This is a genomic window from Kribbella sp. NPDC050281, assembly GCF_040655855.1.
Lineage (GTDB): Bacteria > Actinomycetota > Actinomycetes > Propionibacteriales > Kribbellaceae > Kribbella.
This window is the reverse complement of sequence record NZ_JBFAKS010000008.1, coordinates 166,217-220,595: the sequence shown is the minus strand read 5'-3', so window position 1 is coordinate 220,595 and position 54,379 is coordinate 166,217. Positions and strand designations below refer to the sequence as shown.

General features: G+C 68.3%; 62 protein-coding genes and 1 riboswitch (2 of these 63 cut by a window edge). Of the genes, 31 read left to right on the top strand and 31 right to left on the bottom strand.

From position 1 onward, the window contains the following. On the top strand, positions 1-427 hold the 3' end of the coding sequence (locus AB0I34_RS11830; protein ID WP_360443488.1) for an erythromycin esterase family protein. It extends 845 nt beyond the left edge of the window; only the last 427 of its 1,272 coding nucleotides appear in the window; its start codon lies off the left edge, out of view; the stop codon is at positions 425-427. On the opposite strand, the gene AB0I34_RS11825 is transcribed toward AB0I34_RS11830, so the two are convergent. Then, entirely contained in the window at positions 420-1,376 is a 957-nt protein-coding gene (locus AB0I34_RS11825) for an asparaginase (RefSeq protein WP_360443485.1), read from the bottom strand. The two genes, AB0I34_RS11830 and AB0I34_RS11825, sit on opposite strands and share 8 nt — an antisense overlap. Positions 1,377-1,422: 46 nt before the next feature. Continuing rightward, entirely contained in the window at positions 1,423-2,418 is a 996-nt protein-coding gene (locus AB0I34_RS11820) for a glycine cleavage T C-terminal barrel domain-containing protein (protein WP_360443482.1), read from the bottom strand. A 111-nt stretch (positions 2,419-2,529) separates the two neighbouring features. Between AB0I34_RS11820 and AB0I34_RS11815 the strand changes: the two genes are divergently transcribed. After that, on the top strand, positions 2,530-3,351 hold the full coding sequence (locus AB0I34_RS11815; protein WP_360443479.1) for an LLM class flavin-dependent oxidoreductase: 822 nt from the start codon (positions 2,530-2,532) through the stop codon (positions 3,349-3,351). A 65-nt stretch (positions 3,352-3,416) separates the two neighbouring features. Here the strand turns inward: AB0I34_RS11815 and AB0I34_RS11810 are convergent, their stop codons facing one another. Next, a complete protein-coding gene (locus tag AB0I34_RS11810; RefSeq protein WP_360443476.1) occupies positions 3,417-4,799 on the bottom strand; it encodes a cation:dicarboxylase symporter family transporter in 1,383 nt (460 codons plus the stop codon). Positions 4,800-4,925: 126 nt separating this feature from the next. On the opposite strand from AB0I34_RS11810, the gene AB0I34_RS11805 reads away from it, so the two are divergent. After that, positions 4,926-6,182 (top strand): ATP-binding protein, encoded by a 1,257-nt coding sequence (locus AB0I34_RS11805; protein ID WP_360443473.1) that lies wholly within the window; start codon positions 4,926-4,928, stop codon positions 6,180-6,182. Next, positions 6,175-6,852, top strand: a complete 678-nt coding sequence (locus AB0I34_RS11800) for a response regulator (RefSeq protein WP_360443470.1) — start codon at positions 6,175-6,177, stop codon at positions 6,850-6,852. The genes AB0I34_RS11805 and AB0I34_RS11800 overlap by 8 nt, the downstream gene beginning before the upstream one ends. Before the next feature lie 193 nt (positions 6,853-7,045). Here AB0I34_RS11800 and AB0I34_RS11795 read toward each other — a convergent pair whose 3' ends face one another. Continuing rightward, positions 7,046-7,540 (bottom strand): FABP family protein, encoded by a 495-nt coding sequence (locus AB0I34_RS11795; protein WP_360443467.1) that lies wholly within the window; start codon positions 7,538-7,540, stop codon positions 7,046-7,048. Between the two features lie 167 nt (positions 7,541-7,707). Here AB0I34_RS11795 and AB0I34_RS11790 point away from each other — a divergent pair, with 167 nt between their 5' ends. The 3 genes from AB0I34_RS11790 to AB0I34_RS11780 all read left to right on the top strand — a co-directional run bounded on the left by AB0I34_RS11790 (position 7,708) and on the right by AB0I34_RS11780 (position 9,745). Continuing rightward, the gene (locus tag AB0I34_RS11790; RefSeq protein WP_360443465.1) at positions 7,708-8,070 is read left to right on the top strand and encodes a DsrE family protein; all 363 of its coding nucleotides are present in this window, start codon (positions 7,708-7,710) and stop codon (positions 8,068-8,070) included. 71 nt (positions 8,071-8,141) lie between these two features. Continuing rightward, the gene (locus AB0I34_RS11785; RefSeq protein WP_360443462.1) at positions 8,142-9,293 is read left to right on the top strand and encodes a molybdopterin-dependent oxidoreductase; all 1,152 of its coding nucleotides are present in this window, start codon (positions 8,142-8,144) and stop codon (positions 9,291-9,293) included. Beyond that, complete coding sequence (locus AB0I34_RS11780; protein ID WP_360443459.1) at positions 9,290-9,745, top strand: hypothetical protein; 456 nt, start codon at positions 9,290-9,292, stop codon at positions 9,743-9,745. Before AB0I34_RS11785 ends, AB0I34_RS11780 begins: the two co-directional genes overlap by 4 nt. Here AB0I34_RS11780 and AB0I34_RS11775 read toward each other — a convergent pair. Continuing rightward, on the bottom strand, positions 9,682-10,512 hold the full coding sequence (locus tag AB0I34_RS11775; protein WP_360443456.1) for a 3-keto-5-aminohexanoate cleavage protein: 831 nt from the start codon (positions 10,510-10,512) through the stop codon (positions 9,682-9,684). The genes AB0I34_RS11780 and AB0I34_RS11775 overlap by 64 nt on opposite strands. A 34-nt stretch (positions 10,513-10,546) precedes the next feature. Between AB0I34_RS11775 and dtd the strand changes: the two genes are divergently transcribed. Continuing rightward, on the top strand, positions 10,547-10,972 hold the full coding sequence (dtd, locus tag AB0I34_RS11770; RefSeq protein WP_360443453.1) for a D-aminoacyl-tRNA deacylase: 426 nt from the start codon (positions 10,547-10,549) through the stop codon (positions 10,970-10,972). Positions 10,973-10,977: 5 nt separating this feature from the next. Next, positions 10,978-11,883 carry a GIY-YIG nuclease family protein gene (locus AB0I34_RS11765; protein WP_360443450.1) on the top strand — a complete coding sequence of 302 codons (906 nt, stop codon included), beginning with the start codon at positions 10,978-10,980 and terminating at the stop codon, positions 11,881-11,883. Between the two features lie 98 nt (positions 11,884-11,981). Here the strand turns inward: AB0I34_RS11765 and AB0I34_RS11760 are convergent, their stop codons facing one another. The 6 genes from AB0I34_RS11760 to AB0I34_RS11735 all read right to left on the bottom strand — a co-directional run bounded on the left by AB0I34_RS11760 (position 11,982) and on the right by AB0I34_RS11735 (position 16,837). Further along, positions 11,982-13,208, bottom strand: coding sequence for a choice-of-anchor P family protein (locus tag AB0I34_RS11760; protein WP_360443447.1), 1,227 nt, complete (start codon positions 13,206-13,208; stop codon positions 11,982-11,984). Positions 13,209-13,509: 301 nt separating this feature from the next. Then, a complete protein-coding gene (locus tag AB0I34_RS11755) occupies positions 13,510-13,806 on the bottom strand; it encodes a DUF1416 domain-containing protein (protein ID WP_131518391.1) in 297 nt (98 codons plus the stop codon). A gap of 3 nt (positions 13,807-13,809) precedes the next feature. Beyond that, complete coding sequence (locus tag AB0I34_RS11750; protein ID WP_360443444.1) at positions 13,810-14,658, bottom strand: sulfurtransferase; 849 nt, start codon at positions 14,656-14,658, stop codon at positions 13,810-13,812. A 15-nt stretch (positions 14,659-14,673) separates the two neighbouring features. After that, complete coding sequence (locus AB0I34_RS11745) at positions 14,674-15,150, bottom strand: DUF4395 domain-containing protein (protein WP_360443441.1); 477 nt, start codon at positions 15,148-15,150, stop codon at positions 14,674-14,676. 275 nt (positions 15,151-15,425) lie between these two features. Beyond that, complete coding sequence (locus AB0I34_RS11740) at positions 15,426-16,334, bottom strand: RDD family protein (protein ID WP_360443438.1); 909 nt, start codon at positions 16,332-16,334, stop codon at positions 15,426-15,428. Between the two features lie 62 nt (positions 16,335-16,396). Beyond that, the gene (locus AB0I34_RS11735; protein WP_360443435.1) at positions 16,397-16,837 is read right to left on the bottom strand and encodes a thioredoxin family protein; all 441 of its coding nucleotides are present in this window, start codon (positions 16,835-16,837) and stop codon (positions 16,397-16,399) included. Positions 16,838-16,909: 72 nt separating this feature from the next. Here AB0I34_RS11735 and arfB point away from each other — a divergent pair, with 72 nt between their 5' ends. Continuing rightward, positions 16,910-17,335 (top strand): alternative ribosome rescue aminoacyl-tRNA hydrolase ArfB, encoded by a 426-nt coding sequence (gene arfB / locus AB0I34_RS11730; protein WP_360443432.1) that lies wholly within the window; start codon positions 16,910-16,912, stop codon positions 17,333-17,335. A 14-nt stretch (positions 17,336-17,349) separates the two neighbouring features. Here arfB and AB0I34_RS11725 read toward each other — a convergent pair whose 3' ends face one another. Next, a complete protein-coding gene (locus AB0I34_RS11725; protein ID WP_360443429.1) occupies positions 17,350-18,060 on the bottom strand; it encodes a response regulator transcription factor in 711 nt (236 codons plus the stop codon). 127 nt (positions 18,061-18,187) lie between these two features. Between AB0I34_RS11725 and AB0I34_RS11720 the strand changes: the two genes are divergently transcribed. Together AB0I34_RS11720 and AB0I34_RS11715 are read left to right on the top strand one after the other, a co-directional pair. Continuing rightward, complete coding sequence (locus AB0I34_RS11720) at positions 18,188-18,427, top strand: MoaD/ThiS family protein (RefSeq protein WP_360443427.1); 240 nt, start codon at positions 18,188-18,190, stop codon at positions 18,425-18,427. A 354-nt stretch (positions 18,428-18,781) separates the two neighbouring features. Beyond that, positions 18,782-19,090: a hypothetical protein gene (locus AB0I34_RS11715; protein ID WP_360443424.1), complete on the top strand. Its 309-nt coding sequence runs from the start codon at positions 18,782-18,784 to the stop codon at positions 19,088-19,090. Between the two features lie 2 nt (positions 19,091-19,092). Here AB0I34_RS11715 and AB0I34_RS11710 read toward each other — a convergent pair whose 3' ends face one another. Continuing rightward, on the bottom strand, positions 19,093-20,877 hold the full coding sequence (locus tag AB0I34_RS11710) for a bifunctional metallophosphatase/5'-nucleotidase (protein ID WP_360443421.1): 1,785 nt from the start codon (positions 20,875-20,877) through the stop codon (positions 19,093-19,095). Between the two features lie 117 nt (positions 20,878-20,994). Between AB0I34_RS11710 and mshD the strand changes: the two genes are divergently transcribed. Then, entirely contained in the window at positions 20,995-21,912 is a 918-nt protein-coding gene (gene mshD, locus AB0I34_RS11705; RefSeq protein ID WP_360443418.1) for a mycothiol synthase, read from the top strand. Between the two features lie 128 nt (positions 21,913-22,040). On the opposite strand, the gene AB0I34_RS11700 is transcribed toward mshD, so the two are convergent. After that, positions 22,041-23,096, bottom strand: a complete 1,056-nt coding sequence (locus AB0I34_RS11700) for an alpha/beta hydrolase (protein ID WP_360443415.1) — start codon at positions 23,094-23,096, stop codon at positions 22,041-22,043. 93 nt (positions 23,097-23,189) lie between these two features. On the opposite strand from AB0I34_RS11700, the gene AB0I34_RS11695 reads away from it, so the two are divergent. The 7 genes from AB0I34_RS11695 (at position 23,190) to pstB (ending at position 31,194) form a co-directional block, all read left to right on the top strand. Then, positions 23,190-25,349, top strand: coding sequence for an RNA degradosome polyphosphate kinase (locus AB0I34_RS11695; protein WP_360443412.1), 2,160 nt, complete (start codon positions 23,190-23,192; stop codon positions 25,347-25,349). Between the two features lie 9 nt (positions 25,350-25,358). After that, a complete protein-coding gene (locus AB0I34_RS11690) occupies positions 25,359-26,237 on the top strand; it encodes an NUDIX hydrolase (RefSeq protein WP_360443409.1) in 879 nt (292 codons plus the stop codon). A gap of 161 nt (positions 26,238-26,398) precedes the next feature. After that, complete coding sequence (locus AB0I34_RS11685; RefSeq protein WP_165555556.1) at positions 26,399-26,863, top strand: bifunctional nuclease family protein; 465 nt, start codon at positions 26,399-26,401, stop codon at positions 26,861-26,863. A 255-nt stretch (positions 26,864-27,118) separates the two neighbouring features. Continuing rightward, a complete protein-coding gene (gene pstS, locus AB0I34_RS11680) occupies positions 27,119-28,231 on the top strand; it encodes a phosphate ABC transporter substrate-binding protein PstS (RefSeq protein WP_360443406.1) in 1,113 nt (370 codons plus the stop codon). Positions 28,232-28,392: 161 nt separating this feature from the next. Next, the gene (gene pstC / locus AB0I34_RS11675) at positions 28,393-29,478 is read left to right on the top strand and encodes a phosphate ABC transporter permease subunit PstC (protein WP_360443403.1); all 1,086 of its coding nucleotides are present in this window, start codon (positions 28,393-28,395) and stop codon (positions 29,476-29,478) included. Beyond that, positions 29,475-30,395 (top strand): phosphate ABC transporter permease PstA, encoded by a 921-nt coding sequence (gene pstA, locus AB0I34_RS11670; protein WP_360443400.1) that lies wholly within the window; start codon positions 29,475-29,477, stop codon positions 30,393-30,395. Before pstC ends, pstA begins: the two co-directional genes overlap by 4 nt. Before the next feature lie 22 nt (positions 30,396-30,417). Further along, the gene (pstB, locus tag AB0I34_RS11665) at positions 30,418-31,194 is read left to right on the top strand and encodes a phosphate ABC transporter ATP-binding protein PstB (protein WP_360443397.1); all 777 of its coding nucleotides are present in this window, start codon (positions 30,418-30,420) and stop codon (positions 31,192-31,194) included. A gap of 60 nt (positions 31,195-31,254) precedes the next feature. On the opposite strand, the gene AB0I34_RS11660 is transcribed toward pstB, so the two are convergent. Continuing rightward, the gene (locus AB0I34_RS11660) at positions 31,255-31,668 is read right to left on the bottom strand and encodes a hypothetical protein (protein ID WP_360443394.1); all 414 of its coding nucleotides are present in this window, start codon (positions 31,666-31,668) and stop codon (positions 31,255-31,257) included. Positions 31,669-31,769: 101 nt separating this feature from the next. On the opposite strand from AB0I34_RS11660, the gene AB0I34_RS11655 reads away from it, so the two are divergent. Next, positions 31,770-32,414, top strand: a complete 645-nt coding sequence (locus tag AB0I34_RS11655) for a DUF4190 domain-containing protein (protein ID WP_360443391.1) — start codon at positions 31,770-31,772, stop codon at positions 32,412-32,414. A gap of 41 nt (positions 32,415-32,455) precedes the next feature. Here the strand turns inward: AB0I34_RS11655 and AB0I34_RS11650 are convergent, their stop codons facing one another. Next, a complete protein-coding gene (locus tag AB0I34_RS11650) occupies positions 32,456-32,896 on the bottom strand; it encodes a DUF2752 domain-containing protein (RefSeq protein WP_360443388.1) in 441 nt (146 codons plus the stop codon). Between the two features lie 105 nt (positions 32,897-33,001). Between AB0I34_RS11650 and AB0I34_RS11645 the strand changes: the two genes are divergently transcribed. Next, entirely contained in the window at positions 33,002-33,703 is a 702-nt protein-coding gene (locus tag AB0I34_RS11645) for an RDD family protein (protein WP_360443385.1), read from the top strand. A 150-nt stretch (positions 33,704-33,853) separates the two neighbouring features. Here the strand turns inward: AB0I34_RS11645 and AB0I34_RS11640 are convergent, their stop codons facing one another. The 3 genes from AB0I34_RS11640 to thiC form a co-directional block, all read right to left on the bottom strand. Continuing rightward, positions 33,854-34,408: a hypothetical protein gene (locus tag AB0I34_RS11640; RefSeq protein WP_360443382.1), complete on the bottom strand. Its 555-nt coding sequence runs from the start codon at positions 34,406-34,408 to the stop codon at positions 33,854-33,856. Next, complete coding sequence (locus tag AB0I34_RS11635) at positions 34,405-34,962, bottom strand: transposase (RefSeq protein ID WP_360443379.1); 558 nt, start codon at positions 34,960-34,962, stop codon at positions 34,405-34,407. The genes AB0I34_RS11640 and AB0I34_RS11635 overlap by 4 nt, the downstream gene beginning before the upstream one ends. Positions 34,963-35,208: 246 nt before the next feature. Further along, complete coding sequence (gene thiC / locus AB0I34_RS11630) at positions 35,209-36,828, bottom strand: phosphomethylpyrimidine synthase ThiC (RefSeq protein WP_360443376.1); 1,620 nt, start codon at positions 36,826-36,828, stop codon at positions 35,209-35,211. After that, positions 36,819-36,946: riboswitch (TPP riboswitch) on the bottom strand. (Overlaps the previous gene by 10 nt.) 51 nt (positions 36,947-36,997) lie before the next feature. On the opposite strand from thiC, the gene AB0I34_RS11625 reads away from it, so the two are divergent. Both AB0I34_RS11625 and AB0I34_RS11620 read left to right on the top strand, forming a co-directional pair. Next, positions 36,998-37,744, top strand: coding sequence for a lysophospholipid acyltransferase family protein (locus AB0I34_RS11625; RefSeq protein ID WP_360443374.1), 747 nt, complete (start codon positions 36,998-37,000; stop codon positions 37,742-37,744). Positions 37,745-37,882: 138 nt separating this feature from the next. Then, on the top strand, positions 37,883-38,413 hold the full coding sequence (locus tag AB0I34_RS11620) for a hypothetical protein (protein ID WP_360443371.1): 531 nt from the start codon (positions 37,883-37,885) through the stop codon (positions 38,411-38,413). Between the two features lie 53 nt (positions 38,414-38,466). Here the strand turns inward: AB0I34_RS11620 and AB0I34_RS11615 are convergent, their stop codons facing one another. The 7 genes from AB0I34_RS11615 to AB0I34_RS11585 form a co-directional block, all read right to left on the bottom strand. After that, positions 38,467-39,465: an inorganic phosphate transporter gene (locus tag AB0I34_RS11615; protein ID WP_360443368.1), complete on the bottom strand. Its 999-nt coding sequence runs from the start codon at positions 39,463-39,465 to the stop codon at positions 38,467-38,469. A 2-nt stretch (positions 39,466-39,467) separates the two neighbouring features. Continuing rightward, positions 39,468-40,100 (bottom strand): DUF47 family protein, encoded by a 633-nt coding sequence (locus tag AB0I34_RS11610; protein WP_360443364.1) that lies wholly within the window; start codon positions 40,098-40,100, stop codon positions 39,468-39,470. Between the two features lie 139 nt (positions 40,101-40,239). Beyond that, a complete protein-coding gene (locus AB0I34_RS11605; protein WP_360443360.1) occupies positions 40,240-40,548 on the bottom strand; it encodes a DUF202 domain-containing protein in 309 nt (102 codons plus the stop codon). Continuing rightward, complete coding sequence (locus AB0I34_RS11600) at positions 40,545-40,889, bottom strand: DUF202 domain-containing protein (RefSeq protein ID WP_360443358.1); 345 nt, start codon at positions 40,887-40,889, stop codon at positions 40,545-40,547. The genes AB0I34_RS11605 and AB0I34_RS11600 overlap by 4 nt, the downstream gene beginning before the upstream one ends. Beyond that, complete coding sequence (locus AB0I34_RS11595; RefSeq protein ID WP_360443355.1) at positions 40,886-42,127, bottom strand: glycoside hydrolase family 3 N-terminal domain-containing protein; 1,242 nt, start codon at positions 42,125-42,127, stop codon at positions 40,886-40,888. Before AB0I34_RS11595 ends, AB0I34_RS11600 begins: the two co-directional genes overlap by 4 nt. Positions 42,128-42,129: 2 nt before the next feature. Continuing rightward, the gene (locus AB0I34_RS11590; protein WP_360443352.1) at positions 42,130-42,615 is read right to left on the bottom strand and encodes a MarR family transcriptional regulator; all 486 of its coding nucleotides are present in this window, start codon (positions 42,613-42,615) and stop codon (positions 42,130-42,132) included. Further along, positions 42,594-43,532 (bottom strand): DMT family transporter, encoded by a 939-nt coding sequence (locus tag AB0I34_RS11585; RefSeq protein ID WP_360443349.1) that lies wholly within the window; start codon positions 43,530-43,532, stop codon positions 42,594-42,596. Before AB0I34_RS11585 ends, AB0I34_RS11590 begins: the two co-directional genes overlap by 22 nt. Positions 43,533-43,570: 38 nt before the next feature. On the opposite strand from AB0I34_RS11585, the gene AB0I34_RS11580 reads away from it, so the two are divergent. Next, positions 43,571-44,191: a helix-turn-helix domain-containing protein gene (locus tag AB0I34_RS11580; RefSeq protein ID WP_360443346.1), complete on the top strand. Its 621-nt coding sequence runs from the start codon at positions 43,571-43,573 to the stop codon at positions 44,189-44,191. On the opposite strand, the gene AB0I34_RS11575 is transcribed toward AB0I34_RS11580, so the two are convergent. Together AB0I34_RS11575 and AB0I34_RS11570 are read right to left on the bottom strand one after the other, a co-directional pair. Beyond that, entirely contained in the window at positions 44,188-44,850 is a 663-nt protein-coding gene (locus AB0I34_RS11575) for a potassium channel family protein (protein WP_360443343.1), read from the bottom strand. The genes AB0I34_RS11580 and AB0I34_RS11575 overlap by 4 nt on opposite strands. Beyond that, a complete protein-coding gene (locus AB0I34_RS11570) occupies positions 44,847-45,365 on the bottom strand; it encodes an acyl-CoA thioesterase (protein WP_360443340.1) in 519 nt (172 codons plus the stop codon). The genes AB0I34_RS11575 and AB0I34_RS11570 overlap by 4 nt, the downstream gene beginning before the upstream one ends. A gap of 133 nt (positions 45,366-45,498) precedes the next feature. Between AB0I34_RS11570 and AB0I34_RS11565 the strand changes: the two genes are divergently transcribed. Beyond that, the gene (locus tag AB0I34_RS11565) at positions 45,499-46,455 is read left to right on the top strand and encodes a hypothetical protein (protein WP_360443337.1); all 957 of its coding nucleotides are present in this window, start codon (positions 45,499-45,501) and stop codon (positions 46,453-46,455) included. Between the two features lie 48 nt (positions 46,456-46,503). Beyond that, positions 46,504-47,121 carry a hypothetical protein gene (locus AB0I34_RS11560; RefSeq protein WP_360443334.1) on the top strand — a complete coding sequence of 206 codons (618 nt, stop codon included), beginning with the start codon at positions 46,504-46,506 and terminating at the stop codon, positions 47,119-47,121. Positions 47,122-47,135: 14 nt separating this feature from the next. On the opposite strand, the gene AB0I34_RS11555 is transcribed toward AB0I34_RS11560, so the two are convergent. Then, positions 47,136-47,759, bottom strand: coding sequence for a flavin reductase family protein (locus tag AB0I34_RS11555; protein ID WP_360443331.1), 624 nt, complete (start codon positions 47,757-47,759; stop codon positions 47,136-47,138). 21 nt (positions 47,760-47,780) lie between these two features. On the opposite strand from AB0I34_RS11555, the gene AB0I34_RS11550 reads away from it, so the two are divergent. The 3 genes from AB0I34_RS11550 (at position 47,781) to AB0I34_RS11540 (ending at position 50,600) form a co-directional block, all read left to right on the top strand. Further along, positions 47,781-48,722, top strand: a complete 942-nt coding sequence (locus AB0I34_RS11550; protein WP_360443328.1) for an aminoglycoside phosphotransferase family protein — start codon at positions 47,781-47,783, stop codon at positions 48,720-48,722. A 93-nt stretch (positions 48,723-48,815) separates the two neighbouring features. Beyond that, a complete protein-coding gene (gene mgrA / locus AB0I34_RS11545; RefSeq protein ID WP_360443325.1) occupies positions 48,816-49,850 on the top strand; it encodes an L-glyceraldehyde 3-phosphate reductase in 1,035 nt (344 codons plus the stop codon). A 93-nt stretch (positions 49,851-49,943) separates the two neighbouring features. Then, entirely contained in the window at positions 49,944-50,600 is a 657-nt protein-coding gene (locus AB0I34_RS11540) for a hypothetical protein (protein WP_360443322.1), read from the top strand. Positions 50,601-50,781: 181 nt separating this feature from the next. On the opposite strand, the gene AB0I34_RS11535 is transcribed toward AB0I34_RS11540, so the two are convergent. Both AB0I34_RS11535 and AB0I34_RS11530 read right to left on the bottom strand, forming a co-directional pair. Next, positions 50,782-51,759 (bottom strand): TAXI family TRAP transporter solute-binding subunit, encoded by a 978-nt coding sequence (locus tag AB0I34_RS11535; RefSeq protein WP_360443319.1) that lies wholly within the window; start codon positions 51,757-51,759, stop codon positions 50,782-50,784. After that, complete coding sequence (locus AB0I34_RS11530) at positions 51,756-53,783, bottom strand: TRAP transporter fused permease subunit (protein ID WP_360443316.1); 2,028 nt, start codon at positions 53,781-53,783, stop codon at positions 51,756-51,758. Before AB0I34_RS11530 ends, AB0I34_RS11535 begins: the two co-directional genes overlap by 4 nt. A 118-nt stretch (positions 53,784-53,901) precedes the next feature. Between AB0I34_RS11530 and AB0I34_RS11525 the strand changes: the two genes are divergently transcribed. Continuing rightward, positions 53,902-54,379: the 5' portion of a response regulator transcription factor gene (locus AB0I34_RS11525; protein ID WP_012918592.1), read on the top strand. The gene runs 188 nt beyond the window's last position; 478 of the gene's 666 nt are visible here — the first part of the coding sequence; it begins with the start codon at positions 53,902-53,904; the stop codon falls past the right edge of the window.

The following is a 54,379-nucleotide window of genomic DNA, read 5'->3' as shown; positions in this document are numbered from 1 at the left end:
CATCTACTGGGCCGCGAACGCACACACGGCGAACGCCCCCGGCCTACGCGTCACCGTCCCACCGGACCCGGACGTCGTCTTCCGCAACGCCGGTTCGTACCTCCGTGACTGGTACGGCGACCGCTACCGCTCCGTCGGCTGCACAGTCGACCACGGCACGACGCTCGGCCCGGTCACGCTTCCGCCGGCATCGTCCGACTGGTTCGAGCACCAACTCACGACTGCCCACAAGGGTCAGTTCGTCCTCGATCTCCACAGCCGCCCGCAACCGGACGCGGTCCGGGCCTGGCTGCACGGCACCGCCAGGACGCGCGGCTTCCCGGAGTCCGGCCCCGCGTCGTATATGACCGGCAACAGCCTCTCCGACTGGTTCGACGTCGTGATCCACACGCCGGAGGTGACCCCGACGCACCCGCTCGTCAGCTGAACGTCGGAGGGTGTGGCTGTACGGCGCCGACGTCGATGCCACCGCCGTACAGCGGGAAGCGGAGGTGGCTCTCGACGACGTCGTCGGTGAAGCCGAGACGCTGGAGGACGGCGGCCATCACGACCTTGCGGGGCCGGGCGGCGCCGTCCTCGATCTTGAGGGCGATGCCGCGGCCGTCGGCCAGCCCCACGGCGTACACGCCCTCCGCTCCGGCCTTGCAGAACAGGCCGTCGACGCCGTGCATCAACTCGGCCTCGTCCCGCGTGGTCCCGCTGGCGTACTCCGGGTAGGACCGGTAGGCATCCTTCACCCGCGCCTCGAGCGTGCCCGGAGCAGCGGCCGCGAAATGGCCGAAGGAACGAGCCAAGCCGGCGAGGCTGAGGGCGAAGATCGGCGCGCCGCAGCCGTCGACCGCGACGTACGACGCCTTCTCCCCCGCCGAGTCCTCGATCGCGGTCCGGATCACCTTCTGCAGTGGGTGATCCGGTGCACGGTAGTCGTCGAACGCCCACCCGTTGACCTGGCAGGTCAGGAGCATCGCCGCGTGCTTGCCCGAGCAGTTCATCGTGATCCGCTCCGGTCCGTGTCCCGCGCGTACCCAGGCGTCCCGGGCCGCGTCGGCCAGCGGGTACGCCTCCGGGGTCCGCAGCGCGGTCTCGTCCGTGCCGGCCATCGCGAGGATCTCGCGAACGCCGTCGAGGTGGATCTGCTCGCCCGAGTGGGAGGCGCCGGCCAGGGCCAGCAGCTTGCCGTCGAGGGTGAGCCCGTTGCGGAGCATGCCGAGCGCCTGCATCGGCTTGTTCGACGAGCGCGGGAACATCGGCTGGTCCACCACACCGGCCGCCCACGCGACGGAGCCATCGGGGTTCGTCACCACGACGGAGCCGCGGTGGTGGCCCTCCACGAAGCCGCTGCGGACGACGTCGGCCAGGATCACAGGTTCGGTCACGGCTGAACTGTACAGGTGCAAAAAGCAGTGTTGCGAATGATCCGGCTCACAGCCGCGAGCGCACGTGCAGCCCCACCTCGGGGTCGACCAGGACCTCCTGGGTGGCGGTCACCGTCGGCTGGTCCTCGGCGACGACCTCGATCACGACCTCGGGGTCCACGTTCCGCTTCACCAGCGCCAGTGCGATCGGGCCCAGCTCGTGATGCCGCGCCGCGGACCCGATGAACCCGACCTGTTTGTCGCCGACGCGTACGGCGTACCCATGCGCGGGCAGGTGGTCGACCGAACCGTCCAGGTGCAGTCGCACCAGCCGGCGTGGCGGGCGGCCGAGGTTGTTCACCCGGGCGACCGTCTCCTGGCCGCGGTAGCAGCCCTTGTCCAGGTGTACGCCGACGCCGAGCCAGCCCAGCTCGTTCGGAATCGCGCGCTCGTCCATGTCCAGGCCGAACCGTGGGTTGCCGGCCTCGATCCGGAGCGCCTCGTACGCCCAGACTCCAGCCGCCGGACCCTCCAGACCCGCCAACTCGGCGCGCGGCAGGAACACCTCGTGACCGCCGAGCGAGTCCGCACCGCTGCGGGTCAGCGGACCGTCCGCGGGAGCCGGTCCGGGCCGCCAGACGATCGCGTAGTCGTCGGTGACATCCGCGATCTCCACCCGGGACATGAACACCATCTTCTGCAGCCACTCGACCAGGGCCGCGGCCGCGCCGGGCTCGGTATGCAGCCAGAACGTCTCGCCGTCGTCGACGCCGTACATCACGTGCTCGACATGGCCGGTCGGCGACAGCAGCAGCGCGGTTGTCGACGTACCGGGCGTAAGCCCCTCGAAGTACTGCGTCGTCAGCGCGTGCAGCCAGGTCAACCTGTCGGGACCGGTGATCGTGACGACCTCACGGTGCGACAGGTCGACGAACGCCTTCCCCGCGACCAGGGCGCGTTGCTCCCGCAGATCCGAGCCGTAGTGGGCCGCGACCCCGGCGTCGAGTCCGTCGGCCTCGACCGCGCCGGGCCGGTCGAGCAGGGGGCTGCGCATCCGTGACATGTCACCAGAGTACGTCGGCCGGCGTACGGCGAACGCCTCCCGTCGTGGGATGTGGACAACCCCGCCCACCGGCAGGCTGGAGGCATCGAATCCAGTGAAGGGAGCAAGGCGATGAGTGACAAGCGATTCCGCTTCGGCGTCGTGGGCAGCCCGACGACCGCGGAGCAGTGGACCACGACGGTGCGACGGGCCGCAGAGCTCGGCTACACCAGCGTGCTGATGCCCGACGGCCTGCAGCTGCCGTCACCGTTCGCCTCGCTCGCGATGGCCGCGACGCTGGCCGACATCCGGGTCGGGACCTTCGTGGCCGCGGCCCCGCTGCGGACGCCTCGGCAGGCCGCGTGGGACGCACATACGCTGACCGTGCTCACCGACGGCCGGTTCGACTTCGGCATCGGAACCGGTCGCCCGGGTGTCGAGCAGCAGGCGGCCGAGATCGGCCTGCCGTTCGGATCGGGCAAGGAGCGCCGCGACCAGGTCCGCGAGACCCTCGACCTGCTGGCGGACCTCGACGGCGAGCGGCGTACGCCGATCATGCTCGCCGCCGGTGGACCGCGGGCGCTGGCGCTGGCCGCCGCCCGGGCCGACATCGTGTCGATCGCCAAGGACGCGATGACGCCGCGTGCGGAGATCCTGCGACTCGTCCAGGACCTGCGAGAACTGGCCGGACCGCGGGCGGACGAGATCGAGCTGGCGATGAACCTCTTCGCGGCCGGGACGCGCGAGCTCCCGCCGTGGACGAAGCAGGCCTCAGGTGTCAGTCCGGAGGAGCTGGAGGCGAGCGACTCGCTGATGATGCTGCGCGGTACGCCTCAGCAGATGGCGGACGAGCTGGAGCGCCGGCGAGACACCTTCGGTACGACGTACATCACGGTCAACTCGACGTACCTCGACGACCTCGCCCCGGTGGTCCAGAAGCTCACAGGGAGCTGAAAGACGGCACTGCCCGTCAGCGGGGGGGAGCTGACGGGCAGTGCCGGAGGGGTGGGACAGGTGGCTCAGTGGTCGATACTGCGGCTGGGCTCGGTCCTGCGACTGTCCTCGAGGGGAACGTCGCCCGCGTGGGTGTCTCCGGCCGCGAACGCGGCCTCGTCGAACGGATCGTCACCGGCGAAGACCTGCTTGGCCTGCTCCTTGTCGAATGCCCCGACCCAGTGCCCGACCAGGACGGTCGCGACCGCGTTGCCGGCGAAGTTCGTCAGCGCCCGGGCCTCGGACATGAATCGGTCGATGCCGACGATCAAGCCGACGCCGTCGACCAGCTCCGGCCGGTGCGACTGCAGGCCGCCGGCCAGCGTGGCCAGGCCCGCACCGGTGACACCGGCAGCACCCTTCGACGCCACGATCATGAACAGCAGCAGGGAGATCTGCTGGCCGATCGAGAACGGCGTGTCCATCGCCTCGGCGATGAACAGCGACGCCATGGTCAGGTAGATCGCTGTGCCGTCCAGGTTGAACGAGTACCCGGTCGGGACGGTGATACCGACGACCTGCTTGCCGACGCCGAGATGCTCCATCTTGCCGATCAGCCGCGGCAGCGCGGTCTCCGACGACGAGCTCGACACGATCAGCAGAAACTCCCGGCCCAGATAGCGCAGCAGCTGGAAGATCGACATCCCGGTGACCACCCGAAGAACGGTGCCCAGGACAACGATCACGAAGAGCAGGCAGGTGATGTAGAAGGCCAGCATGATCTTGCCCAGGCTGACCAGCGCGTCCCAGCCGGTGGCGCCGACGACGGCCGCGATCGCGCCGAATGCACCGATCGGCGCGGTCCACATGATCATCGACAGGATCTTGAACACCAGCCGCTGGATGTGCCCGATGGCGGTCAGGATCGGCTCACCCTTGGCAGCCATCGCCTGCAGCGCGAAGCCGACCAGCAGGGCGACCAGCACGGTCTGCAGCACCTCTCCCTCGGTCAGCGAGGACAGCAGCGACTTCGGGATGATGCCGAGGATGAAGTCGGTCGTGCTCTCGTGCGCGCCGGCGGCCTGCTTCTGACCGGTCTCCCGGAGCTTGTCGGTCAGGTTCAGACCGGAACCCGGCTGGACGATGTTGCCGACCACCAGGCCGATACCGAGCGCGACCGTCGACATCACCAGGAAGTAGAGGAGCGCGAGACCGCCGACCTTGCCGACGCTGGCGGCCTGCCGGACCGAGCCGATGCCGAGTACCAGCGTGCAGAAGATGATCGGGCTGATCAGCATCTTGATCAGGTTCACGAACCCGGTGCCGAGCGGTTTCAGCTCGACCGCGAAGTCCGGGAAGAGGAAGCCGACACCGATGCCGAGCAGGACGGCGACGATCACGGCGATGTAGAGGAAATGGGTCCGGTCGTTGCGGACCGGGGTCGGTCGCGGTTCGGTCGGGCTCGACATGGTGGGACTCCCTGTATCGGCCGGCGGGCAATGGAGGAGGGGCCGGATGCTGCTTGGGTAACTGTGACGTGACGCACAGGAGAAGTGCGCGTTTCGTTCATATCGTTCTCGGTGCAGACTGTCCGCATGCGTCGCCGGCCCTGGGAACTGCGCCGCCAGGTCCTCTGGCTGCAGACGGTCACGGTCGCGATCCTGATCCTGATGGTGTCGATCACCATGGTCAGCCGCTCCCGCGCGCAGGCAGAGCGGGATGCGGCGGCTGCCGGCCTCGCGCCACCCGGCTGGTGGGAGCTGATCCGGCTCGATCTGCGCTCGATGCTCGGCGTCGCCAGCCTCATGCTCGGGGTCGCGATCGCCGGCAACGCGCTGGTCACCTGGCGGGTCCGCCGGGCCACCCGCGGGATGGGCACCCAGTCGCTCGCGCGGATGCTCGACTTCTACGAGGGCGTGCTGCACGCCGCCCGCGAAGGGCTGATCCTGCTGGACGCCGACGGCCGCGTCCAACTCGCCAACGACGAGGCCCAGGAGCTGCTCGGCCTGAGCGAGGTCATCCCGGGTACGCCGATCGAGGACCTGCATCTGCCCGCCACGCTCGCGGAGTTGCTGCGCGCGGGCAGAACGGCGTACGACGAACTCCACCTCGGAGTGCAGGGTGTGGTGGTCGTGAACCAGCAACCGTCACGCTCCGGCCGCATCGTGACGGTGCGAGACCACACCGAGCTGCAGCGGCTGCTCGGGGAGCTGGATGCGGTGCGGAGTCTCGCCGAATCCCTGCAGGCGCAGAACCACGAGGCGTCCAACCGGCTGCACACCGTGGTCAGCCTGATCGAGATCGGCAGGCCGGAGCGGGCTCGCGAGTTCGCGGTGTCCGAGCTGCAGTTCGCACAGGCGATGACGGATCGGGTGGTCGGTACGGTCGGTGATCCCGTGCTCGCGTCGCTGCTGCTCGCCAAGCTCGCGCAGGCACAGGAACGCGGCGTGGTGCTGACGCTGGAGCTCGGCCAGGAGCCGCTGAACACGCGGTTGCCCGCGCAGGACGTGGTCACGGTCGTCGGAAACCTGCTGGACAACGCGATCGAGGCCGCACGGGGCGGTCCCGCTCCACGCCGGGTCGAGCTGCGGGCCGGTACGACGCGCGAGGCGATCGACCTGATCGTCACGAACACCGGTGCCGAGCTGGGTGCGACCGAGCTGGCGCACATGTTCGACCGGGGCTGGACGACGAAGGCGGAGCCGGGACACGGGCTCGGCCTCGTGCTGGTGCGCAGCACGGTCGAGCGCTGGCAGGGCACGCTGATGGTCGACCCGGACTCCGAGCTGGACGACGTACCGGCGCTGACCGTCCGGGTCCGGCTGCCGCGGGCGGTGAGCGCCAGTGCCTGACCTGCGGGTCCTCGTCGTCGAGGACGACCCGGTCGCCGCGGAGGCCCATCGCACGTACGTCGATCGCCTGCAGGGCTTCACCTGCATCGGCGTCGCCGGTACGGCGGCTCGTGCGCTGCAGGTCCTGGCCCGTGGCGAGATCGACCTGGTGCTGCTGGACATGAACCTGCCCGACGGGCATGGACTTGACGTAGTCCGCCGACTGCGGGCCCTGGGCAATCAGATCGACGTGGTCGCGGTGACGTCGGCGCGCGAAGTGGCCGCGGTACAGGCCGCGGCACGGATCGGCGTCGTGCAATACGTGCTGAAACCCTTTGCCTACGAGACTTTGCGGGACCGGCTGACGGCGTATGCACGGCAGCGGCGAGCGGCCGAGGCGGGGCAGGTGGTCGCGGATCAGGACGAGGTCGACCGGTTGTTGCATCCAGCAACCGTCTCGTCGGTGCCGAAGGGGCTGGCCGGTTCGGTGCTGGATCGCGTCGTACAACTGCTCGGCAACCGCGAGGGCTGGACGGCCGAGGAGGTCGCGACGTCGCTCGGCACCTCCCGGATCACCGCACGCCGGTACCTCGAGCACCTCGCCGACCAGGGACAGGCGCTCCGCACCCAGCGGTACGACGGCCGCAGCGGACGCCCGAAGGTCGAGTACTCCTGGGTCGCCGAAAGCTGACCCCGGTGCGCCCCGCACTCCCGCCCCTCCACCCCCGCCCTCCGCCCCGCTCTGATGGGCTGACCCATCCGCGTGTGGGTTGGCCCAACGCGTGCGGTGGGCCAACCCACAGGCTCGTGGGTCAACCCACCAGACCGCGACGCAGAAAGCTCCGGGGAGCGGCGCGGGTCGGCTGGCGGCGGGGGCGTGCGGGTCAGGAACGGACGAGGGTGGCCCAGAGGTGGGGCTGGAGGGCCTGGCCCTCGGCGGCCATGTCGTAGGCCCAGAGCAGCTCGCCCTTGACCAGCCCGTAGAGGCGGTGGCCGGCGGTGACTTCCTTGGCGCTCACGGTCCGGGCGATGACGTCGGTCTGCAATTCGATCTTCGCGCCGTCGATGTCGCCGTACCAGATCTCGGCGAAGCCGGTCGGGTGGGCCAGGATGACCTCGACCTTGTTGTCCGGCTGCGGCCGCCAGAAACCGGTCTCGACCGCCAGCGGGCGCTCCTTCGTGCCGTCCTCGCCTACCACGTAGGTCTGGCTGACGTAGTGCAGGTACGGCTTGCCGTTGTGGCTGAAGTCGATCTGCTGCCCGAACTCGAACTTCTCGATCGTCGGGTAGTCGCCGTGGCCGCGGCCTTCCCAGCGACCGAGCAGCCACGCGAGGGGGATCAGGTCGGGGTGCAGGTCCTGCGGGATCTCGAACGCCATCAGGTCACTCAGTTCGCGCTGCGGCCGCGGTACAGCCGATAGACGACGAAGGCCGAGAACCAGCCCATGAACACACAGACCAGGACCAGCAGCGTGGTGAAGATGACGTGCAACACGTCGGCCAGTCTAGGGGATACCGGCCCGGAAGCTTCGGTTACCGTGGCGTGATGTCTCGCACCCTGGTGATCAAGTTGACCGCAGGCGCCGAAGAGGCCGAACGCGCGAACCAGGCGTTCACCGTCGCCGCCACCGCCGTGGCCGCCGGAGCCACCGTCTCCCTGTGGCTGACCGGCGACGCCGTCTGGTTCGCCGTCCCCGGACGCGCCGAGACCTTCGAACTCCCGCACGCGGCGCCGCTGGCGGACCTTGTCGGTGCGGTTCTGGAGGGCGGGCAGCTCACGGTCTGCACCCAGTGCGCGAAGCGCCGCGACCTCACCGAGGCCGACCTGCTCCCCGGCACCCGGATCGCCGGCGCCCCGGCGTTCACCGAGGAGATCCTCACCGACGGGACGCAGGCGATCGTCTACTGACGGTCCGGCCGTTCGCGAGCAGTAACCGGTGAGCGGCGTTCGGGGCAGGCGATCTGCGTTGTAGTGGAAGCATGAAGCTTCCGGCGCCCCCGACGGAGAAGTCGTTCCCCTCCCCGCTGCACCATCCGCGGGTCGCGACGGTGATCGGACGCTGGCTCGCGATCGCGGTGACGATCTGCTTCCTCACCGGGCTGTTCAGCCACTTCCAGCAGGACACCCCCGGGTGGCTTCACATCCCGAGCCGGCCGGCCTCCCTGTACCGCGTGACACAGGGCCTGCATGTCCTCAGTGGGACGGTCGCCGTACCGTTGCTGCTGGCAAAGTTGTGGACCGTCTATCCCAAGCTGTTCGCCAAGCTCCCTTGGCCGCCTAGCCGACAAGCCCTCGCCGGTGTCCTCGAGCGGCTCTCGATCCTGGTGCTGGTCTCCGCGCTGGCGCTCGAGTTGTTCATCGGGTTCGTCAACACGCTGCAGTGGTATCCGTGGCCGTTTCCCTTCAAACAAACGCATTACGCGCTGGCGTGGATCATCATCGGCGCACTGCTGGTCCACCTCGCGGTCAAGTTCCCGCTGATCGTCACGCACTGGCACCGTACGACGGACGAGGTGGCCGACTCGTTGCCGCCAGCAATCACCGGACTGACCCGTCGCGGGCTGTTCCGGACCGTCGCCGGGGCGGTTGCGCTGGCCGGCATCACGTCGGTCGGGCAATCCGTGCCGGCCCTCGGGCCGGTCGCGGTGCTGGCGCCTCGCAAGCCGAACGTCGGTCCGCAGGGCCTTCCGGTCAACCGTACTGCGCACGACGCGGGTGTCACCGGGATCGGACCGGACTGGCGCTTCACGATCAAGGGACCGCAGGAGCTGTCGTACACACTCGAAGAGTTGCGCCAGCTGCCGCAGAGCCGGTCCGATCTGCCGATCGCCTGCGTCGAAGGCTGGAGCCAGGGCGCACGGTGGGAAGGCATCCGGATCCGCGATCTCCTGCAGCTTTGCGGTGCGCCGAAGGGTTCCCGGGTCCGGGTGGTTTCGATGGAGAAGGGCGGCTTCTACGCGACCAGCGAGCTGCCATCCGAGTTCGCAGATGATCCACTCACCTTGCTCGCACTAGGCCTGAACGGCGGTGAGCTGGCCCTCGACCACGGCCACCCGGCCCGCATCATCGCGCCGAACCGCCCCGGCGTACTGCAGACCAAGTGGGTCCACCGCCTGGAGGTCATCGCATGAAACTCCGAGCATCCCTCGCAGCTGCCGGTATTGGCGTCGGCCTCTGGGGACTGTGGCTCCTGCTGGACGCGGTGCAGGTCCAAGCGCTCATCCGGCTGCCACTGTGGCTCGCCGGCGCGGTGCTGGCCGACGACTTCTTCCTTGTCCCGCTCACGATCGGTACCGGCTGGCTGGTGACCCGGTGGTCCGCCGGTCCGGACCACCACCGCACCATCAGCGCGGTCCGAACCACCTTGCTGTACGTCGGTCTGACCACACTGATCGCGCTCCCGCTGCTGCTGCGGCAGGGCAAGGGCGTCAACCCGACCGTGCTGCCGCGCAACTACCTCCGTGACTGGCTATTGCTGGAGGCAACGATCGTCGTGGCCGGCGCGGTGTGGTTCGTGGTTCAGCGGTCGCGCTTCACGTTCAAGAGGTCGCGTGCCTCGTCCGGCGACATCGGCGGGCGCTGAGCCATCGTCGCGAGAGCAGCGGCGCGCTCGACCAGTTCGGCGTTGTGCGTGACCGGCTTGCCCTTCGCCAGCGTCAGCGTGTCCTCCATGCCGACCCGGAGGTGACCGCCCTTCGACAAGGCGGCCAGCGCGACGTTGAGCGACGTACGCCCGATGCCTGTCGCCGACCAGGACGTGACGGCGGCGGGGAGCGCGTTGACGGCTGCCACGAGGGCGTCCGTCGTACCGGGCATGCCGCCCGGGACGCCCATCACCAGGTCGCAGTGCACGCGGCCGCCGTACGGCAGGCCGAACTTGTCCAGCAGCCGGTGCAGCGCGGCCACGTGCCCGAGGTCGAACAGCTCGAACTCCGGCACCACCTCGCGCTCCTGGCTCAGCTGGTAGAGCTCGGCTACGAACGGCCACGGGTTCATGAACACGTCGTCACCGAAGTTGACGGTGCCCATCGTCAGCGAGCAGGAGTCGGGACCGGCGTCGAGCACCCGGAGCCGGTGGTCGTACGGATCCGTCACCGCGCCGCCTGTCGACAGCTGCACGATCAGCCCGGTGTTCGCCCGGATCGCGGCGACCGCGTCGGTCAGGCGGCCGAGCTCGAGCGTCGGCCGGTGCTCACCGTCGCGGATGTGCAGGTGGATCATCGCCGCCCCGGCGGCTTCACACCGCTTCGCCGTCTCCACCAGCTCGTCGAGCGTGGTCGGCAGGGCCGGGCAGTCCGCCTTCGCGGTCTCGGCACCGGTCGGGGCAACGGTGATCAGAGTGGACGCCATGACCGGACCATATCCCGCAGGGCAGGATGGTTCCATGAGAGCTGTAGTACAGCGGGTGAGCCAGGTGTCGGTGACCGTCGACGGCGAAGTGGTCGGAGCGATCGAGGGGCCGGGGCTTGTGGTCCTGCTCGGCGTCACACATGACGACACCGAGGAGAAGGCGAAGGCACTCGCCGCCAAGATCTGGACCCTGCGCATCCTCCACGACGAGCGGTCCGCATCCGACGAGCAGGCACCGATCCTCGCGATCAGCCAGTTCACCCTGTACGCCGACACCCGCAAGGGCCGCCGCCCGTCATGGAGCGCCGCCGCCCCCGGCCCGGTCTCCGAACCCCTGTACGACGCCTTCTGCGCGGCCCTGGAATCACTCGGCGCCAAGGTCGAACGCGGCAGGTTCGGCGCCCACATGGACGTCGCCCTCGTCAACGACGGCCCCGTCACCCTCATCCTCGACGCCTGACACCCGTGACCGCCGCACGCGCCGTTGCCCGCCGGCTCCCGCAGGAGCCTGGCGTGTACCGCTTCCGCGACGACGCCGGCAAGGTTCTGTACATCGGCCGCGCGGTGAACCTCCGCCGCCGGGTGCAGTCGTACTGGACCCACCTCGGCGACCGGCCACGGCTGGCTCGGATGGTCAACCGGATCGCGCGGATCGAGAGCGTGTGGTGCGACTCGGAGCACGAGGCGGCCTGGCTGGAGCGCAACCTGCTGGAGCACTCCAAGCCGCGCTGGAACCGCATGGAGGGTGGGGCCGAGGTCGTCGGCTACATCCGCTTCGACGACGGACCCCAGCGGCCGGGGCTGCGGTTCACGCACACCGTCAGCCCCGCGGCGCCGCACTTCGGTCCGTACCTGGGCGGATTGCGTGTACGGCAGGCGATCTCGGCGCTTCAGCGAGTGCTGCCATTGCAGTACACGGCCGACTCCAACGGTTCGGTCCGTGAGTTCGCTGAGTTGTTCGGCATCGGGCCGGACGACCGCGAGGCACTCGCCCGGACGGCGTGCGCCGTACTCGAGCGTGACCCGGCCGCGGTGACGGCGTTGCGCGCCGAGCTCATACGTCGCCGGGATCGGGCCGCGGCCGGGCTCCGGTTCGAGTTCGCGGCCAAACTGCAGGACGAGCTCGCGGCGTTCGAGTGGATCGTCGCGGAGCAGAAGGTGTCCCGGCTCGAGCCGCAGGATGTCGACGTCCACGGCTGGTCGGACGGTGTGCTGGTGCGGTTCCGGATGCTCGGTGGGCGGATGCAGACCTGGACGCAGCAGGCGGTGACGGAGACGACCGCCCGCGACCGGGTGGAGGCTACGCCGGTTGCCTGGCGGACATTCGCGCAACGCAATGCGGAGCTCGCAGCGCGGCTGCGGCAGGAATAGCGCCGGCCCCGGACCCGGATCGTGAGATCCGGGCCGGGGCCGGGTGTGTGCTGTTCTGGGTCGGTGAGGTTCGACTCAGAAAGGTGCGTCGAGCTGGATCAGCTGACGACGCCGGCGGCCGAGTGGCCGACGATGACCTTGGTGTTCAGGCTGTAGACGTCGATCACCAGGGCGTTCACGGAGATGTACCGCTGCTGCCGCAGGACCTGGTTGAAGGTCAGCCGGGCGACACCCGGGATCTCCAGCGTCTTGTTCTCGCCGGTCGCGACCGGGTAGGTCTTGTTGCCGACCTTGATCGAGGCGATGCTCGAGGACGAGCTCACGCCGCCCTTGCCGTCCTTGGTCTTCCACGCCGACGCCGAGGACTCGATGGCGCCGATCGACAGGTTGCCGACCTTCACTCCACCGACGTGCGAGGTGAAGTTGATGTAGGACTTGTTCTCGCCGATGGCGCCGTTCTTCGTGGTGTAGACCGCGCCCACGTAGGCGACCTTCGGGATGTTCAGCTCGCCGACGGCCACCTTCACCGTCTTGCCCTCAGTCCCCTGGCAGGTGGTCTGAAGCGACGTCGGGCCGGAGACGGCCAGCTTGTCGGCGTTGGCCTTGGTGCCGTACGCATCACCGATCACCAGCGCGGTGGCCGGCTTGGAGATCTCCGCGCGGGTCTTCAGCACCGCGACGTCGACACCCTCCGGGATGTACTGGTTCTTCACCGTCGCGTGCAGCACGACCGCCTGCGCGTACGAGTAGATGCCGGAGCTGGTCTTCACGCCACCGACACGGTTCAGCACGATGTAGCCCAGGCCCGGAACGGCGACCTTGGTGTTCCACTTCGGCTTGATCAGCGACGGCACCGAGAGGGCGCCGATCTTCACGCCGGCGAACGTCGTGTTGCCGGTGTAGGACAGCTGGCCCTTGGAGTACTTCGCCGTGGTGGTGGTCTTCACACCCGTCAGCGTGAGCAGGTTGCCGACCTTGATGTCAACGGCGGTCGCGTTGCTGGTGACGCCGGTCCCGCTGTTGTCGTTGAACGCGTGCGTGTCGGTCCGCACGCTGCGGGCGATCGCCTGGTTGTTCACGTTCGCCGTGGCGATGTCGTTCTTGTCGGCCTTCGTGGCGTCCGTGGTGCAACCGAACTTGCTGACCACCTGCGGGCCGCTGTTCGCCAGCCCGGATTCAACGTCGGTCCCGTACGAGTAGCCGCTGTATCCGAAAACCGGCGAGGCGGACGCAGAACCCGAAGTCAGCGCGATCGTAGAAGCCACGCCGACAACCGCCGCAACTCCGACGGCGGCGAGCTTCTTGTATCCGATGCGGGGTCGCATTGACCCCTCCTCCCTGAGTGATGACGTGACCCGAAGTGCGGGTCAGGACACAGACACAACTCAGCCGATTGCGGTAGGTGACGAGCTGACCCCGCTCCGAGACCAAACCGTTACCTGGCCGCCCGGCAGCCGAGATTTCACGCCGTACCCGTAACTCGGGCACGATGACCGCAAAGCCCTGTACGGCGGCGGATCCGGACATGCCGAAGGGCCCGAACGCGCAAGGTCCGGGCCCTTCGGGGCTTACTTCAGGGTGGGCCACCGTCGGGTGGAGGTGGCACCATCAGTAACGATCGACGGCTCAGACGGTGACGGACACTTCCGCGACCGCGCCGTACTGGGCGACGACCTGACGGTCGACCGGGTCGGCCTTCGGCGCCAGCGTGCGCAGCGTCCAGCTGCCCGGCGCCGCGAAGAACCGGAAGTGCCCGGTCGCCGACGTCGGCACCTCGGCGGTGAACTCACCGGAGGAGTCCAGCAGCCGCACGTACGCGCCACCGACCGGCTCCTCGCCGCGCAGGACCTGGCCCTGGATGACGGCTTCCTTGTCGACGTCGACACCCTTGAGGTCGAGGCCGCCCTTCTTCGCTCCGCACATGTGTCAGGCCTTTCCGGGCTCGTCGCCCAGGGCAACGGGTACGCCGACCAGCGAACCCCACTCGGTCCAGGAACCGTCGTAGTTCTTCACGTTCGCCTGGCCGAGGATCTCGTGCAGCACGAACCAGGTGTGCGCCGAGCGCTCGCCGATCCGGCAGTACGCGATGGTGTCCTTGCCGAAGTCGACGCCCGCGTCGGCGTACAGCTTCTGCAGTTCGTCGTCGGAGCGGAAGGTGCCGTCGTCGTTGGCCGCCTTGCTCCACGGGATGCTCGCCGCGGTCGGGATGTGCCCGGCGCGCTGCGCCTGCTCCTGCGGCAGGTGGGCCGGAGCCAGCAGCCGGCCGGCGTACTCGTCGGGGCTGCGGACGTCGACCAGGTTCTTCACGCCGATCGCGTCCTTCACCTCGTCGCGGAAGGCACGGATGTTCAGGTCCTGCGCCTTCGCCTTGTACTCGGTGGCCTCGCGCTTGACGACCTCGTCGGTCAGCTCGCGGCTGTCCAGCTCCCAGCGCTTGCGCCCGCCGTCGAGCAGCCGGGCGTCGCCGTGCCCGTACAGCTTGAAGTACCAGTACGCGTACGCCGCGAACCAGTTGTTGTTGCCGCCGTAGAGCACGACCGTGTCGTCGTTCTTCACGCCGCGGTCGGACAGCAGCGCCTCGAACTGCTCCTGGCTGACGAAGTCCCGGCGGACCGGGTCCTGCAGGTCGTCCTTCCAGTCCAGCTTGATCGCGCCGGCGATGTGGCCGGCGTCGTACGCCGAGACGTCTTCGTCGACCTCGATCAGGACGACCCCGGCGTCGTTCTTGTGCTCCTCGACCCAGTCGGCCGAGACGAGCGCGGATTCCCTGCTCATGTGTGCTGCCTCTTCTCAGTTGGTAGCGGCGTTGGTGTCACGGGTTGGCGTACGAATGCGGTGGATCAGCAGATAGGCCTCGCAACCGAGGCAGAGCCCGACGGCTGCGTTCACGAACGCGGCGACCAAGGCGAATCCGGTGGCGACCACGCCGAGCACCGTCGCACCGGTCAGATACCCGACCAGACCGACGACTGCGAAGACGAGGCCGACCAGCTGGGCGAACCGCGGCGGAGCGGCATCCTCCAACTCCTTGGGCGGACCGAGCCGTGGCCGGATCAGCCGCTTGAACAGTTGCCCGTACGGCGATGCCTGGACGCCGAACGCGACCGAGATCGCGAACACCACGGTCTGCACCGCGAGCGGCCAGGCGCTGTTCAGTACGAGCGTCAGAGCCAGGAGCACCGTGGTGACGCCGGCCGCGAACCGGAGTCCCCGCGGGTCGACCTGGGGGTGTTTCACCGTGTGCTGTTGCGCCGTCCGATCGGACATGACGACTCCCGGAGAAGGAGTGGTTCGAGCCGGACCCGCCCGGGTCTGCGGGGAGACGACGTACGCGGAACCATGCTCAGCGACCGGTTCCGCAGCGCTCGGGACGCCGCCTGGTCAGCGGCGACGACACAGCGACGAGCGCACCCGGCAGTTGTCCACTGCCCGGCGCTTGGTCAGCCATGTCGTGTATGCCACGGATCGAGACTACGGAAACCCGGGTGACTGTCCGACTCTGGTCCCATTGAGTGAGACAACTGATCAGATTTCGGACAGGCCTAGCTGGTCCGGACCACGTTCGTGGCGGCGACCTTGTCGTGCAGGGCCTGCTTCTTGTCGTCCCAGAGCGGCCAGAGGTAGTTGATCAGCGCGATGAACCCGAACAGGGTGCCGATCAGTGGGATCGCGCCGAGCAGGCTGAGGCCGATGATGAAGCCGTAGCGCTTCGCCACTGCCTGACCCGGAGGCAGGCCGGCGACGTCGCGCAGCCGGACCGAGATACCCAGCGCCATCTTGCCCGGCGTCGCGCCCTTCTTGGTCAGGAAGAAGTACTCGTAGGCGAAGGCGACCACCAGGCCGATCAGCACAGCCGGGATCATCCACTGGTACGCCTCGGCCGGCAACGTGGTGCTCGGCTGGGTGTTCCCCGCGGCCGCGGCGTCCATGGTGTCTTCGAGGTAGTCCCAGATCACCTGAAAGTACTGGTAGTAGAAGTAGCCGGTCAGCGGCAGGCCGATGATCCCGACGATGATCGAGTCGAGGACACGGGCCCAGACGCGGCGCCACCAGCCGGACAGCGGCTGGCCGTCCGGAGTCGAGGCCACCCGCAGTCCGGGGTAGCCGTAGCCGCCCTGCTGTTGCGGGTACGTGGGGTAGCCCTGTCCCTGTTGCTGCGGCTGCCCGTACTGCGGTTGCCCGTACTGCTGAGGCTGTCCGTACTGCTGGGGTTGTCCGTACTGCGTCGGCTGGCCGTACTGCGCGGGTTGGCCGTACTGCGGTTGGGTCGGCGGGCCGGACTGCCCTCCGCCGTACACCTGGCCGTGCTGGGCGGGCTGCCCGTACTGCTGACCTTGGTACGGACCCGGACTCTGCTGGCCACGGCGCTGATCAGTCCAGGCGTTGCCGTCCCAGTAGCGCTGCTGAGTCGGGTCCTGTGGGTCGTCGTACCAACCGGCTGGGTAGCTCACGGGCACAGCATTCCCTACGAGGCGGTGCATCCGCCATCGGGTTGGCAGCTACCGGACGCCGTCTACTGCGGCTGGCGGTCGAGCGCGGTCGCCAGCGCTGCGATCACGTCGGGCTTGCGCGGCGCACCACTGGCGCGCTTGACGACCGCTCCGGTGCGGTCGAGCACCAGCGTCGTCGGGGTCCGCAGGATGTCGAGCCGCCGGACCAGATCCAGGTGCGACTCCGCGTCGAGCTCGACATGCCGCACGCCGTCGACCATGCCCTCGACCTCGGCCAGTGTCCGCCGGGTCGCCCGGCACGGTGCGCAGAACGCCGACGAGAACTGCAGCAGCGTCGCCCGCTCCCCCAGCTCCGCACCGACCTCTGCCGCGGAAACCCGCTCCACGCCGTCCACTTCCCGCGTCACGACCTTCCGGAACCGCCCGTCCCACCACACCTTGGCCAGGCTGAACAGGACACCAGCGGCTACCGCCGCTACCAGTACCCATGTCCCCAGGCTCATAGCAATCAACAGTACGTCGCAGTGTTTACGCTTCAACCAGCCGTTTCACTCCTCGGACTGGACAATGGGCGGGTGGAGAACGGACTGGTGGTGCGAGCGGGGGTGGTCATTCCGGACAGCGAGTTGGGGTGGAGGTTCTCGCGGTCCAGTGGACCGGGTGGGCAGTCGGTCAACACGACGGACAGCCGGGTGGAGCTGAGTTTCGACGTGGCGGCGACCACGGCACTGAGCGACGTACTGAAGGCGCGGGCGCTGGAACGGCTGGGGTCGCGGCTGGTCGACGGTGTGGTGACGATCGCGGCGTCGGAGTACAAGTCGCAGTGGCGGAACCGGGAGGCGGCTCGCGAGCGGCTCGTGGCGCTGATCCGGGAGGCGATCGCACCACCGCCGAGGAAGCGGCGGCCGACCAAGCCGAGCAAGGGGTCCGTCCGGCGCAGGCTCGACGACAAGAAACGCCGAGGCCAGACCAAGCGCCTCCGCGGCCGCCCCGAGGACTGAGACGGCCGCCTGGTTCAGGCCGACGCGTCAGCGGTTTCGCGGGTGGTGACCGGTGGGACGACGAAGCGGTAGCCGACGTTGCGCACGGTGCCGATCAGGGACTCGTGCTCCGGGCCGAGCTTCGCGCGCAACCGTCGTACGTGCACATCGACCGTCCGGGTGCCACCGAAGTAGTCGTAGCCCCAGACCTCCTGCAGCAGTTGCTCGCGGGTGAACACCCGGCCAGGGTGCTGCGCGAGGAACTTGAACAGCTCGAACTCCTTGTAGGTGAGGTCGAGCGCCCGCCCGTTCAGTTTCGCCGTGTACGACGCCTCGTCGATCACGACATCGCCGGTACGGATGAGGCTGGAGTCGGGGTCCTCGTCGCGGGCCGCGGCGAGGCGGCCGATCACCAGCCGCAGCCGAGCCTCGATCTCGGCGGGACCGGCAGTGTCGAGCAGTACGTCGTCCGCGCCCCAGTCGGCGTTCACCGCGGTCAGACCGCCCTCGGTGACGACGAGGATCAGCGGCACCTCGATCCCGGTGGTCCGGATCAGGCGGGAGACGCCCCGGACGGCGACCAGGTCACGGCGGGCGTCGAGCAGGACGGCATCCGCGTCGGGAGCATCGACCAGCGCGGCAACCTCGGCGGGGAGGATCCGGATCTGATGCGGAAGCAGCGCGAGCGACGGCAGCACCTCCGTGGAGGCCTGCAGTGCGTTCGTCAGCAGAAGCAACGTACTCACGCTGTCTCCTTGTGCCCGGTCGTCAGGCCCCGGCGGCGTCGTTGCCGCGGACCTGAGACACACTGGGTAGCAACAGCAAGCTGACATAATAGCGGAAGAGCTATCGACCAGTGAGGCGTACTCCCAGATGCCGGAAGTGACCATCAGGTACTTCGCCGCCGCACGCAGCGCCGCCGGCGAGTCCTCCGCGACGGCCGACGCCACCTCGATCCGCGACCTCATCGGCACCGTCTCCACCGACCGGCCCGAGTTGGCCCGGGTGCTCGGCATCTGCACGTTCCTACTGGACGGCCAGCGCGCCGACCCCGCGACTCCGCTGCACGCCGGCGCCCAGGTCGATGCCCTCCCACCCTTCGCCGGCGGCTGAGCACCGCCCCCAGGCTGAGCACCCATCCGCAGCCAGCTGAACCCGCCCCCGGCCCGGACCCTGACCAACCCCCAGGAACCCGAACCCGCGGCCACGAACCGGGAACCGAGGACCGCGGACAGGAACCGCGGACAGGAACCGCGGACAGGAACCGGGGACCTGGGACAGGTCATAACGTGTCCGAGGTCCCCAGATCCTGTCCGAGGTCCCGAGCGCTGGTGCCGCACGCCCGGTCGTACCCGCGAGGCTCCTTCATTCGGCGGTGGCTGGGACTGTTCGCGGGTGGCTGGGGCTTTTACCTTCTGGGGAAGATGCTGCTACCTTGCGTACTCGGTTCTTTTCGGAAGGTGACCGATGGCGCACGTTGCTCCGACTTCGCATCGCCGTGCGACCCGAGCGTCGCATCGCGGACATCGCATTGACGACGGGCCGATCCAGATCACGACCTGGCTCGGGCTGACGTTCGCATTCGTCCTTGGCCTGGTGCTGACCGGGCGGTCGCATGTCGGAGTGCATGCGGCCGGGATCACGCTGCTGGTCATGCTGGTGCCGCTGACGGTCGCCGTGTTCGGCACCGCGTTCAAGCGCGGCTTCGGCTCAGGGAAGGCGGCGTTGACCACCGCCGCCTCCCTGGCCATCGTGCTGGTGAAGTTCTTCCTCTGACGTCAGGAACCGATCGAGATCCGGTCCGTCGCCACCGGCGTGTACGGGTCGTGCGCGGTCAGGTAGTTCGCGAAGGCGTCGATGTCGAGGCCGCCGAAGAACTTGCTCGTCGCGGTGGTGAAGGCCGGGAAGCCGTCACCGCCGTCGGAGAGGAAGTTGTTCGTGACGATCCGGTACGACGTCGCGTCCACCAGCGGCTGACCGGCGATCTTGATCGATCCGGCCACCACCTTCGAGCCCGCCGCGGCGGCCGGGTTCCAGGTGTAGGTGATGCCGGCGACCTGGAGCACCTTGAACTTGGCCGGCTCCGGACCGTTGACCCCGGAGAACTGCTGCTCCAGCAGGGCCCTGATCTGGGCGCCCGTCATGTCCATCGACACCAGGAAGTTGTTGAACGGCTGCACCGTGAACGCCTGTCCGAAGGTGACCTGACCACCGGTCGAGGCCAGGTCGGCCCGGATGCCGCCCGGGTTCATGAACGCCACCACCGGTGTCTTCCCGTCCGTCACCACCGACGGGTCCGCCAGTTGCGCGTCGGCGATCAGGTTGCCGAGCGGTGACTCGAGCGAGTCGTCGGGAGTGCGCACCACCGACGGGGTGGTGAGGTGGCCGATCACCTTGTTCGCGATCGGGTCGACCAGCGTCTTGTACTTCGCGATCAACTCGCTCGTCTTGCGGTCCTGCGGGACGTCCTGGGTGACGATCTGGTTGTTGGCCATCGTGTTCAGCCGGTCGACGTCACCGGTCTTGTTGTCGATGCTCAGCCGGACCTCGGTCACAAGCCGACCGAACGACGAGGCGCTGGTGACGAGCCGCGGCTGCGGCTGCGGGGCGCTGTCCATCAGCGTGCAGTTGTACGCCTGGTGGGTGTGGCCGGAGATGATCGCGTCGATCTCCGGGTCCAGTCCGGCGTTGATGTCGACGACCGGGCCGGAGATGCCCGGGCAGCTGTTGTAGGCCCGCGGGTCGGCCGGGAAGCCGCCCTCGTGCAGCAGCACGACGATCGACTCGACGCCCTTCTTCTTCAGCACCGGGACCAGGGCGTTCGCCGTCTCGATCTCGTCCTTGAACGTCAGGCCCTCGACGCCGGACTTGGTGACGATGTTCGGTGTGTTCTCCAGCGTCATACCGATGAACCCGACCTTGCGGCCGTCCTTGAAGGTCTTGATCGTGTACGGCGCGAACAGCGTCTTCTGCGTGTTCTCGAAGAACACGTTCGCCGACAGGTACTTGAACTTCGCGCCCGTGAACGGGTGCGTGGGGTCCGGGCAGGAGTTCTGGTTGTTCTGCCCGTCGCCGTCCGGCAGGCAGCCGCCGGTCTGCATCCGGAGCAGCTCGTGCCAGCCCTCGTCGAACTCGTGGTTGCCAACCGAGGCGGCCTCCAGGCCCATCCCGCTCAGAGCCTCGATCGTGGGCTCGTCGTGGAACGCGGCCGACAGCAGCGGCGAGGCACCGATCAGGTCACCCGCGGCGACCGTCACCGAATCCTGTCCCTTGGCCTGCGCGGCCGCGCGCATCTGCTTCAGGTGCGTGGCGAGGTACGCCGCTCCGCCGGCCGGCGTGCCGTTGATGTTGCCGCTCGAGCCGGTCGCCGGCTCCAGGTTGCCGTGGAAGTCGTTGATGGCGAGCAGCTGGATCTGGGTGTGCGTCGGCTTCGGTTTCGCCGTCGCAGCCTGGGTCACGGTTCCCCCCGTGGCCAAGCCGAGCACAGCGGCCGTCCCGGCGGCGACCAGCCCGAGGGCCCATCGCTTCCTCGGCCACGTCTTGTCTCGTCCTGTCAAGGCCATGTCTTCTCCGTCGTCGTTGCGATCACCTTTGATGCGCGGTGCCGCGAAATTACCCGACTCGCCGGGCCTCTGAAAGGACTTGAGCATGAACTCGTCCGGACCTTTTACGGTATTCGGGTGACTCTCGAAGCCGTACCCTCACCGTTGCCCCCGGCCACTGCCGCCGCCGTCACAGAGCTCGCCCATTTGGCGGCACAGAGCGACGGAGTGAATCCGTTGTCGGAGCGCACACTGCTCCATCTCGACGGCGAGCACTCCGGCGACGTCCACGTCCTCGCGTACGAGGGCGAACCCGGCACCATCGAGGTCTCCGGCCTGCAGAGCGCCCGGAACCTCATCGGGTACGGCGCCCTGGCCGCCGACGGATCCGCCGAGCTGGTCGTAACCCCAGCGGCACGACGCCGAGGCACCGGTACGGCGCTGCTCCGGATGCTGCTCGACCACGGTGGCGACCGGATCCGGGTCTGGGCCCACGGACGTCTGCCCGGCTCCGACGAGCTCGCCACCCGGCTGGGCCTGGAGGTCACCCGGGAGCTCTACTTCCTCCGGCGTACCCGGGCGGCACTGCCCGACCCAGTGTGGGCCGAGGGCATCGACGTACGGACGTTCGTGGAGGGACAGGACGACGCGGCTTGGCTGCAGGTGAACGCGCGGGCGTTCGCGGACCACCCGGAGCAGGGCAGCTGGACGGCGGAGGATCTGGCCGAGCGGCTGCAGCAGCCGTGGTTCGATGCGGCCGGGTTCTTCCTGGCGGTGGATGCCAAGAGCGGCGATCTGGCCGGTTTCCACTGGACGAAGATCGAGGACGGGGTCGGAGAGGTCTACGTGGTCGGCGTCTCCCCCGACTACCAGGGCGGCGGCTTGGGTAAGGCGCTGACGCTCCAAGGTCTCCACTACCTCCAGGAGGACCGCGGCCTCGATGCAGTCGTCCTCTACGTCGACGGCACCAACACGGCGGCCCGTCGTCTCTACACGTCCCTCGGCTTCACGACGGCCGCGCTGGACGTCCAGTACGCACCCTCCGCCACCCTGTGAACGACGTCACAGCGAAGTGGCCGGCTCACTTCGCGTCATGAACCGCGGCCGGACACGTCACACCATCAACCAGGAGCCGTCCGTGCCTCTTACCCCCCAGCCGGGCGGCTCCTGGCCCCCAACACCGATCAGCGGAGCGTGGCTCTGAGGTGATCGGTGAGATGAGCGCGCGCCTCCTGGACCGCGCCGGGGACGGCGAGGAGATTCAGGAAGCCGTGGGTCAGCGACGTGTGGCAGATGTGGGTGACCGCGACGCCGGCGGCCTTCAGGGCGTCGGCGTACTCGTTGCCGTCGTCACGGAGCGGATCGAAGCCGCCGGTGGCGATGTAGGTGGGGGCCAGACCGGTGAGGTCGGGGGCCAGGATGGGCGAGACCAGCGGGTCGGGCCTGACTCCGGGGTCAGGGGTGTAGTGGTCCCGGTACCAGATGATGTCGTGCTCGGTGATGATGAAGCCCTCCGGGAACAGGTCCCGGCTGGGGCGACGATGGACGAGGTCGAGCCCCGGATACAGGAGGACCTGGAGCGCCGGACGCCCGAGGTCGCGGCTGACGCACTGCTGGGCGACGACGGCGGCCAGGTTGCCGCCGGCACTGTCGCCGCCGACGGCCACCAGAGCGGGATCGACCCCGAGGTCCTCGGCATGATCGACCGCCCAGGTGAAGGCCGCGATGGCGTCCTCGGCGGCCGTGGGCGCGGGCGCCTCCGGGGCCAGCCGGTAGTCCACCGAGAGGATCCGGATACCCGCATCGTCGGCCAGCGCCCGGCACAGGCAGTCGTGGGTGTCGAGGTCGCCGACGACCCAGCCGCCGCCGTGGAGGAACACGAGCAGCCCGCGACCGGCGTCCCGGGGCACGTACAGGCGGGCGCCGAGCTGGCCGTCGGCACCGCGGACGGTGAGTTCGGTCACACGGTGTAGTTCCCGCGGATTCCCGGCGACCAGCTTGCACGCCGTGCGCAGATGCGCACGCGCCGTGGCCACGTTCGATTTCGTTGTGCTTGGCAACAAGCCGTCGGCGCGCAGGAGCAGCTGCACTTCGGGGTCGAGGGTGTTGCCGTCGATCTGGATCGGCGCACCGGCCAGCCGCCTCCGGACGGCCGTGGGCAGCGCGTACAGCGGCTTCACCGCGTTCGCCTGAACGGCGGACACCGCGTTGCCGAGCAGCGAGTCCAGTCGTGGGTTCACAAGGCGAGACGCTAGCAACAGCAGCCGGTCCGCGGCGGTACCGGCTGCGATTCGAACATGCCCATGGCTACCTCTCGTTCACCAAAGGGTGGGATGCTGGACAACGTGGCAGGAGACTTGCTGGCGTCCCACAACCGGGAGTACGACGTCGAGCCGCCGTACGACATCACGGCGGCCGGCGACCTCCCGGAGGACCGCTTTTCCGATCGCGAGCTGAGCTGGCTCGCGTTCAACCAGCGCGTTCTCGAGCTGGCCGAGAACGACCGGATCCCGCTGCTCGAGCGGGCCAAGTTCCTGGCCATCTTCGCCAACAACCTGGACGAGTTCTACATGGTCCGGATCGCCGGTCTGAAGCGCCGCATCGCCGCCGGTGTGGCGGTCCGTGCGGCCAGCGGCCTGCTCCCGCGCGAGGTGCTCGACCGCAGCCTGGCCCGCAGCCGCGAGCTGATGGACCGGCACGCGGAGACCTGGCAGAAGGCGGTCCAGCCGGCGCTGACCGAGCAGGGCATCGACATCCTCCGCTGGGACGAGCTCGAGCACACTGAGCGGGAGGAGATGACCCGGTTCTTCCGGGACCGCGTCTTCCCCGTGCTGACGCCGCTGGCGGTCGACCCGTCGCACCCGTTCCCGTACATCTCCGGCCTGTCGCTGAACCTGGCGGTCGTGGTCCGCAACCCCGACACCGGCGGCGACCACTTCGCCCGGGTCAAGGTGCCGCCGTTGCTGCCGCGGTTCGTGCAGGTCGCCGAGGGCCGGTTCGTCCCGCTCGAGGACATCATCGCGACCCACCTGGGGCAGCTGTTCCCGGGGATGGAGGTCACCCAGCACCACACCTTCCGGGTCACCCGCAACGAGGACCTGGAGGTCGAGGAGGACGACGCCGAGAACCTGCTGGCCGCGCTCGAGAAGGAGCTGCTGCGCCGCCGGTTCGGGCCGCCGGTCCGGCTCGAGGTGGAGGAGTCGATCGATCCGCAGGTGAAGGCGCTGCTGCTGTCGGAGCTCGGCGTCACCGCTGCCGAGGTGTTCGAACTGCCCGGCCCGCTGGACCTGCGTGGCCTGTTCAACATCGCCGGTCTGGACCGGGCCGAGCTGAAGTACCCCGGCTTCGTGCCGTCCACCCACCCGCACCTGGCGGAGGTGGAGACGTCCAACCCGGCGGACATGTTCGCCGCCCTGAAGCAGCGCGACGTACTGGTGCACCACCCGTACGACTCGTTCTCGACCAGCGTGCAGCGGTTCATCGAGCAGGCCGCCACCGATCCGCATGTGCTGGCGATCAAGCAAACGCTCTACCGGACGTCGGGTGACTCCCCGATCGTGGACGCGCTGATCGACGCGGCCGAGGCGGGCAAGCAGGTACTGGTGCTGGTGGAGATCCAGGCCCGCTTCGACGAGCAGGCGAACATCAAATGGGCCCGCCAGCTCGAGCATGCCGGCTGCCATGTGGTGTACGGCGTGATCGGCCTCAAGACCCACTGCAAGCTGTCGATGGTGGTGCGCGACGAGCCGGATGGTCTGCGCCGCTACGCCCACATCGGCACGGGCAACTACCACCCGAAGACCGCCAGGCTGTACGAGGACCTCGGCCTGCTCACCAGCGACCGCGTCGTCACCGAGGACATCGCCCACCTGTTCAACCACCTGTCCGGCTTCGGCCGCAGCTCGGGCTACCGGCGGATCCTGGTCGCACCCCAGTCGGTGCGGCGGGGCCTGATGGAGCGGATCGAGCGAGAGGTGCAGCACCACCTGGCCGGCCGGCCCGCGAAGGTCCGGATCAAGGTGAACAGCCTGGTCGACGAGGCCCTCTGCGACGCGCTGTACCGGGCGTCGCAGGCCGGCGTACCGGTCGAGCTGTGGATCCGTGGCATCTGCACCCTCCGGCCCGGCATCCCCGGCCTGTCCGAGAACATCCAGGTGCGCAGCATCCTGGGCCGGTTCCTCGAGCACAGCCGGATCTTCTACTTCGAGAACGGTGGTGAACCGGAGGTGTGGATCGGCTCGGCCGACCTGATGCACCGCAACCTGGACCGACGGGTCGAGGTGCTGGTCCAGCTGAAGCAACAGGACCACATCACCGAGCTCGACGAGCTCTTCGACCTGGCACTCGACGAGGGCACCCAGTCGTGGTGGCTACAGGCCGACGACACCTGGCAGGCGAAACTGACCGGACCGGACGGAGAACCGCTGCGCGACCTGCAGGAAAGACTCATCGCCACGCGTGGCCGACGCAGAACCGCTGACCCGATTACCTAGGCTGGAATCATGAGCAACCCGGCGACCGTCATCGCCGCGGGTGGTGTCGTGTGGCGTGAGCGCCGCGACACCCGGCAGGTGCTGCTGGTGCACCGTCCCCGGTACGACGACTGGTCCCTGCCCAAGGGAAAACTGAACGAACACGAGCACGTCCTGAGTGCGGCCGGCCGCGAGATCGAGGAGGAGACCGGGCTCCGGGTCGTGCTGGGCCCACCGGTTGGCGTGCAGCGCTACCCGGTCCGCAAGAACGGCGGGACCGTGCCGAAGCTGGTGCACTATTGGTCCGCCACACCCGTCGACGACGGCGACTTCCGCCCCAACGACGAGGTGGACGAGATCGCCTGGCTGCCGGTGGACAAGGCCCGCACCAAGCTCAGCTACCCGCGGGACGTGGACATCCTGGACAACCTCGACCGGGTGATCCCGGTCGTCGCCACCCTCGTCCTGGTGCGGCACGCCGCTGCGGTGAAGCGCAAGGAATGGGACGGCAAGGACACCAACAGACCGCTCAATGACACCGGTACGGCGGTAGCCGAGCGACTGGTCGACGTACTGGCTGCCCTGGGAGTGGACCGGGTGATCAGCAGCGACGCGGAGCGGTGTGCCGCGACCCTCACGCCGTACGCCGCCTCGATCGACCGGCACATGCACCTGTGGCCGGAGATCTCCGAGCGTGGGTACGACGCCGACCCGGGAGCGATCCGTGGATTGGCGGACCGGGCCTGGAGAGAGGGCAAGGTGACCGCCATCTGTTCGCACCGGCCGGTGCTGCCGGCGCTGTCCCGGGAGCTGGGGTTGAGGATGGGCAAGTTCTCCCCTGGCGCCTTCGTGGTGGCGCACCGACTGGCCGACGGACGGCTGGTGCACGAACGCTTCGGCGCCCCCTGAAGGTGATCGTTGACACACCCCGGGCACGGCTCGGTGACGATCCAGGCACAGCCGCTGGGGCACCGGGGTGACACTGGTAGTGACGGGTATGTTCCTACCGAGGAACCGGCGCTCCACCGGGTGCCGGCCTGAGGAGAGGTTCGGGGCGCACCATGACGATGATGCGAGAACTGACACTGATCGGGATCCGGATGGAATCGCCCAACCGGGCCCCGGTGATGATGCTGCGCGAGACCGAGGGCTACCGCTACCTGCCGATCTCGATCGGCTCGGTCGAGGCGACGGCGATCGCCTACGAGGAGCAGGGCCTGCGCCCGTCGCGTCCGCTCACCCACGACCTGATGCGCGACCTGATCGAGGCCTTCGGCGTCCACATCGAGGCGGTCGAGATCGTCGAGTTGCGCGACGCGGTCTTCTACGCCGAACTTGTCCTCGGCAACGGTGCCCGCGTGTCCGCGCGGCCGAGCGACTCGGTCGCCCTCGCGGTCCGGCTCGGTACGCCGATCCGTTGTACCGAACAGGTGCTCCGCGAGGCCGGCGTGGCGACGCCGGAGGAGGAGCAGGCCGAGCTCGAACGCTTCCGCCAGTTCCTCGACGGCGTGGCCCCGGAGGATTTCTCCAGCTGAATCCGATGCCGGTTGTTCACCGAAGAGAATGTGCTCAGCGTCACCGAAGTGTGCGTCGCACAGGGTTCGGATCTACACAGCGTCACAGCTCTTAACGCAGTTCACCTGCTGGCCGCCTGGCGGCACGCCAACCGTCGCACACGCTATTGGAATCGTTCACCGGTCGTTCACCGACGACGGACCGGTCGGTCATCTGGTCTCCCTACCGTCTGTGGAAGTTCAGAAGTCTGATTCCCGCAGAAGGGCAACACTCTCGTGTCCGTCAATCGCCTGCTCCGCGTCGGCTCCGTCGCCGTGGCATCCCTCGGTGTGCTCGCTCTGAGCGCCTGTGGCAGTGACCCGGAGCCGTCCGGCTCCTCGAACCCGAGCAGCTCGGATTCCTCGGCCGCCGCCGACTGCCCGCAGGGCACCCTGAACGCCGAGGGTTCCTCGGCGCAGAAGAACGCCATCGACGAGGTCATCAGCAAGTACAACGAGAAGTGCGCCGACGTCACGGTGAACTACAACCCGACCGGTTCCGGCGCGGGCATCAAGCAGTTCAACGCGTCGCAGGTCGACTTCGCCGGCTCCGACTCGGCCCTCAAGCCCGACGAGATGACCGCGGCCACGAAGCGCTGCGCGAACAACGCGGCCGTCGACCTGCCGATGGTCATCGGCCCGGTCGCGATCGCCTACAACGTCGAGGGCGTGGACAAGCTGGTCCTGGACGGCCCGACCGCCGCCAAGATCTTCCAGGGCACCATCAAGACCTGGAACGACCCGGCGATCGCCAAGCTGAACTCGGGCGTCACCCTGCCGTCGGCCCCGATCTCGGTGTTCTTCCGCTCCGACGAGTCCGGCACCACCGAGAACTTCGCCAAGTACCTGGCCGCCTCCGGCGCCGGTGCCTGGACCGGTGAGCCGGCCAAGAAGTGGACCGGCACGGGTGCCGGCAAGGAGAAGTCCGCGGGTGTTGCCGAGGGTGTGAAGAGCACCAAGAACTCGATCACCTACGTCGAGTGGTCGTACGCCGTCGACAACAAGCTCGGTATCGCCCAGATCGACAACGGCTCGGGCACCCCGATCGAGCTGTCGGCCGAGTCCGCGGGCAAGGCGCTGGCCGCCGCGAAGCCGGCCGGTACCGGCTCCGACCTGGCGCTGAAGCTTGACTACGCGACCAAGGAGGCGGGCGCCTACCCGATCATCCTGGTCACCTACGAGATCGCCTGCACCAAGGGGCTGCCGGCCGAGAAGACCGCGCTGGTGAAGAGCTTCCTGACCTACTTCGCGAGCAAGGACGGCCAGGCGTCGCTGACCGACCTGAACTACGCGCCGCTGCCGGAGGAGATCCGGACCAAGGTCGACGCGGCGATCCAGGCGATCAGCTGAGTCGGTCGATCCGCTGACGACGAAGCAGCACTGATGCGAGCCCCGGCCGGTCCGAGTCATCGGAAGCGGCCGGGGCTTCGCCTCGTCGGACCCGGCAGCGGGTACGGCGTGATCCTCAGTCCGGACCTGATCCCACGACCAAGGCGCTTGGAGCACCATCGATGAGTAGTCCAGACGGCACGGAACCGCCCGACCGGCCGGCGGAACCCGCCGCCGTGGCAGCAACCGATGATCAGGCGGGACCGAAGCTGGACCTCGGCCCGGTCGGCCACCTCGGCGACCGGCTGTTCAGCGGCCTGGCGCACGGCTCCGGCGGCCTGGTGATCGCGATCGTCTCGTTCGTCGGCATCTTCCTGCTGGCGCTGGCGATCCCGGCACTGGCCGACGACCAGAGCAGCTTCCTCTTCTCCCGGATCTGGGAGCCCGGCGGCGACCAGCCCCGGTTCGGCATCGCGGCGATGTTCTACACCACCGTGATCAGCTCGATCATCGCGATGATCATCGCGGTCCCGATCGCGGTCGGCGTCGCGCTGTTCGTCACGTACTACGCGCCGAAGCGGCTGGCCACGCCGGTCGCGCACGCGGTCGACCTGCTCGCCGCCGTCCCGTCGATCATCTACGGCCTGTGGGGCATACTGTTCTTCGCGCCGATCCTGCGGCCGGTGATCGACGGCCTGGCCACCGCGCTCGGCTGGCTGCCGCTGTTCGAGAAACCCCCGGGCGACAACGTCGGCGTGGTGTTCACCGCCTCCGTCGTGCTGGCCATCATGATCCTGCCCGTCGTCACCGCGATCAGCCGGGAGATCTTCACCCAGACCCCGGTCGCGCACCGCGAGGGCGCACTCGCCCTCGGCGCGACCAAGTGGGAGATGATCCGGATGGCCGTGCTGCCCTACGGCCGGTCCGGCGTGGTGAGTGCCTCGATGCTCGGCCTGGGCCGGGCGCTCGGTGAGACCGTCGCCGTACTGATCATCCTGTCGGTGCCGAACGGCAACGACCCGTGGGACCCCTCGATCTTCGCCGGCGGCGAGACGTTCGCGTCGAAGATCGCCAACAACGCCGCCGAGTTCGACTCGCCGGAGAAGACCGGTGCCTACATCGCGGCCGGCCTGGTGCTGTTCGTGGTGACCTTCCTGGTCAACTCCGCGGCCCGGATCATCGTCGCCCGCAGCGGACCGGGCGGGAAGCGGACACGGCGCAACCGCAGCGCCGGCGGAACCGCCGCGAAGGAAGGAGCCGTAGCGTGACCACGATTGCTGCCAACAAACCGGCGTACGACGGGCAGGCTCTGGACCTGACCGGGAAGTCGGGCGCGCGGGCCTTCAAGAACACTCTCGCCACCGTGCTGATCACGCTCGCGTTCGTGCTCGCCATGATCCCGCTGGTGTGGATTCTGTGGACCGTCATCAGCAAGGGCTACCACCTGTTGTTCGACGCCAGCTGGTGGAGCGAGTCGCAGCGCGGGATCACCGTCCGGCGCGAGGGAGGCGGCGCCTACCACGCGATCATGGGCACGTTGATCATGGGCCTGATCACGGCCCTGATCGCGGTCCCGATCGCCATCCTCGGCGCGATCTACCTGGTCGAGTACGGCAAGGGCACCCGGCTGGCCCGGGCGGTCAGCTTCATGATCGACATCCTCACCGGTGTCCCGTCGATCGTCGCCGCGCTGTTCGTCTACGCGGTCTGGATCACGATCTTCGGCTTCAACCGGGTCGGTTTCGCGGTGTCGCTGTCGCTGGTGCTGCTGATGTTGCCCGTCGTACTGCGTTCGACCGAGGAGATGCTGAAACTCGTCCCGGACGAGTTACGGGAGGCGTCGTACGCACTCGGCGTGCCGAAGTGGAAGACCATCCTCAAGGTCGTCGTGCCGACCGCGTTCGGCGGCATCATCACCGGCGTCATGCTCGGCCTGGCCCGGGTGATGGGTGAGACCGCTCCGCTGCTGATCCTGGTCGGCTACTCCAAGAACATCAACCTGAACCCGTTCAATGGGTTCATGGGCGCGCTGCCGACGATGATCAACCAGGACCGGACCGAGCTGGCGCTGCAGCCGGCCGCGGACCGGGTCTGGGCGGCGGCACTCACCCTGATCCTCCTTGTCCTGGCACTCAATCTGCTGGCCCGGCTGGTTGCCCGGTTCAGCGCCGTCAAGTCGAAATAGTCACGAGAGGTTCTGAGTCGATATGGCCAAGCGCATCGAGGTCAGTGGCCTCAACGTCTACTACGGCGACTTCAAGGCCGTCGAGGACGTGTCGATGACGATCGAGCCCCGCTCGGTCACCGCGTTCATCGGCCCGTCCGGCTGCGGCAAGTCCACCTACCTGCGGACCCTGAACCGGATGCACGAGGTGATCCCCGGCGCCCGGGTCGAGGGCAAGGTGCTGCTGGACCAGCAGGACCTGTACGGCTCCGGCATCGACCCGGTCGCTGTCCGCCGGGTGGTCGGCATGGTTTTCCAGCGGCCGAACCCGTTCCCGACCATGTCGATCTTCGACAACGTCGCGTCCGGGCTGAAGCTGAACGGCGTCAAGGACCGCAAGCGACTCACCGAGACGGTGGAGAAGTCCTTGCACGGCGCGAACCTGTGGAACGAGGTCAAGGACCGCCTGGACAAGCCGGGCGCGGGGCTGTCCGGTGGCCAGCAACAGCGGCTGTGCATCGCCCGGGCGATCGCGGTCGAGCCCGAAGTGATCCTGATGGACGAGCCGTGCTCGGCGCTCGACCCGATCTCCACGCTCGCTATCGAGGACCTGATCGAGCAGCTGAAGGACCGGTACACCGTGGTCATCGTCACGCACAACATGCAGCAGGCGGCCCGGGTCTCGGACCAGACCGCGTTCTTCAACCTGGCCGCGACCGGCAAGCCCGGCCGGCTGATCGAGATGGGCGCGACCAAGCAGATCTTCTCCAACCCGACCGAGAAGGCCACCGAGGACTACATCACCGGCCGCTTCGGCTGATCCGTTCCACCCGATCGAACGGCCGCCGCGAGGGTTTCCTCGCGGCGGCCGTTCGCCGTTTCACAGGCAGACGGTCCGCGCGTAGTTCACGCGAGCAAGCACATCGGCGGCCTGGTGCGCAGAGCTCACCCGGACGTGGGTGGTGTGCGTGCGGCCGCCACTCTGCACGCTGACCTGGACGAACCCGGTCGTCGTACGCTCCTTGCACAACAGGAACAACAGCCCGAGCAGACAGGCCAACGCGAAGACGATCGCCAACGCGATCGCCCAGCCCGGGATCCGCTCCTCCGTCCGCGACATGTCCATCGCCCACCAGTTCGCCCCGTGCGTGCGCAACACCCCAGCCGGGCTGACGATCCGGAACTGCTCGACGGAGATGTCACCGATGGTCACGAGGACCGGGCCGCCGGGCAGCCGCTGCCAGGACTGCTGATGCGGGACAGGCACTGGGAATGGCATCGGGCTCTCGGTCACCCACTCAGCGTAGGGGGCTGGGGAGCGGCGCGGGGGCGTGACCGGGAACCTGTGGAAAAGATAGCCTGCGAGGATTCCTAGACGTCTCAGAAGGGACTGCGGTGAGTACTCCGACGCCTCCCCCCGGCGATGATCAGAACGACCAGAACAGGCCGCAGGACACCCCCGGCGAGAACGAGGCAGACCAGCCGAGCCAGTACGGCGAGCAGCAGCAGGATCCCTACGGCCAGCAGCCGGGCCAGTACGGACAACAGCAGCCTGGGCAGTACGGCCAGCAGCAGCCGGGGCAGTACGGCCAGCCTGGACAGCCGGGCCAGCCCGGACAGTACGGGCAGCCCGGACAGCAGGGCTATGGGCAGCAGCCGGGATACGGTCAGCAGCAGCCTGGATATGGCCAGCAGCCTGGTTACGGGCAGCAGCAGCCTGGGGCGTACGGTCAGTACGGGCAGCAGCCGGGCCAGTACGGTCAGCAGCCAGGCCAGCCAGGCCAGTACGGGCAGTACCCGGGCGGGGCCTACGGCTACGGCGCTCCGGCCGCGCCGCAGAACAACACCCCGCAGGTGCTGTCGATCATCGGCATCGTCTGCTGGTTCTGCTGCGGTATCGCCTCGGTCGTCCTCGGTCTGGTTGCCCAGGGCAAATTCCGTGAGCAGGGCAAGCCGGACACGCTGGCGAAGGTCGCCTGGATCGGCGGCATCGTCTCGATCGTGCTCTCGACGATCTACACCATCACGCAGTACAACTGACGGCTCGTCGCGGGCGGCGGCGGTGGTCCGCCCGCGACGTCTCAGTTCAGGTTGCGGGCGACGCCGTACACGATCAGGATCACGGCCAGTGCCTTGGTCAGCCAGCCGAGTGTGCGCGGGCTGACCGTCAGCCGGGGCAGGCGGATCAGCCGCAGCGATTCGAGTGCCCAGGCAAGCATTTGGTAGCCGATGGCAACACCGATGAGCGGGCCGATCACCAGCACGACCGGGTTGAAGTGCCAGGCGGCGTCCAGATCCCCACGCAGCAAGGCGGCCGCCATCCGGGTCGAGCCGCAGAACGGGCAGTTCAGCCCCGTGGTCGCGTGCAGGATGCAGGGGATGCCGATCTGCTGGCCGGACAACTGGTACACAGCCGCGAGGGCGAATCCACCCACTCCGACGGCCGCCGCGCCGAGCACTCGGCGGTCCAACGGGCGGACCGGACCGGTCGGCCGGAGTACGACGCTCAGCGAAAGACTCACCGGACAACGGTAACTCTCATCTCGTGGGATCCGTAGCCGGAGCTGAGCCGTCGGACCGTTAGCCTGCAACTCACTCCTCATCTGTATTCACTAGAAGGGATCGTCGTGAGCAATCCGACGCCACCGCCGGGTTACGGCCCGCAGGACCCCCAGCAGCCGGGTCAGTACGGCCAGCCAGGCCAGTACGGGCAGCCCGGGCAGCAGCCGGGCCAGTACGGGCAGCAACAGCCCAGCTATGGCGGCCAGCAGCCGGGCTACGGGCAACAGCCCGGGCAGTACGGTCAGCAGCCTGGCCAGTATGGGCAGCAGCCCCAGCAGTACGGGCAGCAGCCGGGTTACCCGCAGTACGGCGGTCAGCCGGGCTACCCGCAGCAGTACGGTCAGCCCGGCGCGTACGGCGTACCCAGCAACCTGGCGGCCTGGCCGAACCGGGTCGGCGGCTGGCTGATCGACGTCCTGATCATCGGGGTGCCGTACGGCATCGGCGCGGCGCTTGCGAGCGGCAACAACTCGGCGATGGCCATCCTGGCGCTGCTGTTCTACCTGGTCGGCATCGGCCTCGGGATCTGGAACATCGTGTTCCGCCAGGGCACCACCGGACAGACCCTCGGCAAGTCGGCGCTGGGCCTCAGGCTGATCGACGGGATCAGCGGCCAGCCGGTCGGGCCGGGCAAGGCGTTCCTGCGCCAGATCACCCACATCCTGGACGGCATGGCCTGCTACATCGGCTACCTGTGGCCGCTGTGGGACGAGAAGCGGCAGACGTTCGCGGACAAGATCAACAACACTTACGTCATCAAGCTCTGACGTTTCAGGTTTCATCCGGACGCCGTGGCCTGTTCAGGCCGCGGCGTTCGGCGTTCCCGGCGCAGGGCAAACGACTCCCCGCTGTGGGACGACCAGAAGCAGACCTGGCACGACAAGGTCATGTCGACGTACGTCCTCAAGGACTGAGGGTCAGCGCGACAGCAGGAAGCCGGCGCAGGCCACTGCCCACAGCACACTGGTGAAGCTGCCGATGATGAACCGCTCGGCGACCGCCTGGGGCGTGACCGACGCCGGCTGGTCGGGACTGCGCAGCTCCGGATAGCGAGCCAGGCCCTTGATGGCCAGCACGATCGCAAGCCCCTCGGGCCAGCCGGCCACCAGCGCCGCGTAGATGGCCAGGCGCTCGAGCGAACCGATCAGAGCGCCGCCGCGCAGCACCTCACCGGCCTTCTGCGTCGACTGCGCTCTCGTGTTGCCCCGGTCGACGAGAGCCAGCACAGATGTCGTCAATGGGCCGCCACCGGTCACTGCCAGCCCGCCGGCCAGCAGGAGCAGCACGTTCCACCAGCGCTCGCGCCAGCCCTCGACACCGTCGCCGGCCAGCAGCAGGACGCCGACGGTGATCAGGCAGGCCAGCATCACGCCGCTGAGCGCGATCTCCAGCGTCGACCCGGCCTTGGGGACCCACGCTAGAACGGCGAGGATCAGGCCGGCGGCGGTGAACGACAGGATGAGTGCCGTCACGCGGTGGCCCCAGCGTCGAGTAGCTCGGCCGCCAGCACCCGTCCACGTTGTTCCTCGGCGACTCCGGCGGCCTGGGCCCGCTGGGTCACCGCGGACTGACTGATGCCGAGCTTCACGCCGATCTCGCGCCGGGTGAGCCCTTCGGCCAGCAGGTCGGCGACAGCCCACCCGCGGTCGCTCCGCCGCCGCAGCACCGAAGCCATCAGCCACAACACCGTCTCGACCTGCTCGGCGCAGTGCGCGTCGGACCCGACCACGTTGACGTGGTGCGGGCTTGACTTGGCCCGGTTCACCGCCTCCCGCGCGAACACGAACGCGTCCCCGCTGCCGGCCCGCGTGCTGCGCGGCAGCGGCTGCGTGACCTCACCGACTCCGAGCCCGACGTACCAGGTGTCGGCGCGCAGCAGCTCGACGATCACTTCGATCGTGGCGCGCGCCTCGGACAGCACGCCCTGCACCTCGTCGCCGGCCGTCCGCTCGAACTTGCGGAGCAAACCGGTCCGCCGCGGCCGGCGGTTCAGGATGTTCAGTAGCTCGGGTACGAGATCGGTCATGCTTCGGCTGCCTCGCTGATCTACCGTGAGAACGAAGACCACTGTGCTGCACCTCCTTCCCGACGTCGTTAAGGCTACAGTCTTATTCACGTAGAGTGAAGGAAAAAACCTGAATCGGTTCATCCAATCACTCTTCGTGATCGCCCGGAGGAACCGCCGATCCCCTCATTCTCCGCTGGATCCGGGGGGCGAGGCATCTCGACTCGCCCCCCGGATCTCACCGAGCGTCAGCAGGAACCAGGACCCTCACTCCGCCAGCGGCAGGTACAGCTTCTTGTCGTGGGCCTTGAAGGTCTCCGACATTTCGGCGAAGCCGGCCTCGATCGCCTCGGTGGAGGTGAGGCCGTGTTCCTCGGCGTACGCGCGGATGTCGGCGGTGATCCGCATCGAGCAGAACTTCGGGCCGCACATGGAGCAGAAGTGCGCGGTCTTGGCAGGCTCGGCCGGCAGGGTCTCGTCGTGGAAGGACCGCGCGGTGTCAGGATCCAGCGAGAGGTTGAACTGGTCCTCCCAGCGGAACTCGAACCTTGCCTTCGACAACGTGTCGTCCCAGGCCTGCGCACCCGGATGCCCCTTGGCCAGATCCGCTGCGTGGGCAGCGATCTTGTAGGTGATCACACCGGTCTTCACGTCGTCGCGATCCGGCAGGCCGAGGTGTTCCTTCGGCGTGACGTAGCAGAGCATCGCCGTACCCAGCCAGCCGATCTGGGCCGCACCGATCGCGCTGGTGATGTGGTCGTACGCCGGTGCGACATCAGTTGCCAACGGCCCCAATGTGTAGAACGGCGCCTCGCCGCACAGCTCCTCCTCGAGCCGGACGTTCTCGGCGATCTTGTCCATCGGCACGTGCCCCGGTCCCTCGATCATCACCTGGACGTCGTGCTCCCAGGCGATCTTGGTGAGCTCGCCCAGGGTCCGCAGCTCGGCGAACTGGGCCGCGTCGTTGGCATCCGCGATACATCCCGGTCGCAGGCCGTCACCGAGCGAGAATGTCACGTCGTACTCGCGCAGGATCTCGCACAGCTCGGCGAAATGCGTGTACAGGAAGGACTCCTGGTGATGCGCGAGGCACCAGGCCGCCATGATCGACCCGCCTCGCGACACGATCCCGGTGATCCGGCGCGCGGTCAGCGGGACGTACCGCAGCAGGACGCCCGCGTGCACGGTCATGTAGTCGACGCCCTGCTCGCACTGCTCGATCACCGTGTCGCGGTACACCTCCCACGACAGGTCGGCCGGATCGCCCTTCACCTTCTCCAGCGCCTGGTACAGCGGCACGGTCCCGATCGGCACCGGCGAGTTGCGCAGGATCCACTCCCGCGTCTCATGGATGTTCTTGCCGGTGGACAGGTCCATCACCGTGTCCGCGCCCCACCGGGTGGCCCAGACCAGCTTCTCCACTTCCTCCTCGAGCGAGCTTGTCACCGCCGAGTTGCCGATGTTCGCGTTCACCTTCACCAGGAACTTCTTCCCGATGATCATCGGCTCGCTCTCCGGGTGCCGCCGGTTCGCCGGGATCACGGCCCGGCCGCGCGCGACCTCGGACCGGACGAACTCCGGGTCCATGCCCTCCCGCAGGGCGACGTACCTCATCTCCTCGGTGACGGTGCCGGCCCGCGCATGCGCCAACTGGGTCAGTGGCGCGCGCCCGGCGATCCAGTCCCGCCGCAGCGCGGGCAGACCGGCTTGTACGTCGATCCGCGCCGACGCGTCCGTGTACGGACCGGACGTGTCGTACAGGTCGAAGTGTTCGCCGTTCGTGAGGTGGACGCGACGGGCCGGGACCTCCAGCTCGCCGCGATAGATCTTCTCCGAGCCCGAGATCGGGCCGGTGGTGACAGTGGGCCGAATCGTGCTGACAGTCACTGTGCTGCTCCCTACGCCGGAATTACCCGGACAGGTTCGGCGGTCGGCGGCGCCGGACAGGTTTCCTGGCCAGCCGCCCTCTCAGCCCGCTACGGTGCGAGCTCCCGCGATCTCCAATTGTCACGGTTACTCTAACCCGCCGTCTTGACCGGGCCGGTAGCGTCGGGGGATGCGAGACCTCGTGTACCCGCCCGTGATCGGCTTCGCGAAGACCGCGTTCAAGGTGCTCGACCTGAAGATCCGGCTGACCGGGACAGAGAACGTGCCGCGGACCGGTGGCGCGGTGATCGCGCTGAATCACATCAGCTATGTCGACTTCATCCTGGGCGGGTTCGGCGCGGTGCCGAGCAAACGGCTGGTCCGCTTCATGGCCAAGGACGTGCTGTTCCGCAACCGGTACTCCGGTCCGTTGATGCGCGGCATGCACCACATCCCGGTGGACCGGTCGGCGGGCACGGCGTCGTACCGGGAGGCGATCCGCTACCTGAACGACGGCGAGATCGTCGGGGTGTTCCCCGAGGCAACGATCAGCCGGTCCTTCGAGCTGAAGGAGTTCAAGTCCGGCGCGGTCCGGATGGCCGCGGAGGCCGGCGTACCGGTCATCCCGCTGATCCTGTGGGGGACGCAGCGGATGCTGACGAAGGACCATCCGCGCGACTTCTCCCGGCATCGCGCGATCGCGATCACCGTTGGCGAGCCGATCACGGTCGGCACCGACGACGACGCGGCCGAGACGACCGCTCACCTGCGGATGACGATGGCCGGGATGCTGGATCGGACCATCCGCGACTACCCGGAGCAGCCGGCCGGCGCCTGGTGGCTGCCCGCGTCGTACGGCGGTGGTGCGCCCTCGCCCGCGGAAGCGGAAGGCCTGGACCAGGAGGAGCTCGCCCGGCGAGCGACCCGCCGCAAGTAAGTACACCGTCAGTAACGCGGACAAGACCTTGACCCCCGGGTGACCCCGAGGGTACGAAAGGCTCTTGTTGACAGTGCAGGAAACCTGGGGGGTCCCTGTGACGCCGGCCGGTCGGCGGCGGTACTCGGGTAGGCGGGGATGGTTGTGGTCGATTCACCGGAAGAGCTGCATCTCTTCGAACCGGGGATGCTGGCGGTGGCGCCGCATGTCGCAGAGCACATCCCGGACGCCGGCGTCTACTTCGTCGACTGGGCCATCCAGGACCTGCCCGCCGACCGCGCCCGCGAGGTCGAGTCCGCGGTGAACGGCAGGCGCTGCCAGAACGGCTGGTTCCCGCTGGAGAGCCTGGACAGCATCGGCAGCCGCGGGTACTGGCGTGGTCCGCTCACCTACCTGGCCCGGATGACGGCCGACGACACGACGATCCTGCAGGAGTGGTCGACCAACGGGCTCACCGGCGACGACCAGAGCCGGATCGAGGCGACCGTCAACCACCTGCTCTACCAGCAGGGTCACGCGGCCGCGGCGACCTGGGCCGTCGCGGTCCGCCCGCAGACCTACCTGGACGCAGCGCTGCTCGGCGACCGGCTGGCCGCCGCGTGGGAGTACAACCTCGGCTCGATCCGCTCGAAGGACGTGGCGAAGTCGGTACGACGCTGGAACCGCTGACGTCAGTGGAACCGCGGGATGATCAGGCCCACCCGGCCGGACAGCCGGAGAACCTACTCCAAGATCAGATGGGCCAACCCGTAACAGAGCGCCGCGATGATGCCGGCCGCGGGAATGGTCAGCACCCACGCCGTGACGATGTTCTGCGCGACTCCCCAGCGGACCGCTGACAGCCGCTTGGTCGCACCGGCGCCGATCACCGCCGACGTGATCGTGTGCGTGGTGGAGACCGGCGCGTGCAGTCCGATCGCCATCACGTACAGCACGGTCGCGGCGACCGACTCGGCGGCGAAGCCGCGGGCCGGATCCAGGTGGATGATCCGGCGGCCCAGAGTGCGCATGATCCGCCAGCCACCGGAGTAGGTACCGAGCGAGATCGCCGTCGCGGCGGAGATCTTGACCCACAACGGGATGCCGTCGTTCTCGTTGACGTGACCGGTGGTGAGCAGGGCCAGGAAGATGACGCCCATCGTCTTCTGCGCGTCCTGCAGGCCGTGTCCGAGCGCCACCGCCGCCGCCGACAGCGACTGCGACATCCGGAAGCCCCGGGTGACCTTGCCGGGATTGCTGTGCCGGAATATCCAGAGGATCGCCGTCATCACCGCGAACGCGCCGAAGAAGCCGATCCCGGGCGACAGCACCATCGGGATGACGACCTTGTCGAGGATGCCCGTCCACAGCACGATGCTCGACGAGGCGACCCCGGCGCCGATCAGTCCGCCGATCAGCGCGTGCGACGAGGAACTCGGCAGGCCGAAGTACCAGGTGATCAGGTTCCAGATGATGGCGCCGATGAGCGCGGCGATGACGACCACCAGGCCGTGTGTGCCGCTCGGCGTGCTGATGATGCCCTTGCCGATCGTCTCGGCCACCTCGGTGCCGGCCAGCGCGCCGAGGAAGTTGCACGCCGCGGCCATCGCCAGCGCCACGCGTGGGGTGAGCGCGCGGGTGGAGACCGAGGTCGCGATCGCGTTGGACGCGTCGTGGAAGCCGTTGGTGTAGTCGAAGGCCAACGCGATGACGACGAGGATGATGACGAGCGTGAGCTCCACGCTCAGCTCTCCTTGACGGCGATCTGCTCGACGGTGTTGGCGACGTGTTCGAAGGCGTCGATCCCGGCCTCCAGCAGGTCCACCACGGTCTTGAACTTCATCACGGTCAGCGCGTCGTACTCGCCGCTGAACAGTTTGGCGATGATCCGGCGGTGCACCGCGTCACCGGTGTTCTCCAGCCGGTTGATCTCGATCCAGTACTCGGCCAGGTCCTTCATCGTCCGCAGCCGGGGCATCGTCTCGGCGGTCAGCTGCGCCATCCGCTGGAGTACCTCGATCTGCTCGGCGATCTCCTCCGGCAACTTGTCCAGGTTGAACAGGTGGACCGAGTCGACGGCCTCCTCCATGAAATCCATCACGTCGTCGAGATCGGAGGCCAGCCGGTAGATGTCCTCGCGGTCGAACGGGGTGACGAAGGTCGAGTTCACCCGGCGGATGATCGAGTGCGTGGTCTCGTCGGCCGCGTGCTCGGCGTCCTTCATCTGGGCGGCGATCTGGTGGCTCGACGACAGCCCGGTTCCGGCGGTGCTGCCGAGCAATTCGGCCAGGATCCGGGATCCGTCCACGAGGTGGTTGGCGGATTCGGTGAAAAGGTCGTAGAACGTCGGGTCGTTCGGACGCAGACGTAACGGCACTTCAAGCTCCGGATGAACGAGGGACAAACCGTGAACATGCTAGGGGGAACCTGCGGTTGACGCGGCATCCGCCCGGCCAAGGTAGCGCGTCGGGATGAACTGCCTCCAGATCATGCGACCGGAGAGTAATCAAACCGTTTCAACGAGTGATCACGGCGTACAGGTCGAAGAGCCCCACCACGAGCACCAGTCCGGCCGCGATCCAGACCACCCGATCGTGGCCGAGGGCATGGATCGCGGCACCTCCGGTCCGCCGGTAGACAGCGCTCACCGCTGCCCAGCAGGACAGGGACAGCACCAGTACGACGATGCCGAGGCCGGTGCGGACGTCCGACGTACCGTGGCCGGAGGCAAGCAAGAGGACGCCGTTCGCGATCAGTCCGAGGGCGGTCCGGCGCCAGGCGAGCAGGGTGCGCTCGGGCTGCAGCCCGGGATCGGGTGTGCTCATCGCCACAGTGAGAAGATCAGGCCGATCAGGCCGACCACGGCGATCGTTGCCCCCAGCATCAGCGGCAGGCGGGTCAACGGGAGCGGCCCACCGCGGCGGATCGCGGCCAGGTTCTGCTGCCAGCGGCGGAAGGCGCCGGCCGTGGTGATGATACCGACAGTGACCAGAACGACACCGATGATGCGGGCGGGCCAGCGATCCGGACCGAGGTCGAGGAACTGCACCGCGGACAGACCGCCGGCGTAGCAGGCCAGCGACGTCCGCAGGTAGGCCAGATAGGTGCGTTCGTTCGCCAGGGTGAAGCGGTAGTCGGGTTCGCGGTCTTCGTACTCCTCCGTCATCCGCAGCTCACCAGGCCGTACTTCTGCTTCAGTGTCAGCACACGCCTCACGCTACTGCTCAGCTGCGCCGCGAACGCCTTGTCCTGCTCGGCCTTGGTGACCAGCGCGTTCACCATGGTGGCGGTCTGCGAGGCCGTGGCGTTGATCACGATGTCCCCGCCGGCCGCCACGAACCGCGTGGCCCGCTGCCCCACCGGCACCGACTTGACCTCCGCGGCCGCTCCGACGTCGTCGGTGATCACCACTCCGCCGAACCCGAGGTCCCCGCGCACCATCCCCTGGATCACGGTCCGCGAGAACACGGCACGGTTGTTCGGATCGATCTTGGCGTAGGTGACGGTGGCGATCATCACCATGTCGCTCCCCGCCCGGACACCGTCCGCGAACGGCTTGAGGTAGGCGTCCCCGCGGACGGTGACGTTGTCGACCACTCCGGAGGAGAAGTCCGTGTTGCCGCGCACCCGGCCGAGTCCCGGGAAATGCTTGACCGAGGTCATCACTCCGGCCGACCCCATGCCGCGTACGAACGCCTGGACCGGCGGCCCGACCTCGGCCGGGGTGTTGCCGTACTCACGGTCCAGACTGCCGATCGGCGCGTTCTGACTCTTGAGAGAGCTCGGTACGACGTCCGCCACCGGCGCGAGGTTGAGGTTCACACCGGCCTGCTTGAGCTGGTCGCCCCAGTTGTCCGCGTTGCTGGTGAGCCTGGAGCTGGACCAGGTGCCCTGCACGGTTGCCGAAGGGATGCGGTCGAAGCCGGGGCCCTTGAGGCGCTGGATCTGTCCACCCTCCTGGTCCGCGGCGGTCAGCGGCCGGACGCCCTTGACCGTGGCGGCTGTCCTGACGGCAGCCATCGCCGTACGGGTGTGGGAGAGGCTGCCACCGGTGCCGAGCAGGAGCACGCCGCCGGGCTTCTCCTGCTGGACGATGGAGCGCTGGCTCGAGGTCATGCCGTTGGCGCTGATGCCGGTGAGGATCAGCTGGGCCGCCTTCTCGGTGAGCGTGAGGGCTTTGAGCTTCTGGTCGACGCAACTTGTCGGTGTTGCGGTCGGCGTGGGGATCGGGGTTGCTGACGGCGTCGGCGTCGTGGGTGCCTCGGTGGTCGGCGGCTGCGTTGTCGGCAGCGGCACCGAGGACGAGGGCGCCGTACTCGGACCCGCCGTGGGTGGAGAGTCCGTGTCGCCGCAGCCTGCGAGCAGGAGAGCCGTCAGCAGGACCAGAGCGGCTGGATGCCTCATTGTCAGCGTCGCTCCCAGGCGGCGCGGTCGACCGTGTCGCCGGAGTGCCGGGCGAGCGTCGCGCAGAGGTCGTAGAGGTGCTCGACCTGCTCCTCGCTGAGCGCGTCGAAGAGCGACTTGCGGACTTCCTCCACATGACCGGGTGCCGTCTCGACCAGTTTCTGCCGGCCGAGGTCGGTGATGATCGCCACCTGACCGCGACGATCGGACTCGATCGCCTCCCGCCGTACCCATCCGGTCTGCTCCAGCCGGTTCACCGCATGCGACAGGCGGCTGCGTGAACCGAGGGTGGCGACCGCGAGCTCACTCATCCGCAACCGGCCGTCAGGTGCGTCGGACAACCGGACCAGGATCTCGTAGTAGGTGTGCGGGATTCCGGCATCGCGTTGCAGCTGCTGCTCGATCCGGGTGTTCACCACGCGCTGGGCCGCGATGAACGCTCGCCATGCCTGCTGCTCTGTCTGGTTCAGCCACCGGGGTTCCGCCATCCCCGCAGCGTAGCCAGTACGGCTCCCTCACGCTCGTTCAGCCTGATCAGCAGTACGGCGGCCGCACAGACCAGCATGCCGATCACCGCCAGCGCACCGATCGTCTCGTCGAACATCAGGTAGGCGATCACCATCGTGGTCGGCGGCACGAGGTACAGCAGACTGCTGATACGAGTGGCACCGGACAGCTTCAGGTTGACCAGGTACAGACCCCAGCCACCACCCGTTGCCAGCAGCACCAACCAGAAGACGGCACCGTAGAAGCCCGGCTCGTTCGGCACCGTCAGCTGGTCGGTGGTCGCGGCCAGCGCGACGAACAGCACGGTGGAAACGAGGCTCTGGATGCAGAGTGCGTCGAGCGAACTGGTGCTGGGCTTGCGGCGGCGTTCCAGACACGTGCCGACGACCATGCCGAACACACCCCCGAGTGGCACCAGGAAGAGCAGCGGTGAGAGATGGCCGGCGTGGAGGTCATCCCCGACGACGAGAGCCACTCCGGCGAGGCCCAGGGCCAGACCGATCCACTGACGTCGATTGACGGGTTCGCTCAGCAACGGTCCGGCGACTGTGGCGATCAGGATCGGTTGCAGCGACCCGATGAGGGCAGTGACGCCCGCACTGAGGCCATGGTCGATCCCGGTGAAGATGAGGCCCAGATAGACGAACTGGGTGAGTACAGCCATCCACACCTGGGTCACCAGGTCCCGCTTGGTCACTCGCGGGCGGCGGACGGCGAGGATCACCACAGCCAACGCGCCCGCGACCACGTAGCGCCAGGCAAGCAGGTCGAAGGCGGTCGTGTACTGCGTCCCCCACCGGGCGCCGATGAACCCCGAACTCCAGAACACGACGAACCCGGCACCCGCGCTCACAGTCACCGCGGGCAGACGCCGTACCGGAAGGGCCTGTGTGGTCATGAGGACACGGTAAACATACAGGTCGGTATACTGTCAGTGTGCTAGCTCAGCAGATGAGACTGCGGGTGGATCGCGGGGTGTCCGAGGAGGCCCGGCTGACGCCGGCCGGGGAGCGGATCCTGGCCGCGGCGTCGACGCTGTTCTACGAGCAGGGGATCCGGACGGTCGGCGTGGACACGATCGCCGCGGCCGCCGACGTGACCAAGAAGACGTTGTACGACCGGTTCGGGTCGAAGGATCGGCTGATCGCGGCGTACCTGGACCGGCGGAACCGGGTCTGGCACGCGTTCCTCGACGAGCAGCTGGAAGCGCGCAAGCCAGGTACGCCGGAGGAGGTCATCCTGGCGTTGTTCGGGGCTCTGACCGACTGGGTGGCGGGGTCGCGGAACGGGTGCGGGTTCATCAACGCGAGCGTCGAGCTGGCCGCGCCGGACCATCCCGCGATGCCGGTGATCGTCGGGCAGAAGCAGTGGATGCGGTCCGAGTTCAAGGCACAGGCGGAGCTGGCAGGGCTTGCGGACGCGGGTGAGCTCGCGGATCGTCTGCTCCTGCTGCACGAGGGCGCGCTGGTGAGCTATCGGGTGGCGGCGATGGACAACGCGACCGAGGTGGCCAGCCGCGCGGCCGCCGACATGCTGGCCAGTTGGCCGCGGATCTAGCTGTTGGTGCGTCTCATGATGGTCAGACCGACCAGGCGGGACACCACCATGGCGACGTACCCGAGCCCGGCGAGCTGCTCGAGCATCACCACCGACCTGCCCCAGGACGTGATCGGGAGGATGTCGCTCAGCCCGGTGCTGGAGAGGGTGGTGAAGCTGAGGAACAGCAGCTCCATCCAGGTGCGATCGCTGGCCGGGTCAACGGCTGCGGTGAAGCTACCGGGCACGAGAGCCTGCACGACCACGTACAGGTAGGCGAAACCCCAAGCCACCAAGGTGAACGTGGCACCGGTGGCGTACAGCTCGTCGGCGCTCACGTCATGGTCGGACAGCATGTAGCGGAGCAGGCTGTACGCCGCGTAGAAGTAGAAGGCAGCGTGCAGTACGCCGGAGATCGCGATCACCGGCTCGGTCGGGTTGGCTGCGTCGACCAGTGACAGGGCGACGGCTGGGATGCCCAGACAGATGCTGACCCAGGTCAGCCCCGGCGTGGCCCGCACCGAGAACACCGCGAGTGCCAGTACGACGATCCCGAGGATCTCGAACGCGACCCGTCCGCCCCGGGATCCCTCCATCGCCGGGTAGACCAGCACGCCGAGCAACTGCACCACGAGCAGAACGGCGGACGGGTGCCGCCGCGCACTCCCGACCACGGTCATGTCCCGGCCTCCCCCACCTTGCGGGACTCGATGATCGCCGCGCGGCGCGCCAGCCGGTGGTGCCGCCGGATCTCCGCCTCCCGGAGCCGCCGCCGCTCCTCGTCGGTCTCGGCAATCACCTGCGGGACCTCGCGAGGCTTCCCGTGCTCGTCGACCCCGACGAACACCAGGTACGCCGAGGCGACGTGCACCTCCGGTCCGACGGCGTCCCACCGGTCCGCGGTGATCCGGACGCCGACCTCCATCGAGCTCCGGCCGGTCCAGTTCACCTGGCCGCTCAGGTGGATGACGTCACCGACCCGGACCGGCACCAGGAACACCATCTCGTCCATCGACGCGGTGACCGCGGCGCCGCCGGAGTGCCGGGCCGCGACCACGCCGGCGACCGAGTCGACCAGGGTCATGATCACGCCACCGTGCACTGTCCCCAGCAGGTTGGTCTCGTTCTGCGCCGTGATGTGCGACAACGACAACCGCGTCACCGACGTCGGCCGGGACGACGGGGTGCTGGACATGCCGACTCCTTCTGGGTGGGTCCTTCTGGCGGGTCTGCGCAGACTATCCCGGGCGGGTTGTCCACAGGTTCGAAATCACCGGCTGCGACGGGTGCCGATCCTCGTACTTTCTCTGGGCGAGGAGGTGGTCCCGATGACCATCGACACGTGCACCGACCATGCCCAAGGCAACCACTCCGACCGGCCGGATCCGGTCCTGACTCCCCTGACCCGCGGCCAGGCCGCGCGGCTGATCAGCCTCGGCTTGTCCACCGCGGCCCGACTCGGTCTCGACGTCGCGTACGAGGGCGGCGCCGCCCTCGTACCGGTCGAGCCGTCCGCATCCAGCCCGGTTCTCGGCCTGAGCAACCTGGCCCGCATCATCGCCCGGTACGACGAGGACCGCTGGCCGGCCCTGGTCGAGGAACACTTCGTCCAACTGCAGGAACGGCTCCGCGAAGGCCCGCCGCTTCCACCGACCGATCCCCAGCGGGATCTGATCCAGCGTCTCGTCCCCCGCGACGCACTGCCCACCGAATGGACCTCCGGACGCCCCGACTTCCTGCCCGGAGTGCTGTCCGTTCCGTCGACCACGGAGGACGGCGTGGTCACCATGTACCTGGACCCCACCGACTTCGGTCTCACCTGGTCCGAAGCCGAACGACACGGCCTGACCAACCTGCGTCGCATCACCGACCACGTCGAGTACCTGACCCAGGACGACCTGCGGATCGCTGCCGTCACCGGTTCCCCGTACGCCGCCTCCCGGGCCCTGGTCCTCGACACGGTGCTCCGAGAATCCCTCCACGCCGAGACCCCTTCCTACGGCGTACTGGCCGCGCTCCCCTCTCGGGACCTCCTGCTGATCCATGTCATCGATGACCTCTCGGTCATCCCCGCCCTGGGCCTGATGCTGAACCTGACTGCCCGCTCCCACAGCCACGACCCGGGCCCGCTGTCACCCGACGTCCACCTCGTCACCCGGACCACCGGCACCCCGTGGACCTGGCATCCCGCCACCGCTCCCTCCCCCGACCACACCCCTCTCCGGCTCTCCTCGCAGCTCCAGTCGCTGACGCAGCTGCTGGCGACTCGAGAACCTCCGCCCTAAGTGCCACGCCGGGGCTGGTCCGGGCGTCCTCAGGGTGAGGTGAGGTGGATGCGCAGAGTTCGGCTGGGATCGGTCGCCGTGATCGTTGCGGCTGTCGTTGGCGCCGGCGTCGTGGCCGGCTGCGGTGATGAGGCTGCAGGTGGCTCGCCGCCGATTCCGTATGGGTCGCCGGTGCCGGACGGCAACGATGCTGCCGTGACGGCTGCCGCGGATGTCCTGAATCCTTTGCTGCTCCAGGACTTCGCCGCCTCGTTCGCCGGCCTGGTGCTCGATCACGACAAGCGCGTCGTGATCGTGTACCGGAAGCCTGATCCCGCTCTCGACGCCCGGGTGCGCGAGAAGGTGAAGGGCGTCACGGTGGAACTGCGCGATGCGCGGATGAGCCAGCGCGAGATGGCGGACCTGAGGGATCGGGTGATCGGTGACATCGGCTACTGGGGCGAGCGTGGCGTGTCGGTCAACGGTGCGGGGCCGAAACCGGATGGCTCCGGCGTCGAGGTGATGACGACGTCGGGCAACTCATCGGACCAGAAGAAGCTGAGAGCCCACTACCGAACCGATGCCATCCTCGTGACGCAGGGCCAACCGGTCATCGCGGCCCCGATGACCGTCCCGGCCACGCCGCTCAAGCGCCCCATCACCCCGATCACACCGCCACCCCGATAGCGCCTCCACCGTTGTCAGGCAGTGGGGGGCTTGAAGTGGCCGGGCCAGTCGGAGTGGCGGATGCGGGTGATGGAGCGGACCTCGCCGAGGGTGGACCACTCGTCCTTGCCGAGGCGGGCCAACGGACGAAGGAGGTGGATGTCGGGGCGGTCGTCGACCATCACGGCCTCGTCGATGGCGAGGTGGCGGACCTGACCGATCACCACGGTGGAGTCACCCAGTTCGAGGGTGGTATGCAGCGTGCACTCGATGGCGACCGGTGACTCCGCGACGCGGGGGACAGCGACTGTGCGGGCGGGCTCGGTGGTCAAGCCGACGGCTTCGAATTCGTTGATCTCCGGCGGGAAGTTGGTGCCGGTGGCGTTGACCTGCTCGAACAGGGGTTCGGCGGCGAAGTTGACCACGAACTCGCGGGTCGCCTCGACGTTGTTCAGGCTGTCCTTGCGGCCGACCGAGGTGAACTGGACCATCGGCGGCTGCACACACGCCACGGTGAAGAACGAGTGCGGCGCCAGGTTGAGGACACCGTCGGCGGACCTGGTCGAGACCCAGGCGATCGGGCGCGGTACGACGATCGAGTTCAGCATCGCGTAGAACTCACGCCGTCCGACGGTTTCCGGATCCAGGTCGACTCGCACGCTCGCAGTACATCAAATCCGGTGGACGCCGTGGCGCACCGGCTGAAGGATCGAGACGACGGACGTCAGACCACGACGGAGGTGTGTGTGGGAGATCACCACGATGAGCCGGAGATCGCCGAGGTCGGGCGACGGCACGGGATTGCCCCGGGGCAGATCGTCGAGGTCGCGGGCGGAGTGGCCAATCGCGGGTTCGTGCTCGGCGAGGAGTTGTTCCTGCGGGTGTCGCGGCCGGGGTTCGAGGGCGATCTGCGCAAGGAGGCCGCGGTCGTGCCGATCGCCCGGGCAGCGGGCGTGTTGACGCCGGCGATCGTCGAGTACGACGAGAGCCGGTCGGTCGTCGATGCGCCGTACGTCGTGATGCAGCGGGTGCACGGAGTCGAGCCGACCGATGGACCGCCGACGGGATTGGCGGAGCAGTTGGCCCGGCTGCACGAGCACGAGCAGACCGAGATCCCCGGGCTGCCGCAGGACGACCGGGACGATCCGTGGCAGACGGTCGACCGGCTGGCGGAGCGCGGGACCATCGACCTCGGGACGGCGCAGTGGCTGAGCGACTGGTTCACCCGGTTGTCCGGCCGGTTCGACCGGAACGAGACCAAGGTGCTGATCCACGGAGATGTTGCCTCACACAACCTTCTGGCCGGTCCGGACGGTGAGCTGCGGGCGCTGATCGACTGGGGTGATGCCGCCCGGGCCCCGCGTGGCATGGACTTCGCCAAGCTGCCGCTCGAGCAGGTCGCCGCGATCCTGCCGGGGTACGTCCGCCACACGCGGTCTGCCCGGGAGGAGGAGGTGGCTGCGGCCGCGCTGTGGTTTCACCTCGACTGGGGGCTGGGGAAGCTGACCGCCGACCCGTGGCCCGGGCAGCGGCACTGGACCGCGCCGCCCGGCAGCCGGGTGCTCGGACTGCTGAGGTTCTTCGCCGCCGGACCGCCCGGGCCGTGGCGTGACCTGACCTGATCAAGAAGGCGGGGTTCTGGCTCTCAGTGCTGGGGTTTCTGCTGTAAAACAAGGGGTTTGCACTTGTCACGACATGCGGCAGACTGGGTTCTCGTGACTGACTACGTAGCCGCCCAGGACCGGTACGACGACCAGATGGCCTACCGCCGGACGGGACGCAGCGGCTTACAGCTGCCCGCGATCTCGCTGGGGCTGTGGCACAACTTCGGCGACGACAAGCCGTTCACCACCCAGCGCGACATCCTGCGCCGGGCGTTCGACCTCGGCGTGACGCACTTCGACCTGGCGAACAACTACGGCCCGCCGTACGGCTCGGCCGAGACGAACTTCGGTACGCACTTCGCCCGGGACTTCGCCACGTACCGCGACGAGCTGATCCTGTCGACCAAGGCCGGTTACGACATGTGGCCGGGCCCTTACGGTCAGGGTGGCGGCTCGCGGAAGTACCTGCTCGCCTCGCTGGACCAGTCGCTGGCCCGGATGGGCGTGGACTACGTCGACATCTTCTACTCGCACCGGTTCGACCCGGACACTCCGCTCGAGGAGACGATGGGTGCGCTGGACGCCGCGGTGCGTTCGGGCAAGGCGCTGTACGCCGGCATTTCGTCGTACTCGGCGGACCGGACCCGGGAGGCGGCGCGGATCCTGCAGGAGCTGGGCACGCCGCTGCTGATCCACCAGCCGTCGTACTCGATGCTGAACCGCTGGATCGAGGAGGACCTGCTCGACGCCGTCGGTGAGCTGGGCGTCGGCGTGATCGCGTTCTCGCCGCTGGCGCAGGGCGTGCTCACCGACCGCTACCTGGACGGCGTCCCGGCCGACTCCCGCGCCGCGCAGGGCAAGTCGCTGAACCCGGACTCGCTCACCGAGGACACCCTGAAGCACGTCCGCGCGCTGAACGAGATCGCCAAGGAGCGCGGCCAGTCCGTCGCCCAGCTGGCGCTTGCCTGGACGCTGCGCGACGACCGCGTCACCAGCGCGCTGATCGGCGCCTCCAGCGTCGCCCAGCTCGAGGACAACCTGGCGACCGTCCGGAATATGAAGTTCAGCCCGGAGGAGCTCGAGGCCATCGACGCCGACGCCGTCGAGGCCGGCATCAACCTGTGGAAGAAGAGCTCGGACAGCTAGGACCCGCAGGCAGGTTACGGAACGGGGTCGGGTGGTTGCGGCGGCCCGTGGTTGGGCACAGGCTGGAGGAGAACCCTCCTGGAGGTGGTTGTCATGACCGCTTCGACGCTCGAACTGGCCCTGACCTACGAACATGCCCGGATCCGTGAGCTGGCTGAGCAGGCTCACCACCCGGCCGCCGCGCACCCCGAGCGCAGACATCAGACCGACTGGTTCTACGCCATTGCCGCGCAGCACCTGGCCGCCGCCGAAGACGTCCTCCTCCCGCACGTACGCCGACTCCCTGACGGCAGCAGCCTGGTCACCAGGTACGTCGGCAACGCGAAGGAGCTGGAGCGGTCACTGCGCTTCCTGAAAGGACGCCAGTACGGCGACAGCCGGGTGCAGAACCTGACCGACCTGGAGGTGTGGACGGCCGTCGACCGGCTGCTCGCCGAGCACGAGCGGCTGGAGACGTCGTACACCCAGCAGATCAGTGAGCAGCTGGACGCCTCGCACGTGAACACGCTGACCGAGGAGCTCCTGGAAGCCGAGGAGGTCGCGCCGACGCGGGCGCATCCGTACTCGCCGCACACCGGCATGGCGGGCCGGGTGGTGCACCGCATGTGGCGATTGGCCGACAACGCCTGGGACAGCGCCGAAGGACGCGTCGTCCCGACCAAGTACCACGTGCATCCGAAACGCGATTCCGCCCTGTCCCACTACCTCTACGGCACCGCGATGCCGGACGACCGGGAAGAGCAGCACTAGAAGCCAGTGACCGGGCCCGGGTCCTCGGATGCCTCCGAGGGCCGGGCCCGGTCTGCCTGCTCTCACTGCGCCTGGTTGTGGGAGCCGGCGGGTCCCGCCTCCACTGCGCCTGGTGTGTGGAGATGGGTCCCAACGCCCTCCCCCGCTGCGCCTGGTGTGCGGGGAAGGGCGGTCAGGGGGATTACTTCAGTCCGTCGATCGCCTTCTTCGCGCCGGGGTGCAGCGGCACCGGGTCGGTCTTCTCGGCGTTGTCGAGCGTGATGTCCTTGGCCGCCGCGTTCACCGCGACCAGGGCGTCCTTGTTGTCGTACAGCACCTTGGTCAACTGCTCGGCCAGCTCGTCCTTCATGTCTGTGCGGACCAGCAGCACGTTCGGCACGATGATCGTCGCCACGTCGGCCGGCTGCTTGTACGTCGCCGCCGGGATCGGCGCCTGACTGTAGACCGGACCGTACTTGTCCTGCATCTTCGGCAGCAGGTCGACGATCGGGATCAGCTTCACGCCCTTGCCCATGCTCGTGGTCAGGTCGGTGATACCGCCGGTCGGCAGGCCACCGGACCAGACCAGTGCGTCGATCGTGCCGGACTTCATCGCGTCCACCGACTCCGGCAGGCCGAGCCGCTGCGCGGTGACGTCCTTGGCCGGGTCCAGGCCGGCGGCCTCGAGCAGCCGGCGGGCGATCACCTCGGTGCCGGAGTTCGGCGAACCGGTGGAGACCCGCTTGCCCTTCAGGTCCGCGATCGAGTTGATCCCGGCCGACGTACGGACCGCGACCTGCGTGTAGTTGTTGTAGAGCCGGGTCAGGGCGACCACGTCCTGCTTGGACTTGAAGCTGTTCTCGCCCTTCACCGCGTCGGCCGCGGTGTCGCCGAGCGAGAACGCGACGTCGTAGTTGCCGGCCGCCAGGCCCTGCACGTTCTGCACCGAAGCGCCGGTCTCACTGGCGGTCGCCCGGTACCCGGACATCTTCTGCGAGATCACCGAGGCCAGCGCGCCACCCAACTGGTAGTACACGCCGGTCGTGTTGCCGGTGGCGATCGTCAGCCGGCCTCCGGCCGCCGTACCGGAGCCGGTCGGTTCACGCTGCCCGCCACAGGCAACCAGCGAGAAGACAGCAGCGAACGCCACCGCGGCGGTGGGCAGTCGACGGAGTCTCATGAGGGGACGGGTCCTTCCTTCGGGGCGGCGGCCTGGCGTTGCCGCCGGACCAGATTGATGACGACGGCAACAAGTAGCAAACCGATTCCGGCCGTGATGGTTACGGGCGCGAGGTACAGCAGGAGCACGGCCGCCGGAACGCACAGCAACCGCTCCGCCCAACTCGTGGCCACCACGATCCAGCCACCGGTCACCACCGCGAGCGCGGCGACGGCGAGCATCGACACGGCCAGCGTCCACAGCATGCCGACGAACGATCCCTGACCGAGCAGGTGTGCGCCGTTGTCGGTCAGCACGAACGCGAACGGCACCAGGAAGGCCGGCAGCGTGTACTTCCACGCCTGCCACATCGTCGGGATCACCTTGCCGCCGGTGATGGCGGACGTCGCGACCGCGGCCAGCGCGGTCGGCGGCGACACCTCGGACAGTACGGCGTAGTAGAAGATGAACATGTACGCCTCGGGCTGCGTCACCCCGAGCTGCGTCAACGCCGGCGCGATGATCACCGCGGCGATGATGAACGACGCCGTCACCGGCACCGCCAGGCCGAGGATGAGCACAGCGATCGCCGACAGCAGCACGGTGAGGGACAGTACGACGGTGTGGTTCTCCGTGAGGCCGTGCGCCGCGCTGACGATGATCTCGGCCAGGTTCAGCCCGAGTCCGGTCTGCGTGGTGACCGCGACGATGATGCCGGCGGTCGCACAGGTCGCCGCCACCGGCAGTACCGAACGGGTGCCCTGGGCAAGCGCTTTGAACAGCCGCCCGGCCGTCAGCCGGTGCTCGCGGTCCAGGAACGACAACCCGAACTGGATGATCACGGCGTAGACCACGGCCTTGAACGGCGGTACGTCGACCGCCATGAAGCCGATGATCACGAACAGCGAGAGGAAGTGGTACCCGAACCGCAGCAGCAGCCGCAGCGCCGACTGCTGCGAGATCTCGGCCGACGTGGTGCCGTGCCGGCGGGCGTCGATCTCGATCGCGAGCAGGATGCCCAGGTAGTACAGGATCGTGGGGATGACGGCGTACCCGAGCACGGTCAGGTAGGAGACCCGCAGGAACTCGGCGATGATGAACGCGGCCGCGCCCAGGGTCGGCGGCGACAGGATCGCGCCGATGCCGGCGGCGGCGAGCATTCCACCTGCCGGTTCGGGCGGGTAGCCGGCCCGGCGCAGGATCGGCCAGGACACCGTGCCGAGCGACACCGCGGTCGCGGTACCGGAGCCGGACACGCTGCCCAGCAGGAAGCCGGCCAAGGTGACCGTGCGGCCAGGCGCGGTCCGGCTCCGCTTGAAGGCGGCGAAGGACAAGTCGATGAAGAACTTGCCGGCTCCGGAGTAGTCGAGCACCGCGCCGTAGATGGTGAACAGCACGATGTAGCTGGCCGCGACGCCCAACGGTGTGCCGTAGAACCCGGCCGTGCCCATCGTGAACTGCGCGATGATCGCGTCGAAGTTGAAGCCCTGGTGCGCCAGCGACCACGTGTACGGCAGGTAGCCGCCGTAGTACGCATAGGCGATGAAGACCAGGCTGAACACCGGCAGCACCCAGCCGGTGGTACGACGGCAGGCCTCGAGCAACAAGATGAGCAGTACGGTGCCGGCCAGGATGTCTAGAGTCGTCGGAGCCTGACGCCGTTCCAGATAACCGTCGAAGTCGATGAGCGGGTAGACGCAGACCACCAGCGCGACCACGGCCAGGATCCAGTCGGTGATCCCGGGGTCGTCGGTGGCCCGGTTCTTGAACGGGTTGAGGAACGCCGGGACCTTCCAGCCCCGGTAGCAGAGCAGCGTGATCGGCAGAACGGCTGCGAGAAAGATCACCAGGTAAAACTGCGTCCCCTGTGGTAAGGGGAAGAACACCTGCCAGAGCACGCCGACGCTGACGATCGCGCACCAGACCGAAATCACCAGGTCGAGGGCAGGTCTGAGCCGCCGAGCCGGGCGTTCCTGCTCGTACTCGGCGAGTTCTTCCTCGGAGGGCGCGGTCAAGCCGGCACCCGTACCGATACCGACAGTCATCTACCGGTTCCCTCCTGTGTTCGGAAGGCTAATGTTGCCGAACACAGCATGCAGTCGCGTGATTACGTCTTTACCAAGATCTGACACATATGAGCGTCTCCTGGCCTACGATCACCGCATGAGTGGCGCGGTACGGATTCTGCTGGTCGAGGACGATCTCGATATCGCCAATGCCCTGATACCCGCGTTGCGGCGCTACGGCCTGATGGTGACGCACGTCCGGACGGCCGCGGACGCCCTCGCGGCGGACCCCGGCGACCTGGTCCTGCTGGACCTCGGGTTGCCCGACGGGGACGGCATCAACGTGTGCCGGCAGATCCGGACGGTGTCCGACGTACCGGTGATCGCGGTCACCGCGCGCGGTGAGGCGGCCGACCGGGTTCGCGGGTTGCGCAGCGGCGCGGACGACTACGTGGTCAAACCGTTCGCGATATCCGAGCTGCTGGCCCGCATCGATGCTGTACTTCGTCGTACCGGCCTTTTGCAGCCCCGCCCCCGGGTGACCGTCGGCGACCTGACCGTGGACATCGAGGCCCGGACGGTGCAGGTCGCGGACAAGCCGATCAGCCTGACCCGCAAGGAGTTCGACGTGCTAG

Coding starts and splice junctions, on each gene's coding strand:
- AB0I34_RS11695 (WP_360443412.1), top strand. CDS start 23,190: ATGCTGGACAACGTGGCAGGAGACTTGCTGGCGTCCCACAACCGGGAG.
- AB0I34_RS11570 (WP_360443340.1), bottom strand. CDS start 45,365: ATGTCCAGCACCCCGTCGTCCCGGCCGACGTCGGTGACGCGGTTGTCG.
- AB0I34_RS11540 (WP_360443322.1), top strand. CDS start 49,944: ATGACCGCTTCGACGCTCGAACTGGCCCTGACCTACGAACATGCCCGG.
- AB0I34_RS11600 (WP_360443358.1), bottom strand. CDS start 40,889: ATGACGGAGGAGTACGAAGACCGCGAACCCGACTACCGCTTCACCCTG.
- AB0I34_RS11565 (WP_360443337.1), top strand. CDS start 45,499: ATGACCATCGACACGTGCACCGACCATGCCCAAGGCAACCACTCCGAC.
- AB0I34_RS11710 (WP_360443421.1), bottom strand. CDS start 20,877: ATGGCCTTGACAGGACGAGACAAGACGTGGCCGAGGAAGCGATGGGCC.
- AB0I34_RS11790 (WP_360443465.1), top strand. CDS start 7,708: ATGTCTCGCACCCTGGTGATCAAGTTGACCGCAGGCGCCGAAGAGGCC.
- AB0I34_RS11575 (WP_360443343.1), bottom strand. CDS start 44,850: ATGACCGTGGTCGGGAGTGCGCGGCGGCACCCGTCCGCCGTTCTGCTC.
- AB0I34_RS11595 (WP_360443355.1), bottom strand. CDS start 42,127: ATGAGGCATCCAGCCGCTCTGGTCCTGCTGACGGCTCTCCTGCTCGCA.
- AB0I34_RS11590 (WP_360443352.1), bottom strand. CDS start 42,615: ATGGCGGAACCCCGGTGGCTGAACCAGACAGAGCAGCAGGCATGGCGA.
- pstB (WP_360443397.1), top strand. CDS start 30,418: ATGGCCAAGCGCATCGAGGTCAGTGGCCTCAACGTCTACTACGGCGAC.
- AB0I34_RS11810 (WP_360443476.1), bottom strand. CDS start 4,799: ATGTCGAGCCCGACCGAACCGCGACCGACCCCGGTCCGCAACGACCGG.
- dtd (WP_360443453.1), top strand. CDS start 10,547: ATGAGAGCTGTAGTACAGCGGGTGAGCCAGGTGTCGGTGACCGTCGAC.
- AB0I34_RS11560 (WP_360443334.1), top strand. CDS start 46,504: ATGCGCAGAGTTCGGCTGGGATCGGTCGCCGTGATCGTTGCGGCTGTC.
- AB0I34_RS11535 (WP_360443319.1), bottom strand. CDS start 51,759: ATGAGACTCCGTCGACTGCCCACCGCCGCGGTGGCGTTCGCTGCTGTC.
- AB0I34_RS11760 (WP_360443447.1), bottom strand. CDS start 13,208: ATGCGACCCCGCATCGGATACAAGAAGCTCGCCGCCGTCGGAGTTGCG.
- AB0I34_RS11795 (WP_360443467.1), bottom strand. CDS start 7,540: ATGGCGTTCGAGATCCCGCAGGACCTGCACCCCGACCTGATCCCCCTC.
- AB0I34_RS11685 (WP_165555556.1), top strand. CDS start 26,399: ATGCGAGAACTGACACTGATCGGGATCCGGATGGAATCGCCCAACCGG.
- pstC (WP_360443403.1), top strand. CDS start 28,393: ATGAGTAGTCCAGACGGCACGGAACCGCCCGACCGGCCGGCGGAACCC.
- AB0I34_RS11715 (WP_360443424.1), top strand. CDS start 18,782: ATGGCGCACGTTGCTCCGACTTCGCATCGCCGTGCGACCCGAGCGTCG.
- AB0I34_RS11635 (WP_360443379.1), bottom strand. CDS start 34,962: ATGACCGATCTCGTACCCGAGCTACTGAACATCCTGAACCGCCGGCCG.
- AB0I34_RS11620 (WP_360443371.1), top strand. CDS start 37,883: ATGGTTGTGGTCGATTCACCGGAAGAGCTGCATCTCTTCGAACCGGGG.
- AB0I34_RS11820 (WP_360443482.1), bottom strand. CDS start 2,418: ATGTCACGGATGCGCAGCCCCCTGCTCGACCGGCCCGGCGCGGTCGAG.
- AB0I34_RS11735 (WP_360443435.1), bottom strand. CDS start 16,837: ATGAGCCTGGGGACATGGGTACTGGTAGCGGCGGTAGCCGCTGGTGTC.
- AB0I34_RS11530 (WP_360443316.1), bottom strand. CDS start 53,783: ATGACTGTCGGTATCGGTACGGGTGCCGGCTTGACCGCGCCCTCCGAG.
- AB0I34_RS11805 (WP_360443473.1), top strand. CDS start 4,926: ATGCGTCGCCGGCCCTGGGAACTGCGCCGCCAGGTCCTCTGGCTGCAG.
- AB0I34_RS11625 (WP_360443374.1), top strand. CDS start 36,998: ATGCGAGACCTCGTGTACCCGCCCGTGATCGGCTTCGCGAAGACCGCG.
- AB0I34_RS11605 (WP_360443360.1), bottom strand. CDS start 40,548: ATGAGCACACCCGATCCCGGGCTGCAGCCCGAGCGCACCCTGCTCGCC.
- AB0I34_RS11755 (WP_131518391.1), bottom strand. CDS start 13,806: ATGTGCGGAGCGAAGAAGGGCGGCCTCGACCTCAAGGGTGTCGACGTC.
- AB0I34_RS11775 (WP_360443456.1), bottom strand. CDS start 10,512: ATGGCGTCCACTCTGATCACCGTTGCCCCGACCGGTGCCGAGACCGCG.
- AB0I34_RS11815 (WP_360443479.1), top strand. CDS start 2,530: ATGAGTGACAAGCGATTCCGCTTCGGCGTCGTGGGCAGCCCGACGACC.
- AB0I34_RS11780 (WP_360443459.1), top strand. CDS start 9,290: ATGAAACTCCGAGCATCCCTCGCAGCTGCCGGTATTGGCGTCGGCCTC.
- AB0I34_RS11585 (WP_360443349.1), bottom strand. CDS start 43,532: ATGACCACACAGGCCCTTCCGGTACGGCGTCTGCCCGCGGTGACTGTG.
- AB0I34_RS11785 (WP_360443462.1), top strand. CDS start 8,142: ATGAAGCTTCCGGCGCCCCCGACGGAGAAGTCGTTCCCCTCCCCGCTG.
- AB0I34_RS11750 (WP_360443444.1), bottom strand. CDS start 14,658: ATGAGCAGGGAATCCGCGCTCGTCTCGGCCGACTGGGTCGAGGAGCAC.
- AB0I34_RS11745 (WP_360443441.1), bottom strand. CDS start 15,150: ATGTCCGATCGGACGGCGCAACAGCACACGGTGAAACACCCCCAGGTC.
- AB0I34_RS11720 (WP_360443427.1), top strand. CDS start 18,188: ATGCCGGAAGTGACCATCAGGTACTTCGCCGCCGCACGCAGCGCCGCC.
- AB0I34_RS11690 (WP_360443409.1), top strand. CDS start 25,359: ATGAGCAACCCGGCGACCGTCATCGCCGCGGGTGGTGTCGTGTGGCGT.